The 52,633-nt window shown below is 63.4% G+C and carries 45 protein-coding genes and 1 pseudogene; 22 read left to right on the plus strand and 24 right to left on the minus strand.

All coding sequences use genetic code 11. From position 1 onward, the window contains the following. Positions 1-168 precede the first annotated feature (168 nt). The 6 genes from recC (at position 169) to HMPREF3173_RS22090 (ending at position 11,816) form a co-directional block, all read left to right on the plus strand. Positions 169-3,651 (plus strand): exodeoxyribonuclease V subunit gamma, encoded by a 3,483-nt coding sequence (gene recC / locus HMPREF3173_RS22065; RefSeq protein ID WP_070576747.1) that lies wholly within the window; start codon positions 169-171, stop codon positions 3,649-3,651. After that, the gene (gene recB, locus HMPREF3173_RS22070; RefSeq protein ID WP_070576750.1) at positions 3,648-7,325 is read left to right on the plus strand and encodes an exodeoxyribonuclease V subunit beta; all 3,678 of its coding nucleotides are present in this window, start codon (positions 3,648-3,650) and stop codon (positions 7,323-7,325) included. Before recC ends, recB begins: the two co-directional genes overlap by 4 nt. Beyond that, positions 7,322-9,397 (plus strand): exodeoxyribonuclease V subunit alpha, encoded by a 2,076-nt coding sequence (gene recD / locus HMPREF3173_RS22075; RefSeq protein WP_070576753.1) that lies wholly within the window; start codon positions 7,322-7,324, stop codon positions 9,395-9,397. Before recB ends, recD begins: the two co-directional genes overlap by 4 nt. Positions 9,398-9,504: 107 nt before the next feature. Beyond that, positions 9,505-10,044, plus strand: coding sequence for a regulatory sequestration protein YfiR (locus HMPREF3173_RS22080; RefSeq protein ID WP_371906710.1), 540 nt, complete (start codon positions 9,505-9,507; stop codon positions 10,042-10,044). Then, on the plus strand, positions 10,041-11,312 hold the full coding sequence (locus HMPREF3173_RS22085) for a diguanylate cyclase DgcN/YfiN (protein WP_070576756.1): 1,272 nt from the start codon (positions 10,041-10,043) through the stop codon (positions 11,310-11,312). The genes HMPREF3173_RS22080 and HMPREF3173_RS22085 overlap by 4 nt, the downstream gene beginning before the upstream one ends. 3 nt (positions 11,313-11,315) lie before the next feature. After that, a complete protein-coding gene (locus HMPREF3173_RS22090; protein WP_043215252.1) occupies positions 11,316-11,816 on the plus strand; it encodes an outer membrane lipoprotein YfiB in 501 nt (166 codons plus the stop codon). 47 nt (positions 11,817-11,863) lie between these two features. Here HMPREF3173_RS22090 and HMPREF3173_RS22095 read toward each other — a convergent pair whose 3' ends face one another. Continuing rightward, a complete protein-coding gene (locus tag HMPREF3173_RS22095) occupies positions 11,864-12,808 on the minus strand; it encodes a LysR family transcriptional regulator (RefSeq protein ID WP_070092810.1) in 945 nt (314 codons plus the stop codon). A gap of 129 nt (positions 12,809-12,937) precedes the next feature. On the opposite strand from HMPREF3173_RS22095, the gene HMPREF3173_RS22100 reads away from it, so the two are divergent. Continuing rightward, entirely contained in the window at positions 12,938-14,464 is a 1,527-nt protein-coding gene (locus HMPREF3173_RS22100; RefSeq protein WP_070576759.1) for a CoA-acylating methylmalonate-semialdehyde dehydrogenase, read from the plus strand. A 10-nt stretch (positions 14,465-14,474) separates the two neighbouring features. Then, positions 14,475-15,362, plus strand: coding sequence for a 3-hydroxyisobutyrate dehydrogenase (gene mmsB / locus HMPREF3173_RS22105; RefSeq protein ID WP_043215258.1), 888 nt, complete (start codon positions 14,475-14,477; stop codon positions 15,360-15,362). A 205-nt stretch (positions 15,363-15,567) separates the two neighbouring features. Here mmsB and HMPREF3173_RS22110 read toward each other — a convergent pair whose 3' ends face one another. The 11 genes from HMPREF3173_RS22110 to HMPREF3173_RS22160 form a co-directional block, all read right to left on the minus strand. Further along, positions 15,568-15,912 carry a cupin domain-containing protein gene (locus HMPREF3173_RS22110; protein WP_043215260.1) on the minus strand — a complete coding sequence of 115 codons (345 nt, stop codon included), beginning with the start codon at positions 15,910-15,912 and terminating at the stop codon, positions 15,568-15,570. Positions 15,913-16,008: 96 nt separating this feature from the next. Continuing rightward, positions 16,009-16,767 (minus strand): aminoglycoside adenylyltransferase family protein, encoded by a 759-nt coding sequence (locus tag HMPREF3173_RS22115; RefSeq protein ID WP_070576762.1) that lies wholly within the window; start codon positions 16,765-16,767, stop codon positions 16,009-16,011. A gap of 36 nt (positions 16,768-16,803) precedes the next feature. Next, complete coding sequence (gene dmeF / locus HMPREF3173_RS22120; protein WP_070576765.1) at positions 16,804-17,736, minus strand: CDF family Co(II)/Ni(II) efflux transporter DmeF; 933 nt, start codon at positions 17,734-17,736, stop codon at positions 16,804-16,806. A gap of 132 nt (positions 17,737-17,868) precedes the next feature. Further along, positions 17,869-18,801, minus strand: coding sequence for a phosphatidate cytidylyltransferase (locus HMPREF3173_RS22125; protein ID WP_070576767.1), 933 nt, complete (start codon positions 18,799-18,801; stop codon positions 17,869-17,871). A 1-nt stretch (position 18,802) separates the two neighbouring features. After that, positions 18,803-19,426: a lysophospholipid acyltransferase family protein gene (locus HMPREF3173_RS22130; protein ID WP_070576770.1), complete on the minus strand. Its 624-nt coding sequence runs from the start codon at positions 19,424-19,426 to the stop codon at positions 18,803-18,805. 10 nt (positions 19,427-19,436) lie between these two features. Next, positions 19,437-19,865 carry a hypothetical protein gene (locus HMPREF3173_RS22135; RefSeq protein WP_070576773.1) on the minus strand — a complete coding sequence of 143 codons (429 nt, stop codon included), beginning with the start codon at positions 19,863-19,865 and terminating at the stop codon, positions 19,437-19,439. Then, positions 19,862-21,220, minus strand: a complete 1,359-nt coding sequence (locus HMPREF3173_RS22140) for a phosphatase PAP2/dual specificity phosphatase family protein (protein WP_070576776.1) — start codon at positions 21,218-21,220, stop codon at positions 19,862-19,864. The genes HMPREF3173_RS22135 and HMPREF3173_RS22140 overlap by 4 nt, the downstream gene beginning before the upstream one ends. Further along, on the minus strand, positions 21,220-22,968 hold the full coding sequence (locus HMPREF3173_RS22145; RefSeq protein ID WP_070576779.1) for a bifunctional alpha/beta hydrolase/class I SAM-dependent methyltransferase: 1,749 nt from the start codon (positions 22,966-22,968) through the stop codon (positions 21,220-21,222). The genes HMPREF3173_RS22140 and HMPREF3173_RS22145 overlap by 1 nt, the downstream gene beginning before the upstream one ends. Before the next feature lie 30 nt (positions 22,969-22,998). Then, positions 22,999-23,604 (minus strand): CDP-alcohol phosphatidyltransferase family protein, encoded by a 606-nt coding sequence (locus tag HMPREF3173_RS22150; protein ID WP_070577120.1) that lies wholly within the window; start codon positions 23,602-23,604, stop codon positions 22,999-23,001. A gap of 81 nt (positions 23,605-23,685) precedes the next feature. Beyond that, a complete protein-coding gene (locus HMPREF3173_RS22155; RefSeq protein WP_070576783.1) occupies positions 23,686-24,081 on the minus strand; it encodes a hypothetical protein in 396 nt (131 codons plus the stop codon). Positions 24,082-24,228: 147 nt separating this feature from the next. Beyond that, positions 24,229-25,113 carry a LysR substrate-binding domain-containing protein gene (locus HMPREF3173_RS22160; protein ID WP_070576786.1) on the minus strand — a complete coding sequence of 295 codons (885 nt, stop codon included), beginning with the start codon at positions 25,111-25,113 and terminating at the stop codon, positions 24,229-24,231. A 77-nt stretch (positions 25,114-25,190) separates the two neighbouring features. Here HMPREF3173_RS22160 and HMPREF3173_RS22165 point away from each other — a divergent pair, with 77 nt between their 5' ends. After that, complete coding sequence (locus tag HMPREF3173_RS22165) at positions 25,191-25,955, plus strand: sulfite exporter TauE/SafE family protein (RefSeq protein WP_043208394.1); 765 nt, start codon at positions 25,191-25,193, stop codon at positions 25,953-25,955. On the opposite strand, the gene HMPREF3173_RS22170 is transcribed toward HMPREF3173_RS22165, so the two are convergent. Beyond that, a complete protein-coding gene (locus HMPREF3173_RS22170) occupies positions 25,945-26,259 on the minus strand; it encodes a putative quinol monooxygenase (RefSeq protein WP_043208396.1) in 315 nt (104 codons plus the stop codon). The two genes, HMPREF3173_RS22165 and HMPREF3173_RS22170, sit on opposite strands and share 11 nt — an antisense overlap. A 190-nt stretch (positions 26,260-26,449) precedes the next feature. Here HMPREF3173_RS22170 and HMPREF3173_RS22175 point away from each other — a divergent pair, with 190 nt between their 5' ends. The 3 genes from HMPREF3173_RS22175 (at position 26,450) to ggt (ending at position 29,870) form a co-directional block, all read left to right on the plus strand. After that, positions 26,450-27,040 (plus strand): NADPH:quinone oxidoreductase MdaB, encoded by a 591-nt coding sequence (locus HMPREF3173_RS22175; protein ID WP_070576789.1) that lies wholly within the window; start codon positions 26,450-26,452, stop codon positions 27,038-27,040. Positions 27,041-27,187: 147 nt separating this feature from the next. After that, on the plus strand, positions 27,188-28,084 hold the full coding sequence (locus tag HMPREF3173_RS22180) for a LysR family transcriptional regulator (protein ID WP_070576792.1): 897 nt from the start codon (positions 27,188-27,190) through the stop codon (positions 28,082-28,084). A gap of 118 nt (positions 28,085-28,202) precedes the next feature. Beyond that, positions 28,203-29,870, plus strand: coding sequence for a gamma-glutamyltransferase (gene ggt, locus HMPREF3173_RS22185; RefSeq protein ID WP_070576795.1), 1,668 nt, complete (start codon positions 28,203-28,205; stop codon positions 29,868-29,870). A gap of 142 nt (positions 29,871-30,012) precedes the next feature. Here ggt and HMPREF3173_RS25390 read toward each other — a convergent pair whose 3' ends face one another. The 3 genes and pseudogenes from HMPREF3173_RS25390 to HMPREF3173_RS22195 all read right to left on the minus strand — a co-directional run bounded on the left by HMPREF3173_RS25390 (position 30,013) and on the right by HMPREF3173_RS22195 (position 33,113). After that, positions 30,013-30,876 carry a methyl-accepting chemotaxis protein gene (locus HMPREF3173_RS25390; protein WP_371906718.1) on the minus strand — a complete coding sequence of 288 codons (864 nt, stop codon included), beginning with the start codon at positions 30,874-30,876 and terminating at the stop codon, positions 30,013-30,015. After that, positions 30,868-32,022, minus strand: a pseudogene (locus tag HMPREF3173_RS25395) (methyl-accepting chemotaxis protein); the annotation flags it as partial. The gene HMPREF3173_RS25390 and the pseudogene HMPREF3173_RS25395, both read right to left, overlap by 9 nt. A gap of 206 nt (positions 32,023-32,228) precedes the next feature. Next, entirely contained in the window at positions 32,229-33,113 is an 885-nt protein-coding gene (locus HMPREF3173_RS22195) for a KPN_02809 family neutral zinc metallopeptidase (protein WP_070576802.1), read from the minus strand. Positions 33,114-33,312: 199 nt separating this feature from the next. On the opposite strand from HMPREF3173_RS22195, the gene pcaH reads away from it, so the two are divergent. Both pcaH and pcaG read left to right on the plus strand, forming a co-directional pair. Further along, on the plus strand, positions 33,313-34,032 hold the full coding sequence (pcaH, locus tag HMPREF3173_RS22200; protein ID WP_070576805.1) for a protocatechuate 3,4-dioxygenase subunit beta: 720 nt from the start codon (positions 33,313-33,315) through the stop codon (positions 34,030-34,032). A gap of 9 nt (positions 34,033-34,041) precedes the next feature. Beyond that, positions 34,042-34,647: a protocatechuate 3,4-dioxygenase subunit alpha gene (gene pcaG / locus HMPREF3173_RS22205; RefSeq protein ID WP_043208409.1), complete on the plus strand. Its 606-nt coding sequence runs from the start codon at positions 34,042-34,044 to the stop codon at positions 34,645-34,647. Positions 34,648-34,687: 40 nt separating this feature from the next. Here the strand turns inward: pcaG and trmA are convergent, their stop codons facing one another. The 3 genes from trmA to HMPREF3173_RS22220 all read right to left on the minus strand — a co-directional run bounded on the left by trmA (position 34,688) and on the right by HMPREF3173_RS22220 (position 38,555). Next, positions 34,688-35,773: a tRNA (uridine(54)-C5)-methyltransferase TrmA gene (gene trmA / locus HMPREF3173_RS22210; protein ID WP_070576808.1), complete on the minus strand. Its 1,086-nt coding sequence runs from the start codon at positions 35,771-35,773 to the stop codon at positions 34,688-34,690. Further along, positions 35,770-37,065, minus strand: coding sequence for an NCS2 family permease (locus HMPREF3173_RS22215; RefSeq protein WP_043208412.1), 1,296 nt, complete (start codon positions 37,063-37,065; stop codon positions 35,770-35,772). The genes trmA and HMPREF3173_RS22215 overlap by 4 nt, the downstream gene beginning before the upstream one ends. A gap of 269 nt (positions 37,066-37,334) precedes the next feature. Next, the gene (locus tag HMPREF3173_RS22220; protein WP_070576812.1) at positions 37,335-38,555 is read right to left on the minus strand and encodes an MFS transporter; all 1,221 of its coding nucleotides are present in this window, start codon (positions 38,553-38,555) and stop codon (positions 37,335-37,337) included. 341 nt (positions 38,556-38,896) lie between these two features. Between HMPREF3173_RS22220 and HMPREF3173_RS22225 the strand changes: the two genes are divergently transcribed. Genes HMPREF3173_RS22225 through HMPREF3173_RS22235 form a run of 3 tightly spaced genes read left to right on the plus strand, consistent with a single transcriptional unit; the run spans position 38,897 to position 41,496 of the window. Continuing rightward, positions 38,897-40,333, plus strand: a complete 1,437-nt coding sequence (locus tag HMPREF3173_RS22225; protein ID WP_070576815.1) for a cytochrome ubiquinol oxidase subunit I — start codon at positions 38,897-38,899, stop codon at positions 40,331-40,333. 3 nt (positions 40,334-40,336) lie between these two features. Next, positions 40,337-41,344 carry a cytochrome d ubiquinol oxidase subunit II gene (cydB, locus tag HMPREF3173_RS22230; RefSeq protein WP_043208417.1) on the plus strand — a complete coding sequence of 336 codons (1,008 nt, stop codon included), beginning with the start codon at positions 40,337-40,339 and terminating at the stop codon, positions 41,342-41,344. An 11-nt stretch (positions 41,345-41,355) separates the two neighbouring features. Next, the gene (locus HMPREF3173_RS22235) at positions 41,356-41,496 is read left to right on the plus strand and encodes a DUF2474 domain-containing protein (RefSeq protein WP_070576820.1); all 141 of its coding nucleotides are present in this window, start codon (positions 41,356-41,358) and stop codon (positions 41,494-41,496) included. A 31-nt stretch (positions 41,497-41,527) separates the two neighbouring features. Here the strand turns inward: HMPREF3173_RS22235 and HMPREF3173_RS22240 are convergent, their stop codons facing one another. Further along, entirely contained in the window at positions 41,528-42,652 is a 1,125-nt protein-coding gene (locus HMPREF3173_RS22240; protein ID WP_070576823.1) for a methyltransferase, read from the minus strand. Positions 42,653-42,821: 169 nt separating this feature from the next. Here HMPREF3173_RS22240 and HMPREF3173_RS22245 point away from each other — a divergent pair, with 169 nt between their 5' ends. Then, positions 42,822-43,598 (plus strand): ferredoxin--NADP reductase, encoded by a 777-nt coding sequence (locus tag HMPREF3173_RS22245; RefSeq protein ID WP_070576825.1) that lies wholly within the window; start codon positions 42,822-42,824, stop codon positions 43,596-43,598. A gap of 81 nt (positions 43,599-43,679) precedes the next feature. Here HMPREF3173_RS22245 and mscL read toward each other — a convergent pair whose 3' ends face one another. Beyond that, a complete protein-coding gene (gene mscL, locus HMPREF3173_RS22250; RefSeq protein WP_070576828.1) occupies positions 43,680-44,090 on the minus strand; it encodes a large-conductance mechanosensitive channel protein MscL in 411 nt (136 codons plus the stop codon). Positions 44,091-44,265: 175 nt separating this feature from the next. On the opposite strand from mscL, the gene radA reads away from it, so the two are divergent. Next, positions 44,266-45,633 (plus strand): DNA repair protein RadA, encoded by a 1,368-nt coding sequence (gene radA / locus HMPREF3173_RS22255; RefSeq protein ID WP_043208425.1) that lies wholly within the window; start codon positions 44,266-44,268, stop codon positions 45,631-45,633. 125 nt (positions 45,634-45,758) lie between these two features. Here the strand turns inward: radA and HMPREF3173_RS22260 are convergent, their stop codons facing one another. Next, the gene (locus HMPREF3173_RS22260) at positions 45,759-47,276 is read right to left on the minus strand and encodes a nucleobase:cation symporter-2 family protein (protein WP_043208427.1); all 1,518 of its coding nucleotides are present in this window, start codon (positions 47,274-47,276) and stop codon (positions 45,759-45,761) included. A gap of 261 nt (positions 47,277-47,537) precedes the next feature. Continuing rightward, positions 47,538-47,903 carry a PilZ domain-containing protein gene (locus HMPREF3173_RS22265; protein WP_043208430.1) on the minus strand — a complete coding sequence of 122 codons (366 nt, stop codon included), beginning with the start codon at positions 47,901-47,903 and terminating at the stop codon, positions 47,538-47,540. 170 nt (positions 47,904-48,073) lie between these two features. Between HMPREF3173_RS22265 and HMPREF3173_RS22270 the strand changes: the two genes are divergently transcribed. The 3 genes from HMPREF3173_RS22270 to yjiA all read left to right on the plus strand — a co-directional run bounded on the left by HMPREF3173_RS22270 (position 48,074) and on the right by yjiA (position 51,526). Beyond that, positions 48,074-50,140 carry a carbon starvation CstA family protein gene (locus tag HMPREF3173_RS22270; protein WP_043208433.1) on the plus strand — a complete coding sequence of 689 codons (2,067 nt, stop codon included), beginning with the start codon at positions 48,074-48,076 and terminating at the stop codon, positions 50,138-50,140. Positions 50,141-50,158: 18 nt separating this feature from the next. Next, positions 50,159-50,356, plus strand: a complete 198-nt coding sequence (locus tag HMPREF3173_RS22275; protein WP_008094130.1) for a YbdD/YjiX family protein — start codon at positions 50,159-50,161, stop codon at positions 50,354-50,356. Positions 50,357-50,548: 192 nt separating this feature from the next. Beyond that, a complete protein-coding gene (gene yjiA / locus HMPREF3173_RS22280) occupies positions 50,549-51,526 on the plus strand; it encodes a GTPase (RefSeq protein ID WP_070576831.1) in 978 nt (325 codons plus the stop codon). A gap of 109 nt (positions 51,527-51,635) precedes the next feature. Here the strand turns inward: yjiA and glyA are convergent. Then, a partial coding sequence (gene glyA / locus HMPREF3173_RS22285; RefSeq protein ID WP_256544543.1) for a serine hydroxymethyltransferase occupies positions 51,636-52,633 on the minus strand: 998 nt, incomplete at its 5' end.

Consider the following 52,633-nt stretch of genomic DNA (forward strand, 5'->3'; position numbering starts at 1 on the left):
TGCGTGAGCAGGTAGGGGTTTTGTCTTTTCTGCGGCCTATATTGGCAGCCCAATCAGTACTTTCCAGAAAGGCGCTTCCTACAGCGATATGGGGCCTGCAACACCTCGGGCGATGCGCAGCCCCTGTGATATGGTTCCCTACCAGAACCTCCCCGGCTGAGACGCTCAATGACCGACACATCCTCCCTGCATCCAGGTTTCATGATCGTTCAAGGCAACCGTCTGGATGACTTGCGCCATCTGGTAGTGGGTGTGATGCGTCGTTATCCCTTGGCACCGCTGGAGAACGAGATCGCGCTGGTTCAAAGCAATGGCATCGCCCAATGGCTCAAGTTGGCCCTGGCCGAAGACCCGCAGGAGGGCGATCAAGGCGGATGTGGGATTGCGGCTGCTATCGATGTCCAGTTGCCGGGCAGTTTCATGTGGCAGTTGTATCGCCGTGTTCTGGGGCGCGATGAAATTCCTGAGGTTTCGTTGCTGGACAAAGCCCCCCTCACTTGGCGCTTGATGCGCCTGCTTCCTGAGTTGATCGAGCGCCCCCATTTCGAACCGCTGCGCCGTTTCCTCACGGACGATGGTGATCTGCGCAAGCGTTACCAATTGGCCGAGCGCTTGGCGGACCTGTTCGACCAATACCAGGTCTATCGCGCCGACTGGCTCAAGGATTGGGCAGTAGGCGAGCATGTGCTCAATAGCGCTCGTGGCGAACGCAAGCCCTTACCCGTCGGTAATCGCTGGCAGGCGCAGCTATGGCGAGCGTTGCTCGAGGATGTTGGCGAGGCGGGCATGGCGCAGAGTCGCGCCGGGGTGCACCAGCGTTTCATCGAACGTATCAACAGCCTGGACCAAGCGCCCTTCGGCTTGCCGAAACGGGTGATCGTCTTCGGCATTTCGTCCTTACCTGCCCAAGCACTCGAGGCGCTGGCGGGGCTTGCTCGCTTCAGTCAGGTGTTGCTGTGCGTGCATAACCCATGCCGTCACCATTGGGCAGATATCGTTGCAGACAAGGACCTGCTGCGTCATCAGTACAAGCGTCAGCAGCGCAAGCACGGCACACCCTTGCAATTGGATGACGAAAGCCTGCACCAGCATGCTCACCCATTACTGGCTGCCTGGGGCAAGCAGGGCCGTGACTACATCAACCTTCTCGACAGTTATGATGACCCCGGCAGCTACCGCGGTGTATTCAGCGAGGGTCGCATCGACCTTTTCCAAGAGTCTGAGCCAAACTGCCTGCTTCGCCAGTTGCAGGATGACATTCTCGAGTTGCGCCCACTGGCCGAAACCCGCGAGCAGTGGGCTCCCATCGATCCCACCAAGGATCGCTCGGTGCGCTTCCATGTGGCCCACAGTCCGCAGCGTGAAGTGGAGATCCTTCATGACCAGTTGCTGGCCCGCTTCAGTGCAGATCCCACGCTGCGCCCGCGTGATGTCATCGTCATGCTGCCGGCCATCGACGACTATGCACCGCATATCCGCGCGGTCTTCGGCCAACTTGAGCGCAACGACCCTCGCTACATTCCTTTCACTCTCACCGACCAGGGCCAACGTGGTCGAGAACCGCTGCTGATCGCTCTGGAGCATCTGCTCAAGTTGCCCGAGAGTCGCTTTGCCGTCAGCGAAGTGCTCGACCTGCTGGACGTCCCTGCGCTTCGTGCGCGCTTTGCCATCGCACAGAGCGATTTGCCGACCTTGCATCGCTGGATCGAGGGCGCCGGCATCCGCTGGGGACTGAGCGCCAAGCAACGTGCGACCCTGGGACTGCCCGAAGGCCTGGAGCAGAACAGCTGGCGGTTTGGCCTGCGACGTATGTTGCTGGGGTATGCCGTCGGTGTCGGGGAGGGCTTCGACGAGATCGAGCCTTATGATGAAATCGGTGGCCTCGATGCTGCCTTGATCGGCCCGCTCGTGGCCCTGCTCGACGCGCTCGATGTGGCATGCGAAGCCTTGTCGCAGCCGGCTACGGCGCGCGAATGGGGTGAACGCCTGCAAGCGCTGCTGCAGGTATTCTTCCTCGCCGAGGATGAGCAGGACGAGTTCCTGTTGATGCAGCTGCAGGATTTGCGCGACACCTGGTTGGCTACGTGCGAAGCGGTCGGCCTTCAAGACGTGTTGCCGCTAACGGTGGTTCGTGAAGCCTGGTTGTCGGGACTGGACCAAGGCAAGTTGTCCCAACGTTTCCTGGCAGGTTCGGTGAACTTCTGCACGCTCATGCCCATGCGCGCGATCCCCTTCCGGGTGGTGTGCCTGCTAGGAATGAATGACGGCGACTACCCACGTGCCCAGCCGCCGCTGGACTTCGATCTGATGGCCAGTGACTACCGCCCTGGTGATCGCTCCCGCCGTGAAGATGACCGTTACCTGTTGCTTGAAGCCCTGCTTTCGGCGCGTGACCAGCTCTACATCAGTTGGGTCGGGCGCAGCATTCGTGACAACAGTGAGCGTCCCGCATCGGTGTTGATCGGTCAGTTGCGCGATCACCTCGCCGCAGGTTGGCGTCTGGCGGGCGCCAAAGAGGGGCTGCGGGAAAACCCTGGTGAGCAGTTGCTGCATGCCCTGACCCAGGAGCATCCCCTCCAACCCTTCAGCCAACGTTACTTCCAGAAAGGCAGCGCGCTGTTCAGCTACGCCCATGAGTGGCAGGTATTGCACCAGCTCGACACGGATCCTGTGGCCTGTCATGACACGCTGCCGCCCTATGTAGCCGAGGAGGCGTTGAGCCTCACCCAGTTGCAGGATTTTCTGCGTCACCCTGTGCGGCACTTCTTCAGTCAGCGTCTGAAGGTGTTCTTCGAGGCCTTGGAAACGCCAACGCCGGATGAAGAACCCTTCGTGCTCGATGCTTTGCAGCGCTACGGGCTGAGCGAAAGCCTGCTCGGCGCCGCGCTGGCCGATCCCGACAACGCCGATCACGCGCTGCTGAGCCAGGCTCGTCGCCTTCAGGCCTGCGGCCTGCTGCCGCTGGCGGGGTTCGGCGAAATCCTCCAGGCCGAGCTGATCCAGCCCCTACCTGACCTGCTGCAGCGTCATCGCCAGTTGCTGCAACGTTGGCCAACCGTGGTCGATGGGGCGCTGCCGATTCATTTCGACCACGCAACGCAGCGTCTGGAAGGCTGGTTGGGGAGGGTGTACCAAGCCCAGGACCTGAGCCTTCTGAGCATCACCAGCGTACCCAACACCCTGAGTGCCGGACGCAATAGCCGTAAATGGCATCGTCTGATCCCTGCCTGGGTCGTACATCTGGCGGCCTGTGCCGCAGGCTATCCATTGCATACCGCCATGGTCGCCAGCGACCTGACATTGTTGCTCGACCCGCTGCCGCAGCCCCAGGCGGCGGAGCTTTTGGGCGACCTGATCGTGGCTCGCCAGGCGGCCATGAATGCGCCGCTGCCCGTGGCCGCCAAGACCGCGTTCGCCTGGTTGGCCCAGAGCGATCCGGACAAAGCCCTGGCCTCAGCAGTCCGCGCCTACGAGGGCGATGGGCAGAACACCACCGGCGAGTGCGGCGAGAGCCTTGCCTTGGCACGTCAGTTCCCTGACTTCGCCGCGCTGTGCGCCGATGAAACCTTCGAAGGTTGGTGCGAGACCCTGTACCGCCCCTTGTTCGCAGCGCCCTGGCAGACCCTGGGCAATCCGGAGAATGCCGCATGACCCAGGCCCGCCCCTTGGCCCTGAGCTTTCCATTGCACGGCAGCCAACTGATCGAGGCCAGTGCTGGCACCGGCAAGACGTTCACCATATCGGCGTTGTACCTGCGCCTGATCCTAGGCCATGGCGGCGAGCAGGGTTTTGGCCGTGAGCTGCTGCCGCCACAGATCCTGGTGGTGACCTTCACCGACGCTGCCACCAAAGAGCTGCGTGAGCGGATCCGTGCTCGCCTGGCCGAAGCGGCACGGTTCTTCCGCGGTGAGCTGGCCGAAGCTGATCCGCTGCTGCAGATGTTGCGCGATGATTATCCCGCCGAGCAGTGGGCGCGTTGCGCCAGTCGCCTCGACGTTGCGGTCCAGTGGATGGACGAAGCCGCGGTGTCGACCATCCACGGTTGGTGCCAGCGTATGTTGCGCGAGCACGCCTTCGACAGCGGAAGCTTGTTCACCCAGAGCCTGGAGACCGATCACAGCGAGTTGCTGGGTCAGGTCATGCGCGATTACTGGCGGCGTTTCTGTTACAGCATGCAAGGCGAAGCCCTGGCCTGGGTACGCAACCAGTGGGGCAGCCCCGACGCGTTGCTGCCACGTATCCGCCCATTGTTTGGGCGGGTGCGCGGTGAGGTGGATGATGCTCAGCCGCAAGCGTTGATCGAGCAGGCCTTGCGCGAGCGGGCCACGCAGCTGTGCCAGCTCAAGGCGCCCTGGGCCCGATGGGCCGATGAGTTGCACCAGATTTGCCAGGCAGCCGTGGCCGGCAAGCTGGCGGACGGCCGCAAGCTGCAGGCACGCTTCTTCGAGCCTTGGTTCGACAAGCTGCGGGCCTGGGCCGGTGACGATCAAGTACTTGAGCTGGATTTGGGCACCGGTTTCACCCGACTGACGCCTGCGGGCATGGCAGAAGCCTGGAAGTCCGGCGAGCCGCCTGATCATCCCGCCCTGCATGCCATGCAGAGCCTGCGTGAGCAATTGCAGGGGCTGGCCAGCCCCGATGCGCGGCTGCTGGAGCACGCCGCGACCTGGGTGTCGGCCCGCTTCGAGGTTGAGAAGCGCAAGCGCGCCGAGATGGGTTTTGACGACATGCTCTTGCGTTTGGAGCAAGCGTTGACCAGCGAGTCTGGCGAGCGTCTGGCCGGTTTGATTCGCGAGCAGTTCCCGGTAGCGCTGATCGACGAGTTCCAAGACACTGACCCGGTGCAATACGGCATCTTCGAGCGCATCTACCGGATCAGCGAAAACCATAGAGAGACCGGTCTGTTCATGATCGGCGATCCCAAGCAGGCGATCTACGCCTTCCGCGGGGCCGACATTTTCACCTACCTGGCCGCCCGCCGCGCCACGGCAGGGCGCTTGCACAGTCTGGATACCAACTACCGTTCCAGCCAGGCGATGGTAACGGCGGTCAATCGCGTGTTTCTCCAGGCCGAAGAGCGCCCCCAGGGGCGCGGCGCCTTCCTGTTCCGCGAGGGCCAAGACAACCCCTTGCCCTTCGTCGAGGTCCGTGCCAAGGGGCGCGATGAGCGATTGATGATCGACGGCCAGCCCGCTGCGGCGTTGCAATGCTGGCAACTGCAAAGCGAGGAGCCGGTCTCCAGCACGCTCTACCGCCAGCAACTGGCGGCCAGTTGCGCCAGTCATATCGTCGGCCTGCTCAATGGCGGCCAGCAAGGCGTGAGCGGACTGCTCGACAGCCAGGGCACGCTGCGCCCCTGCTTGCCGTCGGACATCGCCATCCTCGTGCGCGATGGCCGAGAGGCCCAGTTGATACGCGCCGAGCTTGCGGCCCGCGATGTGCGCAGCGTGTATCTGTCGGACAAGGACTCGGTCTTCGCCGCCCAAGAAGCCCATGACTTGTTGGTCTGGCTCAAGGCCTGTGCTGAGCCGGATTCCGAGCGTCTGCTCAAGGGCGCCCTGGCCAGCCTGACCCTCGACCTGCCACTCGCCGACCTGGACCGCCTGAACCAGGACGAGCGCGTGTGGGAAGGTTGGGTCATGCGTTTTCGTCAGTACCGCGAGACCTGGCAGCGTCAGGGCGTGTTGCCGATGCTGCGCCGCCTGCTGCATGACTTCCAGCTGCCGCGCATGCTCATGGCCCGCAGCGACGGCGAGCGGGTGCTGACCAACTTGCTGCACCTGGCGGAGTTGCTGCAGCAGGCGGCGAGTGAGTTGGACGGTGAGCAGGCCTTGATCCGCCACCTGGCCGAACACCTGGCCAATGCTGGTCACGCCGGCGAAGAGCAAATCCTGCGCCTTGAAAGCGACGAGCAACTGGTCAAGGTAGTGACCATCCACAAATCCAAGGGGCTGGAATACCCCTTGGTCTATTTGCCGTTCATCTGCACCAGCAAACCGGTGGATGGTCAGCGCCTGCCTCTGACCTGGCACGATAGCCAAGGCCGGATCCACCTCACCCTGACACCCGACGAAACACAGATCGCCCGCGCCGATGATGAACGCCTGGCCGAAGATCTGCGCCTGCTCTACGTGGCCCTGACCCGTGCACAGTATGCCTGCTGGCTGGGTGTCGCCGACCTCAAGCGCGGCAGTCAGAAGAACTCGCAATTGCACCGCTGTGCTCTGGGCTATCTGCTCGGCGCAGGCTTGCCTCTAGCAGCTTCCAGCGAACTAGGCGAATGGCTTGCGCGGTTGCAGGGCTCGAGTGCGGACATCACATGCAGCGTACTGCCCGAAGCCGACGCCCAGCGCTACCACCCCCCTCGTGACGAGCGCGAGCTGCTGCCGGCGCGCAAGCCACGGCGGGCCGCCGCCGAGCATTGGTGGATCGCCTCCTACAGTGCCCTGCGAGTCGGTGATCAGACCTTGAGCGCCGACAGTTCCCAAGCCCAGCAATTGCTGGACGACGAAATAGTCGATACCCAGGCATTGCGTGAGGTGCCCGCCGAGGGCGGCGATATTCACCGCTTCCCTCGCGGGCCGAACCCCGGCACCTTCCTCCACGGCCTGCTGGAGTGGGCCGGCCGGGAAGGGTTCGCCGAGGTCAGCGGCAAGCCGGACTTGATCAAGCGCACCGTGGGGGAACGTTGTAACCGCCGGGACTGGACCGGCTGGATTCCCGCCTTGGAGCAGTGGCTGGGGCAGTTGCTGAGCCAGCCGCTTCCCTTGCACGCCGACGGCCCGAGCCTGATCCTCGCCGAGCTGCGTCACTATCAGATCGAGATGGAGTTCTGGTTCGCCAGCCATCAAGTGGATGCCGTGCGCCTTGACCATCTGGTCGCCCGCCATACCCATGGCGCAGCGGCGCGTCCTGCGGCGTTGCCCACGGTGCTCAACGGCATGTTCAAAGGTTTCATCGACCTGGCATTCGAGTTGGACGGCCGTTACTACGTGGCCGACTACAAATCCAACTGGCTCGGTCCAGACACCCAGGCCTACAACGGCCTGGCCATGGAGCAGGCGATTCTGGAGCATCGCTACGATCTGCAGTACGTGCTCTATCTGCTGGCCCTGCATCGCCAATTGCGGGCACGGTTGCCGGACTACGATTACGACCGTCATGTGGGCGGTGCTGTATTCATCTTCCTGCGTGGTGCCGACAGCGCCGGCCATGGCTTGTATTTCGCCAAGCCGCCGCGGGCGCTGATCGAGGCGCTCGATGCGTTGTTCCGCGGTGCCCATGAGCCGGAACAGCAGGACCTGTTTGCCGGAGTCGCGCCATGAGCCGATGCCTCGATGACCTCTTGCCTACCCCTGTAGATGCCGAACAACTGACGGCTCTGGCGCCCCTGCGCGAGAGCCGTGACCTGCTGGTGCTGCTCGATCGCTGGGTCGAGCGAGGTTGGCTGCGGGCACTGGACCGTGCCTTCGTGAATTTTCTCGAAGAGCGCGCCCCTGGCAGCGACACCTTGTTGTTGCTGGCAGCGGCCCTGGCCAGTCATCAGTTGGGCCATGGTCATGTCTGCCTCGATCTGAAGCAGACCCTCGCCGAGCCTGATTTCGCCTTGTCGCTGCCGCCGGAGGGCGACGCACTGGCCGGGCCTTTGCTGCTGCCCTCGCAACTGCTCGCCAGCCTGACCCTGGACACCTGGCTGCAGCGCATTGCCGCCAGCCCTCTGGTGGCCGCGGGCAATAGCCCGGGGCAAGGCGCCCGGCCGCTGGTGCTCAGCGGCCAGCGTCTCTATCTGCGCCGCTACTGGAGCTATGAGCGGCGCATCGACGACGCCTTGCGCCAGCGCCTGACCCAGAGCGAAGCCATGCCGGCGGATCTGCCCGCACGGCTTGATCACTTGTTCGAAGGCGGCGCCCCGGCAGGGCAGGTGGACTGGCAGAAACTTGCGTGTGCGCTGGCCACGCGGGCGGCGTTCAGCATCATCACCGGCGGCCCTGGCACCGGCAAGACCACCACCGTGGTGCGTTTGCTGGCGTTGTTGCAGGCGCCTGCCGTGGAGAGGGGGCGCCCTTTGCGCATTCGCCTCGCGGCGCCCACCGGCAAGGCCGCCGCCCGCTTGACCGAGTCGATCGGCCAGCAGGTCGAGCGGCTGAAGGTCAGCGGTGAGGTGCGCGCACAGATCCCGACCGAGGTCAGCACCGTTCACCGTCTGCTGGGCAGCCGACCGGGGTCCCGACACTTCCGCCACCATGCGGGCAACCCGTTACCGCTGGACGTGTTGGTGGTCGACGAAGCCTCGATGATCGACCTGGAGATGATGGCCAACCTGCTCGACGCCTTGCCGCCCAAGGCACGTCTGGTGCTGTTGGGCGACAAGGACCAGTTGGCCTCGGTCGAGGCCGGCGCGGTGTTGGGTGATTTGTGTCGCGATGCCGAGGAGGGCTGTTATTCCCCGGCTACCCGGGCCTGGCTGGAGCAAGTCGGCGGCCAATCGCTGGAGGGCTGTGGTCTCACGCCCGGGGATGCGCAGCGCAATCCGCTGGCCCAGCAGGTGGTGATGTTGCGTTACTCGCGCCGTTTCGGCGAAGGCAGCGGCATCGGCCAGCTGGCCCGCCTGGTCAACCGCCAGCAGGCACAGCAGGCGCGTGATCTGCTGACCCTGCCGCCGAGCGATGTGTTCGGTCTGACCCTGCGCGGTGAACAGGACCGGGCTTTTGATCGCTTGCTGTTGGACGGCCTGGGCCGTGGCGACGATGGGCCCCAAGGTTACCGCAGCTATCTGCGTGCCATTGGTCGTCATCGTCCGCCCCCTGGCACGCCCGTCGATGACCCGCGCTGGGAGCAGTGGGCCAGCAAGGTACTGCAGAGTTTCGAGCACTTCCAGTTGCTCTGCGCAGTGCGCAAGGGCCCTTGGGGGGTTGCGGGTCTGAATGAACGTGTGGCGCGTGTGCTTGGCAACGCCGGGCTGATCGACAACCAGCAACCCTGGTATGAAGGCCGGCCAGTGCTGGTCACGCGCAACGATTATGGCTTGGGCCTGATGAACGGCGACATCGGCATTGCCTTGCGTCTGCCGGATGATCTGGGCGAGCCGGTACTGCGCGTGGCCTTTGCGCGCAACGATGGCAGTGGCGGGGTGCGTTTTGTGTTGCCGAGCCGGCTCAACGAGGTGGAAACGGTGTTTGCCATGACAGTGCACAAGTCCCAGGGCTCGGAGTTCAGCCATACGGCCTTGGTGTTGCCGGATGCACTGAACCCGGTGCTCACCAAGGAGTTGGTCTATACCGGTATCACCCGCGCCAAGCACTGTTTCAGCCTGATCGAGCCGCGCACCGGCGTTTTCGAAGAGGCGGTGGCGCGCAGGGTGCGACGGATCTCCGGATTGATGCTCGAGCAAGTGTGACGTAGCGCACATTTCTGGGCGGCAGGCCTTGTGCTATCGTTGCGCCAAATCTGAAGGGACTTTGTGGGATTTCCTAAATGGTGGCTGTCTCGCCTCGGGGACGCGTGATGGGCCGTGCGCTTGCGCTGTTGATGGCCGCCTTGCTGCTCGCAGGCCCTGCACGGGCAGACACCCCTGCGAGCGCTGCTCAGGTCCAACAGCGGGCCAAGGCCGTGACCCAAGTCGTGCTGGGCATTCTCAGCTATGCGCGCTGGCCGGCAGAGCCAGTGCCGCTGCGTTTGTGCCTGGTAGGGCCGACCGAATACGCCGATGACCTGATCAAGGGCAATGTGCAGAACTCCGGCCAGCCCTTGCAGGTGCGGCGCTTGTTGGTGAACGACCAGCGTGTCGCCAGCGCCTGCGACGCACTTTATATCGGCAAGCTCGACCAAGGTGAGCGGGAGCGGCTGTTCCAGTCGATCAGCGGCCATCCGGTGCTCAGCATCAGCGAGGCGGACGATCCCTGCACCGTGGGCAGCCTGTTTTGCCTGCGGGTCAGTGACGAGCAGGTGGCCTTTGACGTAAACCTGGATTCAGTCGCTCGCAGCGGTGTGCGAATCCATCCCAGTGTGTTGCAGTTGTCTCGTCGACGGGCGGTGCAGCCATGAGAAGGTGCATCAAGCCTGGCGTTCGCCCAACCCTGCGTTCGGTACTTGGCCGCGGCCATCTGGGATTGGCCTTGCTGGCGGTAGGGTTGGCAGGCGTCTCCCTGACCCTGCTCGGTGTGCTCGCCTTGCGCGTCTATGCCAATCACAACCTGCACCTGATTGCCCGCTCGATCAACTACACCGTCGAAGCGGCTGTGGTGTTCGACGATGCCCCTGCAGCGAAGGAAGCTCTGGCGTTGATCGCAGCCACCGAAGAGGTGGCCGATGCCAAGGTGTTCAATGACGAAGGGGAGCAACTGGCCCATTGGCACCGTGACGACGATGGCATGTTTGCCCAGCTGGAGGCGGAAGTGGCCAGCGCGCTACTGGAGGAACCGATCACGCTGCCGGTGATACATCAGCAACAGAAGGTCGGGCACATCGAAGTGTCCGGGCAGGGTGGCAACTTGCTGCGCTTCCTGTTCAGTGGCCTGGCGGGGATCGTGTTCTGCACGTTGCTCAGTGCAGTGGTGGCTCTCTATCTGTCGCGTCGGCTGTTCGGCGACATCATTCGCCCGTTGCGCAGCCTTGCCAGCGTGGCTCACGCCGCCCGCCGCGATCGTACCTTCGACCGGCGCGTACCCGAAACGCAGATCGCCGAGCTCAACGAGCTGGGCAACGACTTCAATGCATTGCTCGACGAACTGGAGGCCTGGGACAGTCACCTGCGCAGTGAGAACGAGAACCTGGCTCACCAGGCGACCCATGACAGCCTTACCGGCCTGCCCAATCGTGCATTCTTCGAGGGGCGCCTGAGCCGTAGCCTGCGCAATGCCGTCCGCCAGCAGGAGCGGCTGGCGGTGATGTTCCTCGACAGCGACCATTTCAAACAGATCAACGACAGCCTGGGCCACTCGGCGGGGGATGAGGTGCTGATCAGCGTGGCCAGTCGGATCCGCGCGCAATTGCGCGAACACGACCTGGTGGCGCGCCTGGGCGGGGACGAGTTCGCGGTGCTGCTGACGCCCTTGCAGTCGCGAGGCGACGCCGAGCGCATCGCTGAAAAGATCATCGCCAGCATGCAGCTGCCGATTCATCTGGAAACCGGCAACAGCATCACCACCTCGTTGAGCGTAGGCATCGCCTACTTCCCCGACGACGGCCTGGACCCGGCAGGGCTGCTCAATGCCGCCGATGGGGCGATGTATCAGGCCAAGCGCATGCGCCGTGGCCATTGGCAAGTGGCGCAGACGGAGCATTCGGCCACTGACGTTGATAACAGGAGCTGAACCGTGATTCACCGTGTCGTTGCGCTGCGTTTTCCCACACTGGTGTTGGCATTGCTGACGTTGCTGGCGCTCGGCGGTTGCCAGAGCGTTCCCAAGGGCTTGAGTGAAGAGCAGATCGCCGTGCTCAAGCGTGAAGGCTTCGCGCCGACTGACGAAGGTTGGGCGTTCGATCTTTCTGGCAAGGTGTTGTTTGGCAGCGATCTGGACAGCCTGAACAGCCAGAGCCGCGCGATCGTGGAGCGCATCGGCAAAGCCTTGCTGTCGGTGGATATCCAGCGGGTGAGGGTTGACGGCCATGCCGATGCCTCGGGCAAGGAGGCCTATAACCAGCAGTTGTCCGAACGCCGTGCGCAGAGCGTCGCCCAGGCGCTGATCGGCATCGGCATGCAGCCTCAGAACATCCGCACCGTTGGCCTGGGCAGCAGCCAGCCGGTGGCGGACAACCGCACCGCCAGCGGGCGAACCGAGAACCGCCGCGTATCGATCGTGGTAGCGTCCTACTGAGGCACGCGCTGGCGCCTGCGATTGGGCGCAGATGCGCCCATCCGGCATCACGCGAACTTCATCTCCCGGCTGTTGCCCATCAGCAACGGCGCGTTGGCCTCGGTCACATCGCGAATGTAGTCCCACAGCAAGGTGATGCGCTTCAACTTGCGCAGGTCCTCCCGGCAGTACATCCAGAACTGCCGGGTAATCTCCACCTCTTCCGGTAGCAGATTGATCAACCGTGCATCCTGCGCAGCCAGGAAACACGGCAGGATTGCCAGCCCGCGGCCTTGCAAGGCCGCGGTGTATTGGGCGATCACGCTGGTGCTGCGCAGGTGGGCGTTGGCGTTGGGGATCAGGTTGGCCAGGTACAAAAGCTCAGAGCTGAATGCCAGATCGTCCACATAGCTGATGAACCGGTGCTGGGTCAGGTCGGTGGCCTGGCGGATTGGCGGGTGGTTGTCCAAGTATTCCTGGGTCGCGTACAGCCGCAGGCGATAGTCGCACAGCTTGCAGCACACATAGGGCCCATGCTCGGGCCGCTCCAGGGCGATGACGATGTCGGCCTCGCGCTTGGACAGGCTGATGAAGTGTGGCAGGGGCAGGATGTCCACCGAGATTGCCGGGTAGGCATCGACGAAGTGACTCAGTTGCGGAGTGACGAAGAAGCTGCCGAAGCCCTCGGTGCAGCCCATGCGAACATGGCCCGAAAGTGCCACGCCTGAGCCTGAGACCTGCTCGCAGGCCATGTGCAGCGTGCTTTCGATCGATTCGGCGTAGCCCAGCAGACGTTGACCCTCAGAGGTCAGGACAAAACCGTTGGTCCGGGATTTTTCGAACAGAAGCGTGCCCAGCGCGCCTTCAAGCGAGCTGATGCGTCGCGACACCGTGGTGTAGTCAACGGCCAGGCGCTTGGCCGCGCTGCTGGCCTTGCGGGTGCGCGCCACTTCTAGAAAGAACTTCAAATCGTCCCAGTTCAGTGAGCTCAGGGAGGTGAGGTCTTTTTGCATGATGATCCGGTTTTTTTGTGCGTTCTTGTTGGATGTTTGCACATCTATACTCGAAAAAAGCCCCACGGCGCCACCCCGCCTCGGCGCGCTGGCGATCTCGTTCCGACAATAATTCCAAGGAGAGCGCAGATGAACGCACCCCATACCCCCGACCAGGCCAAGGTCGAGCAGGTCAAGCTGCTGATCGACGGCCAGTGGGTCGAGTCCAAGACCACCGAGTGGCGCGACATCGTCAACCCGGCCACCCAGCAGGTGCTGGCGCGGGTGCCGTTCGCCACCGTAGAGGAAGTCGACGCCGCCGTGGCTGCGGCCCAGCGAGCCTTCGCCAGCTGGCGCGACACCCCCATAGGTGCCCGCATGCGCATCATGCTCAAGCTGCAGGCGCTGATCCGCGAACACACCAAGCGTATCGCCCAGACCCTCAGTGCCGAGCAGGGCAAGACCCTCGCCGATGCCGAAGGCGATATCTTCCGCGGCCTGGAGGTGGTCGAGCACGCGGCCTCGATCGGCACCCTGCAGATGGGCGAGTTCGCCGAAAACGTTGCAGGTGGCGTGGACACCTATACCCTGCGCCAACCGATCGGCGTATGCGCTGGCATCACCCCGTTCAACTTCCCGGCGATGATTCCGCTGTGGATGTTCCCGATGGCCATCGTTTGCGGCAACACCTTCGTGCTCAAGCCGTCCGAACAGGACCCACTGTCGACCATGATGCTGGTGGAACTGGCCCTGGAAGCCGGCATACCGGCCGGTGTGCTGAACGTAGTGCATGGCGGCAAGCAGGTGGTGGATGCGATCTGCACCCACAAGGACATCAAGGCGATTTCCTTCGTCGGTTCCACCGAGGTCGGCACCCACGTGTACAACCTGGGTAGCCAGCACGGCAAGCGCGTGCAGTCGATGATGGGCGCCAAGAACCACGCCGTGGTGCTGCCGGACGCCAACCGTACCCAGACGATCAATGCCCTGGTCGGTGCTGCTTTCGGCGCGGCCGGTCAGCGCTGCATGGCCACCTCGGTGGCGGTGTTGGTAGGCAAGGCCCGCGAATGGCTGCCGGACATCAAGGAAGCCGCCAGCAAGCTCAAGGTCAATGCTGGTTGCGAGCCGGGCACCGACGTCGGCCCGGTGGTTTCCAAGCGTGCCAAGGAGCGCGTGTTGGGGCTGATCGAAAGCGGTATCAACGAAGGCGCCAAGCTCGAACTGGACGGGCGTGACGTCAAGGTGCCGGGCTACGAGCAGGGCAACTTTGTCGGCCCGACCCTGTTCTCAGGGGTACGCACCGACATGCAGATCTACACCCAGGAAATCTTCGGCCCGGTGCTAGTGACCCTGGAAGTCGACACCCTCGACGAGGCCATCGCCCTGGTCAATGCCAACCCGTTCGGCAACGGAACGGGCCTGTTCACCCAGAGCGGTGCGGCAGCGCGCAAGTTCCAGAGCGAGATCGACATCGGCCAGGTCGGCATCAATATTCCGATTCCCGTGCCGGTGCCGTTCTTCAGTTTCACAGGTTCGCGCGGCTCCAAGCTGGGCGACCTGGGCCCGTACGGCAAGCAGGTGGTGCAGTTCTACACTCAGACCAAGACCGTCACCGCCCGCTGGTTCGACGATGACAGCGTCAATGACGGTGTGAACACCACCATCAGCCTGCGCTAAGGAGTTCGTCATGCGTATCGCATTCATCGGCCTGGGCAACATGGGCGCGCCCATGGCCCGCAACCTGATCAAGGCCGGGCATCAACTGAACCTGTTCGACCTGAACAAGACCGTGCTGGCCGAGCTCGCCGAACTGGGCGGGCAGGTCAGCGCCTCGCCGAAGGAAGCGGCGGCCAGCAGTGACCTGGTGATCACCATGCTACCGGCGGCGGCCCACGTGCGCAGTGTCTATCTGGGTGACGATGGCGTGCTGGCGGGTGTACGGCCGGGCACACCGACCGTGGACTGCAGCACGATCGATCCGCAGACCGCCCGCGAAGTGTCCAAGGCCGCAGCGGCCAAGGGCGTGGACATGGGCGATGCGCCGGTGTCCGGTGGTACCGGTGGCGCGGCAGCGGGTACCTTGACCTTCATGGTCGGTGCCAGCGCCGAGCTGTTCGCCACGCTCAAGCCGGTACTGGAACAGATGGGGCGCAACATCGTGCACTGCGGCGAGGTGGGTACCGGACAGATCGCCAAGATCTGCAACAACCTTCTGCTGGGCATTTCGATGATCGGTGTGTCCGAAGCCATGGCCCTGGGCAATGCGCTGGGCATCGACACCAAGGTGCTGGCCGGCATCATCAACAGCTCCACCGGGCGTTGCTGGAGTTCGGATACCTACAACCCCTGGCCAGGCATCATCGAGACCGCCCCGGCTTCGCGCGGCTACACCGGCGGCTTTGGCGCCGAGCTGATGCTCAAGGACCTGGGGCTGGCCACCGAGGCTGCGCGCCTGGCGCACCAGCCGGTGATCCTCGGCGCCGTGGCGCAGCAGCTTTATCAGGCCATGAGCCTGCGTGGCGAGGGCGGCAAGGACTTTTCGGCGATCGTCGAGAGTTATCGCAAGAAGGATTGACGAGCGAGGTGAACTTTATCGCGGGCCAGGTGGCCTTCCCTCTGTAACTGCGCACCAGAGGGAAGGGCACCTGCCTCGCGATTTTTTTTCGTGCTCGATTTTACAGGTGTGGTGCAGTCTATGGGCGCGGGTAAACCCGTTCCCACAGGGACGCGCCGTGTTGAACTGGCTGCGCCATTCAAAGCCCTGCGAAAGGGCTTTGGCATCAGGCGAAGACGAAGTACTTGCGCACGGTCTCGACCACTTCCCAGGTGCCTTTGAGACCTGGCTCGATGATGAACACGTCGCCTGCCTTCAGGTGCTTGGGCTCTTCACCTTCCGGCGTGATGATCACGTAGCCTTCGAGGAAGTGGCAAAACTCCCACTTCTCGTAGTTGATCTCGAACTTGCCGGGAGTGCAGATCCAGGTGCCCATGATCTTGCTGCCATCGGCAGAGAGGTAGGCGTTCAGGTTGACGGTCTGCGGGTTGCCGCCGATGCGCTTCCACGGGGTGGCGTTCAGGGCCGGGGTCGGGCAGGTTTCGCGCAGGACGGTAATGAAGTCGGACATGGCAGGTTCCCAGGTAAGTGGCTGAATGACACGTCACCATAGGGCCTGCGCTGGCGCTGGAGTTGCCTGGGCTCGACGTCCAGGTGTCTGGATGCGCTATGTGGGCATATGCGACTTGCAATGACGAACGAAGGCGTTGACCTGTTCCGGCCATTGGGCGAGCAGATCCGGCGCGGTACCCAGGTAGGCGGCGCGCGCGTTGGCCAGCACCGCTTGATGTGCGTCTGGCAAACGCTCCAGCAGCCACTGGGCGGCTACATCCTTGGTCGCGATCGACCCCGTCGCCAGGCTGTACCAGATGCGCGCCAGGGCGAGCACCACGGTGTGCTCGTCGCCGGTCCAGTCCTCAGGCGTGTTCCATTGGGCCAGGGTGTCGGCAAAGGCTTGTTTCAGGTCGGCGGGCGGTACCGGGTCGAACCAGCTCGTAGCCGCTTCGCCCACCAGGCAAAGGCTGTGCTGGCGGGCCTTGGTCAGCAGAATCGCCAGGTCCGGGTCGAGCTGGGCAGGTTCGACCTCGCCTGCCAGCAGCGATGCTCGCAGCCACTCACCGAATTGCAGCTCGCGGCGGGCCGGATAGCGCCAGGGATGGATGTCGCCGCGCACCAACAGCGTCACCTCCAGGGCGCGCAGGTTGGGGTCTGCTCCGGGTGGTGCGGAAATATCCAGCAGCGCGCGCATCAACCCCTGGCGTGTGGCGTCGGACAGCGGTCGGGACACAGTCACCAGCAGGTCGAGATCGCTGTGCGGCCTCAATCCACCGGCCACGGCCGAGCCGTACAGGTGGATGGCCTGCAACGCGTCGCCAAGGTGCTGGGCAAGCAGTTGCTGGGCTGCGAGCAGTTGTGGGTCGGTCATGGTGCGCCTCCTGAGGGCACACCATAGCAATCACCCTCAGGCGTTGGCCATTGCGTTGACTTCGACCGTGATGTGCGCCAGTTCTTCATGGACCGCCAGTGCCTGGCGTACGGTGTCGGCGCTAAGACAGCCCGTCGCCGCCAGGCTGAGAATGCAGGCGTATTGGTCCTTGCCGACACGCCATACGTGCAAGTCGGTGAGGGTGGCCGGTACCGACAGTTGCGCCACGGCGTCGCGGATCTCCTGGACCACGGGCGCGTCCATCTCGGCGTCCAGCAATACCCGCCCGGTGTCACGCAGCAGGCCTTTGGCCCACACCGCCACCAGCACCGCTCCCACCAGGCCCATCACCGGGTCGAGCCAGCCGGCGCCCCAGAACTTGCCGGACAGCAGGGCAATGATCGCCAGCACCGAGGTCGCGGCGTCGGCCATCACGTGCAGGTAGGCCGATCGCAGGTTCAGGTCATGGTGGTGGTGATGATCATGATGATGGCCATGGTGGTGATTGTGATGGTGATCGTCGCGCAGCAGCCAGGCACAGGCGAGGTTCACGGCAAGCCCGAGTGCCGCAAGGGTGATGGCTTGGTCATAGTGAATCGGCCCAGGTGTCAGCAGCCGCTCGACCGACTGGAAGGCCATGAGCCCGGCTACGCCCAGCAGAAGCAAAGCGCTGGAGTAGCCGCCGAGGATCTCGATCTTCCACGTGCCGAAGGCGAAGCGACGGTCGCGGGCGTAGCGCCGTGCGGCAGCGTACGCCAGCAGTGAGAGCCCCAGGGCCAGGGCATGGGAGCTCATGTGCCAGCCGTCGGCCAGCAGCGCCATGGAGTTGAAGTACCAGCCGCCGGCGATCTCCGCCACCATCATCACCGCCGTGAGCCACACGGCCAGGCGTGTCTTGCGCTCGGCGCCGAGGTTGCCGGTATGGAACTGATGGTTGTGCAGCCACTTGTTTGAGGTTTGCGTCACCATGGTTCATCTGCTCCTGAGGACAGGCCAACACGTGGGTATCGCTGAAGCATTATGGGGCTGTTTGACAGCCCATCGTAGGCTTCGCCAGCATCCAGTGCGCAGCCAAGCCTACGATGCAGCTCCTTACAGGCCCTAGGCCCACCAGTACCGCACGAAGTGGAAGAACACTGGCGCCGCGAAGCACACCGAGTCCATGCGGTCCAGCATGCCGCCGTGGCCTTCGATCATGTGTCCCCAGTCCTTCACCCCGCGGTCGCGCTTGATCGCCGACATCACCAGCCCGCCAAAGAAACCCATGGCGTTGACCGTCAACGCCATCAGCGCCGCCTGCCAGAAGCTGAACGGGGTGATCCAGCACAGCAAGGCGCCCACCAGTGTGGCCAGGGCCACGCCGCCGGCCAGCCCTTCGACGGTCTTGGAGGGCGACAGGTTGGGTGCCACCTTGCGTTTGCCGAACAGCTTGCCGCAGACGTACTGCAACACATCGCTGATCTGCACCACCAGGATCAGCCAAGCGATCAGCAGCAGGTTGCGACCTTCATAACCGGGAATGTCCAAGGTCATCAATGCCGGCACCGAGGACAGGCAGTACACCGCGATCATCAACCCCCACTGCACCTTGGAGGCGCGCTCGAGAAAGCGCGTGGTATCGCCACCGAAGCTCGCCAGGATCGGCAGGAACAGGAACAGGTACACCGGGATGAAGATGCTGAACAAACCGTACCAGTCCATGGCGATCAACAGGTACTGCACCGGCAGCGCCACGTAGAAGGCCGCCACCAACGCCGGGTAATCGCTGCGCCGGGTGGGCGTGAGGGTCATGAACTCGCGCAGGGCATAGAACGAGACGAAGTAGAACAGCACGATCACGCCGTACTTGCCGAACACGAAGGCGATGCCGATCACCAGCACCATCACCCACCAGGCGTTGATGCGGGCGTTGAGGTTGTCGATCACGGCGTGCGGCGCGGGGCCGGCGCGCCATTTGAGTAGACGGCCGATCACGCTGGCGAGCAGGAGCAGGGCGCCGATGCCGGCGAACAGGGAAAGGGTGTTGTCGTCCATCTCAGGCATCCTTCGGGGCCAGGTTCAGCAGGGCCTGGCGGGCCCGCTCAAGAAAGGCCTGCTTGCTCTCGTCAGGCAGCAGGTGCAGGGGTTCGCCGAAGCTCAAGGTGCACAGCAGCGGCAAGGGCAGGGCGCGGCCCTTGGGCATGACGCGGTTGAGGTTGGCGATCCACACTGGCACCAGCTCGATATCAGGGTGGGCCGAGGCCAGGTGGAACAGGCCGCTCTTGAACGGCAGCAGTGGCTCATCGCTGAGATTGCGGGTGCCTTCAGGGAAGAAGATCAGCGAATCGCCTTGGCCCAAGGCATCGAGCACCGGTTGCAGTGGGTTGTCGTTGGACTCGCCGCGCTGGCGGTCGATCAGTACGGCGTCGAACACGTTACGGATCAGAAACTCCCGGATGCCCGGCTTGGCCCAATAGTCGGCCCCGGCGACCGGGCGTGTACGGCGGCGCAGTGGTTCGGGCAGCGAGGCCCAGAGCAGCACGAAGTCGCCATGGCTGCTGTGGTTGGCAAAATACAGGCGTTGCCTGGGGTGCGGCGTGCAGCCGAGCCAGAGAGCCCGGGCACCGGTGATCAGGCGTGCGGCAGAGGTGATGGCAAAGGCGGTCAAGGCGGCGAACATGGCGCGGTGGTTATCCGGTGAAAGAGAGTATCAGCAGGGTAGTCAGGGCTAGCACGACTTGCGCGGCGAGGCACAGCGCCTGGCGTCGCAGCAGGCCCAGCGCGCCTTGGCTGCGCGAGGGCCAGTCGCGTGCGTCGTGGGCGTGGGGCTTGAGGTTCAAATCAAACAGGGCGCGATCCAAGACTTGGGTGTCGGCGGTGAGGTCTGCGCTGCTGGCGAGCCGGGCGAACAGCGCGGCGTCCAAGGCTACGCGGATTGCCCAGTACTTGTGCAGCAGCCCCAGCCCCAGCAACACCGCGCACACCGCACTGGCCAGCGGGGGCAGGTGTGTCACCAGGGGTGCCAGGCCGTAGGCCAGGGCCAACAGGGTGATGCCATCGGACAGCCGCTCGAGCTGTCGACCACGGCCCAGCAGGCTGGCCACCAGATGCAGGTTCATGGCTGGGCCTCCAGCTGTTCGAGTGCCACGCGATGGCCGGGATGTAACACGACAGAGGGGCGGGCCTTGCGGATCAGCGCTTCGGCCTGGGTAACGTTGGCGCAACGGCCACTGTGCACCAGCCAGGCGGCCACCGCGCTGGCGCTGCGGGAGTAGCCCAGGGCGCAGCAGACCAGGACCGGGCCCTGCTGACGCAGGCATTCGATGGCCTCGGCGGCCTGTCTGAGCAGGCTGGCATCCGGGACGATCAGGTCCAGGGTGGGCAGGCAGGTGTAATGTGCGGGCATCTGCATTGTCTGGCCCGGCCCATTCGCGGGTTTACCCGCGAAAGCGCCGGCACAGGCATAGCACGGCAGTTCAGCCGTCAGGTCCAGCGCGGCATTGAATGAGGAGGCCTCGCCGGCTCCGGGAATGCGCCCCAGAAATACCCCATCGCACACCTCATCGGCCTGTGGCCGTTTGCGGGTCCAGAGCCGCGAGTTGATCGAGGCCCCTAACAAATAGGGTGCCAGCAACCCAGTGGCGGCATTGGATAGCCGTCCATCCGCGCCTTTCTGGAATCCACCGGCACCGAACACGGCATAGTTCAGCGCCACCATCAGCAGCGAAACCGCCGGCCACAGCAGCCATAGCCAGGCGCCCGCCAACTGCAGCGCCAGCACCGCGCACAACAGCGCGCCGCCCCCGTAATACAGGGCAAGCCGCCAGCGTCGAGGATCACGGGCCAGGCGTGCTGCCCGCAGCGGCAGCTCGCCCTCCCTCGGCCACAGCCAGACGCATACCAGCCCCGCCAGTGCCCCGGTGGGCAGATCGATGAAATGATGCTGCCAGGTGGTCAGCACCGATACCCCGATCAAAGCCATCCAGCCATGCATCAGCCCGCGCCAAGGCTGGCGATGAACATGACGGGCAAACATTGTCCAGATGATTACCAACAGCGCGATGTGCAGTGACGGGGCCTGGTTGAAGGGCTTGTCGAACCCCATCAGCACATCGAACAGCCAACCGAACAGGCCGTCCAGCGCTGGGCGTTCGAAGGTAAAGCGCAGTGGCCACAGCAAGAAGCAGCCGACGCTGATCACTTGCGCGGTCAGCAGGGCCAGGGCGTGGCGGTCCATCTCCCGGCGGGTGGTCGGCAACAGGAAGGACAACCCGTACAGCAGGTCGATGGACCAGTAGGGCACGATCGTCCACGGCCATAAAGGCGTTTGCCCCTCCCAGCCGAACACCAGGCTGCCGACGTCGTCGCGAGTGGCGGTGTGGTTGTTGACCAGCCCATAGCTGAGAAAGAAGAACGGCCCCAGCAGCAATAGCCAGAGCACGCCTCGGCGGATCAAGCCGGGTTCGCGGGCCATCAATCCACCCGTTGCGCCAGGCTGACACTGAAGATGCCCCACTCATCGATGCGCTGGGCGATCTTGCGAAAACCTGCTGCCTCCACTAACTGGTCCATCTCCGCCTGGCTGCGCCGACGCATCACCCAGGCTTGGCCATCGCGGTGGCTGGTCAGGGCGCGGGCGATCATCTCCAGTTGCGGGTGCCAGGGCTGGCCGGTGTACACAAGATAGCCGCCCGGCTGGACAGCATCGGCCAGGCCCGCCAGGGAACTGCCCACCAGATCATTGCTGGCGAACAGCTCATAGAGGCCGGACACCACTGCCAGGGTCGGGTGCGGATCGAGACTGGCCAGGCTCTGGCGGTCGAAGGCATCGCCCTGGACGAAGCGGGCCACCTCGGTCAGGCCCTTCTCGGCGATCAAGGCGCTGCCTTGCTGGACGTTCAGCTCGCTGTAGTCGCGCAGCAGGATCGAGTCGGGCATCCGCTCCTGCAGCGCTTCGAGGATGTAGCGACCGTGGCCTGCCGCGATGTCGACGATGTGCACCGGGCGCTGCTGCTCGCGCAGGCGGCGGATGGCTTCGCGCAGCAGTTCTTCCACATGCAGCTTGCGTTGGCGGATGCCGCGCCAGCCGATGGCGTTGAGGTAGTTCTGGTCGATCAGCTCACCCAGCTTGCCTTTGCCGCTGGGCTGGTTGCGATACACGTAGTCCAAGGTGCTGCCCGAATCGAAGCCAGTGTCGAAGCCCAGCTTCACCCCCTCCGAGAAACCCTTGCCCAAGCGCAGTCCGGCACGGGTGGCCCGCCAGTAGAGATCGCGGGGCGAGTTGCGAGGTAGCGGCGCGGCCAGGCTTTCGGCTTCAGCGCAGCTGGGGCCGCTCTTGTCGGCATCGAGCAGCGAGGGCACCGGTGCGGGGGTATCGAAGCAGTGCGCAACGAAGCGCTGGATCCGCGCCAGGGCGTGGGCTCGGTCGCGCTCGCCGAGGGTGTCGTGGAAAAAGCCTGGGAGAACATGCATCTCCTTGCGCGCACTGCCCAGACGCTCGAAGAAGCGCTCCTGGGGTTTGCGTTCGACCACAAGGTCGGCACCGGACACCAGCATCTGGGTCGGCACCTGGATCGCTTGGGCATCGGCGACCACTCGGTCGGCCGCTTCATACAGGCCCAGCAGCATGGTCACCGAGATCGGCCGGCTGATCAGCGGGTCGGCCAGGTAGGACATGACCCGCTCCGGGTCGTGGGTCAGCAGGCGTGGCTTGACGTAGCTGTTGACGAAGAAATTGCCGCGCAATGCCTTGAGCAGCTTCAGGCCTGGGCGAGCGAACGGCACGTAAAGCTTGACCTTGAAGGCCGGCGAGGCCAGCACCAGGCAGCGCACTTTCGGCGCGTAGTCATGGGCCCAGGTCGCCACCAGCACCGCGCCCACGCTCTGGGCCAGTACCACCATGTCCGCCTCGGCGATGCCATGGCTGTCGCGGACATGCTCGATGAAGGTCTGCACGTCCCGCACGCTGGTGGCAAAGCCTGGGCTGTCGCCACGTGCTCCGGGTGACTGGCCATGGCCCCGGGCGTCCCAGGCGAAAAAGTCGTAGCCGGGCATGTCCAGCTCGTCGGCCAGATGGGCCATGCGCCCGCCGTGTTCGTGGCCGCGGTGGAACATCACCACCGCCCGGCGTGGCTGGTATTCGTTACGGGTGGCGGGCCAATAGCGGTAATGCAGCTCGACGCCATCATGGGTGCAGAAGTGCAGCGATTGCGCTTGGCGCATGGGGAAGGTCCTTGTCCGGCGGCGAAGAGGTCAGCGAGTTTCGGCCAGGCCTTGGCGAACCCGGTTGTAGAGGGTATAGAGCGAGAGTGCGAGGATGACCAGCAGCAGGCCGTCGATCCATGCTGCGCTCAGCACCCCGAAAGCGATCCCGGTGCCCAGCACACCAAAGGCGAAGGCCCGGTCGCTCTTGCCCATGGGCCCGTCGTATCGCCGCGAAGCCCCCGCCAGCGGCCCCATCACGCCGGCGTACTCGCTGATGACCGCGCTCACGACCACCAGCACCACCAGCGCCGGTGATACCCCCGGCAACAGGGCGAATGGCAGGTACAGCGCCGCATCGGCGACCACGTCGCACAGCTCGTTGAGGTAAGCCCCAAGCTTCGATTGCTGGCCGAACTCCCGCGCCAGCATGCCGTCGACGGCATTGAGGGCCATGCGCAGCAGCATCCACACCGGCACCAGGATGAACAGCCCGGTCACATCGTGCTGCCAGGTCAGCAACAGGCCCAGCAGTACCGACACCAATGCGGCTGCCACGGTGACTTGATTGGCGGTGACGCCCCGCGCGTACAGGCGCTTTACGCCAGGGCGCAACAGGGCCTGGAAACGGGGTTTGAGTTGATAGATCGACGGCACGTTGAACTCCCTTTCATGGCGCGACATGACCCGATTGTGAGGAATGAGCCAGGTGGGCGGCAAGGGGGACGTTGATGACCTTCAACGGTGCGGCATGCCGTGGTATTCGTTGCCCGGCCGTTGCCTTGTCGGTTCGCTGCGTGCCCAGAACCAGGCACCTCCCTGCGCAATGACCAGGCCGCCGAAACAAACCAGAAGGTCCGCCTCGCAGTGCTCCCAGGTACCGACCTTGAAGCCCGTATTCTCCAATGTCAGGAATTCCCCTGTGGCAGGCAAGCATTGCGGGGAGCCTTTGAGGCCGCCATGGAACAGCTGCTCAGGACTATGGCAAACCCGGGCATGCAGCTGTTCGGGTTTTTTCTTCGCTTCATGCATGAAGCGCGAGATGAATGTCTTGCGGATATATCGCTGTGCGAACGTCTGCAGCAGGCGCTCCAGATCGTCACTGGAACACAGGCGATTGTCGTGTCGATTCATGAAGGCATCCCGTGGAAACGAAACATCGCATTCGCTCGGGGTTGTAACGTAGATGCCGGGCCAGGCGCGCCAGGACCGTGCCGGGTTGGTTGTAGGTTGAGTCTCGATTTCGCGGTGGGGGTGATGGGGGGCCAGCCTGCGCAGGCTTCAGCTGTCCTCCAGTTGTTTCACCAAAGCGGCGGCATACCCTGGCAATGCTCCGAAATCCCGGGCGCACAGTAACAGTCGACGGTTGGCCCAAGGCTCGGGCAATGCGATCCAGCGCAGTGGCAATACCCCTTCCCAGCGTCGCACCGATGCCAACGGCACCACCGCTACCCCGGCGCCGCCGGCAACCATGCGAATCACCCCGTCGAATCCTTCTGCACGCACCCGTACCAGCATGCGCCGCCCTTCCCGCAGGGCTTGTTCCTCCAGATGCAGGGCCAGGGCGCTGTTGGCACCCAACCCGACATGGCCGTGGGCGAGGCTGTCGATGAAAGTCGGCGCGGCCTGCTCCGTCAGGGGATGAGCGATGGGCATCGCCAGTACCAGCGGATCGTCGCGAAAGGGACGAGTCTGCAGGTGCTCGTTGGGTGCGGCGGTAGAGATGATGCCCAGGTCGGCCATGCCCTGGGTGATCGATTGCACGATGCGCAGACTTGGCATTTCCTGAACATCGACGCTGACACCGGGATGGCCGCACAGATAGGCGGCCAGCAGCTCGGGTAGGTATTCGGTCAGCGCGGCGGTGTTGCACAACAGGCGCACTTGGCCATATTGGCCTTGGGCGTACTGGGCCAGATCGTATTGCAGGCGTTCGACCTGCTGGCTGATCAGCCGGGCATGCTGCAACAGGGCCTGGCCGGCGGGTGTGGGCAGTACGCCACGGCGATTGCGCTCCAGCAGTGCGATGCCGAGCGAGGCTTCCATGGCGCGGATGCGGGCGCTGGCGGCGGGCAGCGACAGGTGGCTGCGACGCGCGCCGGCGGTGATGTTGCCGCACTCGGCGGTGTGGCGAAACAGCTGGAGGTCGGTCAGGTCGAAATGCATCAGCCTCTGTCCTGGCAAGAGTCTGGCTGAGTATATGGCAGATTTTCAGCCAGGCGCCGAGGCGTCATTCTGGCGCCATGAAGACTTTCTTGGCGTTTTATCAGGATATGGGCCCGGCATTGTGGTTGCTGGTGGCGATGACCTTTTTGCTGGCCGGTGCGGTCAAGGGGGTGATTGGCCTGGGCCTGCCGACCATCGCCATGGGCCTGCTCGGTCTGGCTATGGCACCGTCGCAGGCTGCCGCACTGCTGATCCTTCCTTCCACCGTCACCAACCTCTGGCAGTTGGCCTCAGGGGGGCATTTGCGTGGATTGCTGCGTCGCCTGGGCCCGTTGTTGCTGATGATTCTGGCCGGCACCCTGATCGGCAGTGCCTGGCTGGGTATCGACAGTGGACCTTGGGCCGCTCATGCGCTGGGTGGGGCGTTGCTGCTGTATGCCGTATACGGGCTGTCGGGGCCAACGATGAAGGTGCGGCCCGCATGGGAAGTGTGGCTGGGACCGTTGTGCGGCCTGGTGACCGGCCTGGTGACGGCGGCGACGGGCGTGTTCGTGATGCCGGCGGTGCCTTACCTGCAAAGCCTGGGCTTGTCGCGTGACGAGATGGTCCAGGCCCTGGGCCTGTCGTTCACGGTGTCCACGCTGGCGCTGGCCTTGGGCCTGGCCGGTCAGGATGCCCTCGGCGGACAGACGCTTGGCGCGTCACTGTTGATGTTGGTGCCCGCCCTGTTGGGGATGCTTGGCGGCCAGTGGTTGCGTCAGCGCATCAGCGCGCAGGTGTTCAAGCGCTGTTTCTTCATCGGCCTGGCGCTGCTGGGCGGGCACCTGCTGCTCAACGGCTAGCCGAGCAAGGGCTGAGCATCTCGATCAGCTGGATGTCGAAATCGCGCTCCAGGTAATCCATGCGCTGTTCGAAGAATTCGCGCATGTGCGGCAGGGCCGAATGCACATCCAGGTCGGCCTTGCTGGCCCAGACCTCATAGAACACGAACAGGCTGGGGTCCTGCTTGTCGCGCAGCATGTGGTACTCGATGCAGCCCGGCTCCTGGCGGCTCGGCTCGACATAGGCGCGGAACAACCGCTCGAAAGCCTCGGCTTTTTCCGGGCGGGTCTTAGCTTTGAGAATGAACGCGTATTGCTCGGTCATGGACTGGCCTCGTGGGTTAAAAGATGGGAAGAATTTTAAAGCAATAATGTATGTTCAATTCGTGATTCGAGCGCAAATGTATTTTGCCGTTCGAGCGCTTTTTCTCAGCTTCCCGGATGCCTAATCTGCCGCCATCGAACTTGACGTGACCGGTGGCCGACAGCCTCGGGTCCCCTTATCGGAGGCTCCCATGAAAAAGATTCTTCTGCTCAACGGCGGCAAACGCTTCGCCCATTCCGACGGTCGTCTTAACACGACCCTGCACGAGGTTGCACTGGCCCATCTGGACCGCGCAGGTTTCGACGTGAAGCAGACCTTCATCGATGGTGGCTACGACGTTCAGGAAGAAGTCGAGAAGTTTCTCTGGGCTGATGTCGTGATCTGGCAGATGCCCGGCTGGTGGATGGGCGCGCCGTGGACCGTCAAGCAGTACATCGATGAAGTCTTCACCGCAGGCCACGGCAGCCTGTACGCCAACGATGGCCGCACCCGCTCCGACGCCTCGCAGAAGTACGGCAGCGGTGGTCTGATCCAGGGCAAGCAGTACATGCTTTCGCTCACCTGGAACGCCCCACAGCAAGCCTTCGACGATCCGAGCGACTTCTTCGAGGGCAAAGGTGTGGATGCGGTGTATTTCCCGTTCCACAAGGCCAACCAGTTCCTGGGCATGACCGGCCTGCCGACTTTCCTGGCAGTGGACGTGATGAAGCGTCCGGATGTGCCGGCGGCGGTGGCAGCCTATGAAGCCCATCTGGACAAGGTGTTCGGCAAGGCCCAGTGAAGGGCTAAGGCTGTGGTGCAGCCCCTCGCAGGCTCGGTCAGCGCTCTCCAACGTGCGTCGGAAGCAGCCCTGGACTGCGATGGGCGCCTTGCATGAATCTCTGTCACCCGCTATCAATCACGGCATTCTCCGATACAGGCCTGATACGTGAAAACCCGATCCGAAGAGCTCCAGGTATTCGTCGCTGTGATCGACTGCGGCTCGATTTCCGCCGCTGCCGAGCAGATCGGCCAGACGCCGTCGGCTGTCAGCCGCACGTTGTCACGGCTCGAGGGTAAGCTCGGCACCACGTTGGTCAACCGCACCACCCGGCGGATGGACCTGACCGAGGAAGGGCGTTTTTTCCTGGAGCGTTCGCGGCAGATCCTCGAGCAGATGGACGACATGGAAGAGCACCTATCGATGCACAACCAGACGCCTTCCGGGCGTCTGCGCATCAATGCCGCGGCGCCGTTCATGCTGCATGCCATCCTGCCGTGGATTGGTGAGTTTCGTCGCCAGTACCCTGGCATCGAGCTGGAACTCAACACGGACGATCTGATCATCGACCTGCTCGAGCAAAGCACCGACGTTGCCATCCGCATCGGCGACCTTGCTGATTCCAGCCTGCATGCCCGCGCCCTGGGGTGCAGCCCGATCCAGGTGCTGGCGAGCCCCGAGTACCTGGCGCGCCATGGCACGCCAGAGAAGGTCGAGGAGCTGAACGCGCATTCGCTGCTTGGTTTCAGCCAGCCGGAGTCGCTCAACCGCTGGCCGCTGCGCCATGCCCAAGGTGATTACTGGCAGATCCGTCCCAGTCTGATTGCCTCCAGCGGCGAAACCTTGCGTCAGCTGGCCTTGGCGGGAGAGGGCATTGTCAGCCTCTCGCACTTCATGACCCATGAGGACATCCGCACCGGCCGCTTGCAGGTGGTGCTGGGCGAGTTCAATAACGGTTATCGCCAGCCAATCCATGCGGTGTACTACCGCAATACCCAGTTGGCCCTGCGTATCCAATGCTTCCTGGATTTCATTCAGAAGAAGCTGGCGATGTACGCCTGCTGAGTTGCCTGAACACGACAGGACCTGTGCAGGGGCGGCGCAATCTTCCCCGGGTGTTTGCTTAGTCGAACGGCTTCGGCCTTAATGACTGATCAACAAAAACAACACCAAGGAAGTGCGCATGCGTATCGTCATGTTCCAGTCCATGGCCCTCGGGGCCGCGATCCTGAGCTGTTCGTCCGCCTTTGCGGTCACCCTGGAGGGTGGCGCGGTGGCCGCACCCGATCAATATGGCGCACAGGTGGCCGCCGACATTCTTAAGAGGGGCGGTAATGCAGTGGATGCCGCCGTGGCCACGGCCTTCACCCTGGCGGTGACCTACCCTGAAGCCGGCAACATCGGTGGCGGCGGCTTCATGACCCTGTTCGTCGATGGCAAGCCGTATTTCCTCGATTACCGCGAAGTGGCGCCCAAGGCGGCCAGTCGCAACATGTACCTCGACGAAAAAGGCGAGGTCATCGAGAACCTCAGCCTGGTCGGAGCCCGTGCCGCTGGTGTGCCAGGTACGGTGATGGGCCTTTGGGAGGCCCACAAGAAATTCGGCAAGCTGCCCTGGAGCGAACTGCTGACCCCCGCCATCGGCTATGCCAAGAACGGTTTCAAAGTCGCCCAGAAGCAGTACCAGTACCGCAACGATGCCCAAGGCATGTTCAAGACCGCCACCAACTTCAACGACTACTTCGGCAACATGAAGGTAGGTGAGCTGTTCAAGCAGCCTGAGCTCGCCCAGACCTTGGAGCGAATCGCCGACAAGGGCGTCAGCGAGTTCTACCAGGGCAAGACCGCCGACTTGCTGGTGGCGCAGATGCAGGCCGATAAAGGCCTGATCACCAAGGCCGACCTCAAGGATTACAAAGCCGTGTGGCGTCAGCCAATGGCGATCAGCTGGCGTGGCAATGTTGTCTACACCGCACCGCCACCTAGCTCTGGAGGCGTGGCCCTGGCCCAGTTGCTGGGCATCAAGGAAGACCGCGCGGCGGACTTCAAGGGTGTGGCGCACAACTCGGCCAAGTACATCCACCTGCTTTCGGAGATCGAGAAGCGTGTGTTCGCCGACCGTGCCGACTATCTGGGTGACCCGGCTTTCACCAAGGTGCCGGTCGACCAGTTGATCGCCAAGGACTACCTCGCCAAGCGTGCCGCCCAGGTCAACCCAAACGCCATCTCCGACACCGATAAGGTCAAGCCGGGCCTGGAGCCGCACCAGACCACGCACTTCTCCATCGTGGACAAGCAGGGCAATGCGGTGAGCAACACCTACACCCTGAACCTCGATTACGGCAGCGGCGTGGTGGTCAAGGGCGCAGGCTTCTTGCTCAACGACGAAATGGACGACTTCAGCGCCAAGCCGGGCGCAGCCAATGCCTTCGGCGTGGTAGGCGGCGATGCCAATGCCATCGAGCCAGGCAAGCGCATGCTGTCGTCGATGAGTCCCAGCCTGGTGACCCGTGACGACAAGGTGGCGCTGGTGCTCGGCACACCCGGTGGTTCGCGGATCTTCACCTCGATCTTCCAGGTGATGAACAACCTGTACGACTACGACATGCCGCTTGAAAAAGCCGTGGCGGCGCAGCGCGTGCATCACCAACTGCTGCCCAAGGACACCATCTATTTCGACAGCTATGCGCCACTGACCGGCCAGGTGGCCGATGAGCTGAAGAAAATGGGTTACGTGCTGGAGGACCAGGGCTGGGAGATGGGCGACATCCAGGCGATCCGGGTGACCGGCGAGAAGCTCGAGACTGCCTCTGACCCGCGCGGGCGAGGGGTAGGGATGATCGTCAAGTAAGCCGATGGTGCGTCAGGTCATGCAAGGTTGCCTGGCCTGACGCATTCGCGGGTAAACCCGCTCCCACAGGGTGCGCTGTTCTAACGACACCGCCGCCTCTGTGGAAGTGGGCTCACCCGCGAAGGGCTCTATGAATCTCAGGTCAGACGCGGAACTGGCTGACCAGTGTCTGCAGATGTCCGCCCAGGCGCGCCAGCTCGACACTCGAGGCGGCGGTCTCGTCACTCGCGGTAGCGGTCTGCTCCGACACATCACGCACATTCAGGATGCTGCGGCTGATTTCTTCGGCCACGGCACTCTGCTGCTCGGCGGCGGCGGCGATCTGTTGGTTCATCGACTGGATGTTCGACACCGTACGGGTGATGTTCTCAAGCGAAGCGCCAGCCTTGCGCGCCAGCTCAACGCTGCTGTCGGTCAGGCTGCGGCTGTCGTTCATCACATCAGCCACCTGTTGGGTGCCATTTTGCAGGCTTGCCACCAGCCCTTCGATTTCCTCGGTGGACTGCTGGGTACGCTGGGCCAGGCCGCGGACTTCATCGGCGACCACCGCAAAACCGCGGCCGGCTTCCCCGGCGCGTGCGGCTTCGATGGCGGCGTTCAGCGCCAGCAGGTTGGTCTGCTCGGCCACCGATTTGATCACGTCCATGACGCTGCCGATCTTCTGGCTTTCCTGCTGCAGCAGGCTCATGGCTTCGGTGGAACGGTGCACTTCCGAGGCCAGGCGTTCGATCTGGTTGATCGCCTCGCCTACCACGCGATCACCTGCACGGGCTTCTTGATCGGCGCCAGTCGCGGCATGGGAGGCTTGCTCGGCGTTGCGTGCCACTTCCTGTACGGTGGCCGCCATTTCGTGCATGGCGGTGGCCACCTGGTCGGTCTCGACTTTCTGGCTGTTGGCGCCGGCGCTGGTCTGCTCGGTCACCGCCGACAGTTCCTCGGCAGCGCTGGCGATCTGGGTGACGCCATCGCGGATGCCGGTGATCAATTCGCGCAGGGTCGTGCCCATGCGCGCGATGCCTTGCTGCAGCGCGCCGAGTTCATCGCGGCGAGTGACGCGCAGGTTCTGGGTCAGATCGCCATTGGCGATTTTTTCCACCACGTCCAAGGTCTCGCGCAGGGGGCGGGTGATCTGGCGGGTGATGAGGAATGCTGCAAGCACGCCGACCAGCAGGGCCAGCAAGGTGGCGATGGTCTGCAGGCTGCGGGCCTGGGCGCTTTCGCTGTCGCGACGGTCCAGTTGGATCTGGTACAGCTGGTCGCTGCGTTTGACGATATCGGCGCCTTCTACGGTCATTTCCGCACGGGCCACGCCGACTTCGGCGTTGGCATCGCGGAACTGACGCAGTGCATCGCGATAGCCGCTCATGGCCGACTCGAACGCCTGGATTCGGGCGGTCTCCCCAGGCAGGTGGCGCTTGAGGTTGTCGATCTCCACCAAGGTTTTTTCAACCTGACGGGTGACGGTCTGTTCGGCATCGCTGGTGAGGTCCGCGATATAGCTGCGCACGTCCAGGCGCAGCTGGACGAGCTGTTCCTTGGCCTGGCTGATGGCCAGGAACTGCTGCAGGGTGGCTGTGTCGCCGGAAGTGCGCGCCAACGCGTCGCGGCTGACGGCCTCGATGGCGGCGAGCGCCTCGCTGGCCTGGCGGGCGTTCTGGTTCAGGGCTTCTCGCGCGGCGAGGCCGGTTTTGTAGGCCTTGCGCATCTTCTCCAGCGAGACCCGGTACTTGGCGATGGTCTCGCCCTGCTCGCGCAGTAGCTTGAGGTTTTCTGGGCTTTTGAAGGTATTGACCAGATGCTGTTGCTGGGCACCGAAAGCATCGAGCTTGTCCAGCACGTTGGCGGCCGAGGTGTCGTCGCCGTTGGTCAGCATGTACTGCAGGCGCGCCACGCGAAGGTTGGTCAGGTCACTGTTGAGCTTGGTGATGTCGCTCATCCAGTTGCTGCGGTCGATCAGGCTGCCCAGGCTGGTCCAGCCGGTCAGGGCCAGAAGGCCGGTCAGAAGCAGGACCAGGCCGAAGCCCAATCCGAGTTTGAGGTTGACGCTGATATTGGCAAACCAGCCGTTCATGGCACGCTCTCCAGAAAATTGATTTCGCTCGCTTGATCTCCAATCGCTGGGCATTGTTGTTATCGGCGCCCGCTGATTCATGCCAGGGGTTATCGGCAAGATCGAGCGAAGCTGAAACGCTTTTTCAGCAGATTTGTAACCTACTGAAAACGTTTGCGTTTTGGAGATGGTAGGCGGCGACGTCGCAGCCTATCGAAGGCTTTGGCAGCTTCTACAGCGGTGAAGATGGCTGGAAGTTTGTGGGAAAGGGCGAAGCCTGAGAGGGGGCCGCAGGGCGGCCCTGTCTGTCAGAGGCTGCGTGTGCCGAAGGTATCGCAGCGGTTCACATCCCCGCTGGAGAAGCCGGTCTTGAACCAGCGCACCCGCTGCTGCGAGGTGCCATGGGTGAAGGAGTCTGGCACCACACGGCCCTGGCCCTGCTGCTGGAGGCGGTCGTCGCCGATGGCGTTGGCGGCATTCAGGGCTTCTTCCACATCGCCAGGTTCGAGCCAGTTCAGGCGCTTTTGCGCCTGGTAGGCCCAGACGCCTGCCAGGCAGTCGGCCTGCAATTCCTGGCGCACCAGCAGGCCGTTGTCGCCTTCCATGCGTTGGCCGTTGCGCCGCGCCGCGTCGACCTTGGCCGAGACGCCCAGCAAGGTCTGCACGTGATGACCGATCTCGTGGGCGATCACATAAGCCTGGGCGAAGTCACCGGCGGCGGCAAAACGGGTTTCCATCTCGCGGAAGAAGGTCATGTCCAGATATACCCGCTGGTCTGCCGGACAGTAGAACGGCCCGACCGCCGAGGAGGCGAAACCACAGGCGGAATTCACCTGGCCACTGAACAGCACCAGTTTGGGATCGCGGTACTGCTTGCCGGCCTGGGCGAACAAGGCCTTCCAGGTATCCTCGGTGTCGCCCAGGATCGAGGCGACGAACTCGGCCTGCTCGTCGTTGGCCGGTGGCGCCTTGCCGCCCGCGCCCGACGGCGCCTGTTGCTGCTGCTCCATCTGGCCGGCGAGTTGGCCGAGGATCTGCAGCGGGTCTTGCCCTGTGATCCAGCCGATGCCGACGATCAGCAAGATGGCGCCGAGCCCCAGCCCTTTGCCACCGCCAAAACGCATGCCGCCGCCACCGCCTTCACCTCGGGCATCGACCACATTGTCGCTGCGTCGGCCTTTTCGCCATTCCATGTAATGTTCTCCGGAGCCTGAAACATGAGCACAAAGATTAGTTCAGGGCTGTTTCGGGTGTCAGCCAATCTGTAGATACATAACCATATGGTTATGTAAGGTAACGTTGTTTTCAATGTTCATACCCCGTGACCTATCTGAAACTGCATGTCCACCTGCCACGCACAGGTGCCCGACAATTCCAAGAGAGGAACACGGCATGCCCGCCCAGGACACCAGCCGCTTCGTGATCCGTGATCGCAACTGGCACCCCAAGGCCCTCACGCCTGACTACAAAACCTCCGTGGCCCGCTCGCCACGCCAGGCGCTGGTCAGCATCCCGCAGTCGATCAGCGAAAGCACCGGGCCGGACTTTTCCCACCTGGGCTTCGGCCCTCACGACAACGATCTGTTGCTCAACTTCAACCACGGCGGTCTGCCGATCGGTGAGCGCATCATCGTCGCAGGCCGGGTGGTCGATCAGTACGGCCAGCCGGTGCCCAACACCTTGGTTGAGATGTGGCAAGCCAACGCCGGTGGCCGTTACCGCCACAAGAATGACCGCTACCTGGCGCCGCTGGACCCGAACTTCGGTGGTGTCGGCCGCAGCCTGACCGACCGTGACGGCTACTACAGTTTTCGCACCATCAAGCCAGGGCCTTATCCGTGGCGCAATGGCCCCAACGACTGGCGCCCGGCGCACATCCATGTGTCGGTCAGTGGCCCGTCGATCGCCACCCGCTTGATCACCCAGCTGTACTTCGAAGGCGACCCGCTGATCCCGCTGTGCCCGATCGTCAAGTCGATCGCCAACCCCGACGCGGTGCAGCGCCTGATCGCCAAGCTCGACATGAGCAACGCCAACCCCATGGACTGCCTGGCGTATCGCTTCGACATCGTGCTGCGCGGCCAGCGCAAGACCCACTTCGAAAACTGCTGAGGACCCGTCATGCCTATCGAACTGCTGCCGGAAACCCCTTCTCAGACCGCCGGCCCCTATGTGCACATTGGCCTGGCCCTGGAAGCGGCCGGCAACCCCACCCGCGACCAGGAAATCTGGAATCGCCTGGCCAAGCCTGACGCGCCAGGTGAGCACATCCTGTTGATCGGTCATGTGTACGACGGCAATGGGCACCTGGTGCGCGACTCGTTCCTGGAGTTCTGGCAGGCCGATGCCAACGGTGAATACCAGGACCAGTACCACCACGAGAACGCCTTCAACAGCTTTGGCCGTACCGCCACCACCTTCGATGCCGGTGAGTGGACCCTGCACACGGTCAAGCCAGGCGTGGTGAACAATGCCGCCGGGGTGCCCATGGCGCCGCACATCAACCTCAGCCTGTTCGCGCGGGGGATCAACATCCACCTGCACACCCGGTTGTATTTCGACGATGAGGCCCAGGCCAATGCCCAGTGCCCGGTGCTCAACCTGATCGAGCAGCCGCAACGGCGCGAGACGCTGATCGCTCGGCGTTGCGAGGTGGACGGGAAGACGGCGTATCGTTTCGATATCCGTATCCAGGGGGAAGGGGAGACGGTGTTCTTCGACTTCTGAGTGAACTCTGGGGCTGCAGTGCAGCCCCAGGTTCTGAAACTCAACGCCGAACCAGCAGTACGCCGCTTTCCATGTGGTGGGTGTAGGGGAACTGGTCGAACAGCGCGCAGCGCTCGATGCGATGAGTGTCCTGCAATTGGGCGATGTTGGCTGCCAGCGTCTCGGGGTTGCACGAGATGTACAGGATCCGCTCGAAGCGGCGAGTCAGCTCGCAGGTGTCCGGGTCCATGCCGGCGCGTGGCGGGTCGACGAACACGGTGCCGAAGTCGTAGCTTTTCAGGTCGATGCCTTCAAGACGACGGAACGGGCGCACCTCGTTCAGTGCCTGGGTCAGCTCTTCGGCCGACAAGCGCACCAGGCGCACATTTTCCACGGCGTTCTCATCCAGGTTGCTCAGCGCGGCATTGACCGAGGTCTTGCTGATTTCGGTGGCCAGCACCTGGCGCACGCGGGTGGCCAGCGGCAGGGTGAAGTTGCCGTTGCCGCAATACAGCTCCAGCAGGTCATCGTCACGCTCGCCGATAGCCTCGTAAGCCCAGCTCAGCATCTTTTGGTTCACCGCGCCGTTGGGTTGGGTGAAAGCGCCTTCTGGCTGGCGATAGCTGAACAGGCGGCCGGCCACGTTGAGTTTTTCCACGGCATAGTCGCGACCGATGACCAGGCGCTTGCCCTTGGAGCGGCCGATGATGCTGACGCCCAGATCCTCGGACAATTGCCGAGCAGCGACTTCCCAGGCGTCATCGAGCGGGCGGTGATAGCACATCGTGATCATGGCGTCGCCGGCCAACGTGGTGAGGAACTCCACTTGGAACAGGCGGTTGCCCAGTTCCTCGCTGGCCTGCCAGGCGGCCTTCAGGCGTGGCATCAATGCGTTGATCCGTTCGCTCGCGATGGGGAAGTCATCGATCAGGATCGCCTTGTGTTTTTCGCCTGGGGCGAACATCGCATAGTGGCGCTGGCCCTCTTCGCGCCACAGGCGAAACTCGGCGCGCAGGCGGTAGTGCTCGCGCGGCGAATCGAAGACGGCGGGCTCCGGCGCGCCGAACGGCGCCAATAGCTCACGCAGCCGGGCGACTTTGCCCTCGAGCTGCGTGGAATAGGCGGAAGGGTCGAAGACAGCACTCATGCGTTGAACCAGCCCAGCTTGATGACGAACAGGATGGAAAGGATCACCAGTGCCGAGTTCAGGTCGCGGTAGCGACCGGAGATCAGCTTGATGGCGGTCCAGGCGATGAAGCCGAAGGCGATGCCGTTGGCGATGGAGTAGGTCAGCGGCATGGCCAGGGCGGTGACCACCACGGGCGCAGCTTCGGTGACGTCGTCCCAGTTTATTTCCGCCAGGCCCGAGGCCATCAGCACCGCGACGAACAGCAGTGCGGGGGCGGTGGCGAAGGCCGGTACGCTACCTGCCAGCGGCGCGAAGAACAGCGCCAGCAGGAACAGGATGGCGACCACGATGGCGGTCAGGCCCGTGCGGCCACCGGCGCTCACGCCGGCTGCGGATTCGATGTAGCTGGTGGTGGTCGAGGTGCCCAGCAGCGAGCCGGCCATGGCGGCGGTGCTGTCGGCGATCAGGGCGCGGCCCATCTTCGGCATGTGGCCGTCCTTGCCCATCAGGCCGGCGCGTTTGGCCACGCCGATCAAGGTGCCGGAGTTGTCGAACAGGTCGACGAACAGGAAGGCGAAGATCACGCTGATCAGGCCGACGTCCAAGGCGCCCTTGATGTCCAGTTGCAGGAACGTCGGGGCCAGCGATGGCGGCATGGACACCACGCCGCCGAAGGGCGTCACGCCCATCAGGATCGAGGCCAGGGTCACTGCCAGGATGCCGATCAGCACCGCGCCGCGGACTTTCATGGCCTCCAGGGCCACGATCAGGAAGAAGCCCAGGGTCGCCAAGATCGGTGCAGGTTGCTTGAGGTCCCCCAGGCCCACCAGGGTGGCCGGGTTGTCCACGACGATGCCGGCGTTGTGCAGGGCGATCAGCGCCAGGAACAGGCCGATACCGGCAGCGATGGCCGAGCGCAGCGGCAGCGGGATGCTGTTCACGATCCATTCGCGGATGCGGAAGATCGACAATAGGAAGAACAGCACTGCCGAGAGGAAGACCGCGCCCAGCGCCACTTGCCAGGTGTGCCCCATGTGCAGGACCACGGTGTAGGTGAAGAACGCGTTCAGGCCCATGCCCGGTGCCAGGGCGATAGGGTAGTTGGCGATCAGGCCCATGGTCACCGAGCCGATGGCTGCGGCAAGGCAGGTGGCGACGAAGATCGCGCCCTTGTCCATGCCGGTCTCGCCGAGGATGCTCGGGTTGACGAACAGGATGTAGGCCATGGCCAGGAAGGTGGTGACGCCCGCGAGAATCTCGGTGCGCACGTTGGTGTTGTGTGCTTTTAGTTGAAACAGCCTGTCCAGCATGCCCGCTCCCCAAGGCGCCCCCGGCGCCGCGATTGAATCGTCCCCAATCAGCAAAGCACAGACCGTCGACGATGCCTGCATTTGTGTGGGGCACAAAAAAGCCGCGCATGATACCAGTATGGGGGGCGAGGGCCTATGGCCGGTGGGAAGGCCGCTGGCCGCGTTGGCCCGTTCGCGGGGGAGTCCGCTCCTACAGAGGGCCTGCAGGGCATCGAAACAGGAGCCGACGCAACCCTTGTGGGAGCGGGCTTACCCGCGAATGAGCCGTATCAGTCACCGTGCAGCCTGTCGCGCTTGGCCAAGGTCGGGAACAGCTTCATCCAGGTGCCGGTCACCACCAGCGTGCCCACGCCACCGAGCACCACAGCAGGCACGGTGCCGAACCAGTGGGCCGTCACGCCGGACTCGAACTCGCCGAGCTGGTTCGAGGCGCCAATGAACAGGCCGTTCACCGCGCTGACCCGGCCGCGCATCTCGTCCGGCGTCTCCAACTGCACGAAGGCGCCACGGATGACCATGCTGATCATGTCCGCCGCACCCAGTACCACCAGCACCGCGAGGGAGAACCAGAACGAGGTCGACAGGCCGAAGGCGATGGTGGCCACGCCGAACACGCCGACGGCAGTGAACATCGTCAGACCCACCTTGCGCTCCACCGGGAAGCGCGCCAGCCACAGTGACATCAGCAGCGCCCCCACCGCCGGCGCCGAGCGCAGCAGGCCCAGGCCCCAGGCGCCGGTGAGCAGGATGTCCTTGGCGAACACCGGCAGCAGGGCCGTGGCACCACCGAGCAGCACGGCGAACAGGTCCAGGGAGATCGCTCCGAAGATGTCCGGGCGGCTACGGATGAAGCGGATCCCGGCCAACAGAGACTCCAGGCTGGCGCGCCCGCGTTGGGCCACTTGCTGGCGGGCATCGAGGCTCAAGGTCAGCAGGCAGGCGATGACGTAGAGCGCCACGGTCGGTCCGTACACCCAGATGCTGCCGAAGGCATAGAGAAAGCCACCCACGGCCGGAGCGACGATGGTCGCCGCCTGGGTTGCCGACGCCGATGCTGCCACGGCCCGCGGGAACAGCCCTGGCGGTACGACATTGGGCAGCAGGGCCTGGGTGGCCGGCATTTCGAAGGAGCGGGTGGCACCGAGCAGGAAGGCCAGCACGAAGATCAGCTCACGGCTGACGTTGTCGGTGGCGCTGCCCACGGCCAGGGCCAAGGCGATCAGCGCCTGCAGGCTTTGGCACAGGGCGGCGACACGGCGCCGGTCATAGCGGTCGGCGACGTGTCCGGTGTGCAGCATGAACAGCACCCGCGGGGCAAATTCCACCAGGCCGACCAAGCCCAAGTCCAGTACATTGCCGGTCAACTGGTAGAGGTGCCAGCCAATGGCCACGGTGAGCATCTGGAAGCCGCTGGCGGTGAATACACGGGCCAGCCAGAACGCCAAAAAGGGGCGATGCTGGCGGAGCAGAAGCGGGGTGGGATCGGACATCGGTGAGCCTTGGCCTCGGTACGTGGAGGCGCTGCAGGGTATCACCTGTTTGTAACAAATGGTTGCTGTTTGCCGGGGCAGACAGCTTTTTCACACCCCTTCAAGACGGTGGGACAACCGGTCACGCGGCAATCAACCGCACGGCTCGCCTGTGTATTCGGGTCTATGCTTCCCAACAATCGTTGATTTGGGTCAATCGTTCCAAATGCAACGATCCGGCCATCGGCCGCAATCCCTGCGATCGAACAGAACAATTCCAAGACAGCGCACTCGATAACCGTGGGGGCAGTGGGCGTCAGGGCCACGAGCCCGGACGCCGGATTACCTGAAGAGGAAGCACTATGTTCGGTTTAGAGGCCTTGGAGCTCGCCCGAATCCAGTTTGCGTTTACCGTGTCCTTTCACATCCTGTTCCCGGCCATCACCATTGGCCTGGCGAGCTACCTGGCGGTTCTGGAGGGCCTCTGGCTCAGGACCGGCAACAACACCTACCGCGACCTTTACCACTTCTGGTCCAAGATCTTTGCCGTCAACTTCGGCATGGGCGTGGTCTCAGGCCTGGTCATGGCGTATCAGTTCGGCACCAACTGGAGCCGCTTCTCCGACTTCGCCGGCGCCATCACCGGCCCTCTGCTGACCTACGAAGTGCTCACTGCCTTCTTCCTCGAGGCGGGCTTCTTGGGTGTCATGCTGTTTGGCTGGAACCGTGTCGGCCGTGGCCTGCACTTTTTCTCCACGGTCATGGTGGCGCTCGGGACCCTGGTCTCGACCTTCTGGATCCTGGCGTCCAACAGCTGGATGCAGACGCCCCAGGGCCACGAGATCATCGATGGCCGGGTGGTCCCGGTGGACTGGCTGGCGGTGATCTTCAACCCCTCCTTCCCCTTCCGCCTGATGCACATGGCCACTGCCGCGTTCGTCTCCACGGCCTTCTTCGTCGGTGCCTCGGCTGCCTGGCACCTGCTGCGCGGGCGTGACAATCCGGCTGTACGCAAGATGCTGTCGATGGCCATGTGGATGGCGCTGATCGTTGCGCCGATCCAGGCGGTGATCGGTGACTTCCATGGCTTGAACACCCTCAAGCATCAGCCGGTGAAGATCGCCGCCATTGAGGGTCACTGGGAGAACAAGCCTGGCGAGCCGACACCGTTGATCCTGTTCGGCATCCCGGACATGAAGGCCGAGACCACCCACTTCAAGATCGAGATCCCGGCACTGGGCAGCCTGATCCTCACCCATAGCCTGGACAAGCAGGTCCCGGCGATGAAGGAGTTCCCGCCCGAAGACCGCCCCAATTCGACCATCGTGTTCTGGTCGTTCCGGATCATGGTCGGCCTGGGCCTTCTGATGATCGCCGTCGGTTTCTGGAGCCTGTGGCTGCGCAAGCGCGGCACGCTGTACAGCTCGCGTCCCTTCCTGCACATGGTGTTGTGGATGGGGCCGTCGGGTCTGATCGCCTTGCTGGCGGGCTGGTTCACCACTGAAATCGGCCGCCAACCCTGGGTGGTCTACGGCCTGATGCGCACCGCCGATGGGGTTTCCAACCACAGCTACGGCCAGTTGGGCCTGACGCTGGTGATCTTCGTGGTGGTCTACTTCGCGCTGTTCGGCACCGGCCTGGGCTACATGATGCGTCTGGTGCGCAAAGGGCCGAAGACTGGCGAGGGTGACGAGCACAATCCTGGCGGGCCTGGCCAGCAACGTACGCCGGCGCGGCCGCTGTCCGCCGCCGATGAGGGCCATCCGGCCGATTCCGCCAGTCTGAGCAAGGGGAACTGAGCCATGGGTATCGACCTTCCGTTGATCTGGGCCGTGATCATCATCTTCGGCGTGATGATGTATGTAGTGATGGACGGCTTCGACCTGGGGATCGGCATGCTCTTCCCCTTCGTCAAGGCAGAGCGTGACCGGGATGTGATGATGAACACCGTTGCCCCCGTGTGGGACGGTAACGAGACCTGGCTGGTGCTGGGCGGGGCGGGGCTGTTCGGTGCCTTCCCAATGGCCTACTCGGTGGTGCTCGAAGCGCTGTACCTGCCGTTGATCCTGATGCTGGTTGGGTTGATCTTCCGGGGCGTGGCGTTCGAGTTCCGCTTCAAGGCCACGGCGCACAAGCGTCATCTTTGGGACAAGGCGTTCATCTGGGGCTCGCTGGTGGCGACCTTCTTCCAGGGCGTGGCCCTGGGCGCTTTCATCGAAGGCTTCAAGGTGGTCGATCGTCACTATGCGGGCGGAGCCTTCGACTGGTTGACCCCATTCAGTCTGTTCTCCGGGCTGGGGCTGATCGTCGCCTATAGCTTGCTCGGCTGCACCTGGCTGATCATGAAGACCGAAGGACCGTTGCAAGAGCAGATGCACACCCTGGGCAAGCCCCTGGCGCTGGTGTTGCTGGCGGTGATCGGCATCGTCAGCCTGTGGACACCGCTGGCTTACCCGCAGATCGCCGACCGCTGGTTCAGCATGCCCAACCTGATTTGGTTCATGCCGGTGCCGATCCTGGTGTTGGTGACCTTCTACGGCCTGTTGCGGGCGGTGGCGCGCAATGCGCATTACACCCCGTTCTTGCTGACCTTGGTGCTGATCTTCCTGGGTTACAGCGGCCTTGGCATCAGCTTGTGGCCGAACATCATCCCACCGTCGATTTCCATCTGGGATGCCGCGGCACCACCGCAAAGCCAGGGCTTCATGCTGGTGGGGACGCTGTTCATCCTGCCATTCATCCTGGGCTACACCTTCTGGAGCTACTACGTGTTCCGCGGCAAGGTGACCCATGACCAGGGCTATCACTAGGAGGTCGGGCAATGATGGCTGAACAGAAGAAGCCCTTGTGGCAACGCCTGGGCTGGCTGCTGCTGATCTGGGCGGGCAGCGTGGCCGCCCTCGGTGTGGTGGCCTGGCTGATGCGGATGTTCATGAGTGCGGCTGGATTGAGTACCCACTGAACCCTGGGGCCGCAAGGCGGCCCCAATCAGGTTACTTGCGTGCTTTGAGGATCACGAACTTGGGGGTCGCCGCCACTTGCTCCACCCCTCTGAACAACCGCCCCAGCTTGCTGTGATAGCCCAGGTGGCGGTTGCCGACGATGTACAGCGCCCCTCCTACCACCAACGCTTCACGGGCCTGCTGGAACATGCGCCAGGCTAGAAAGTCCCCGATCACCTGTTGCTGATGGAACGGCGGGTTGCACAGCACCACGTCCAGCGACTGTTTCTCCTGCCCCGCCAGACCGTCGGCGGCGCGGATTTCCGCGTCCCGCCCACCCAGCGCCGCCTGCCAATTCTCACGGGCAGACTGCACAGCCATGTACGACTCGTCCACCAGCGTGTAATGCGCCTCGGGATTGGCCAGGGCACTGGCGATGGCCAGCACGCCATTGCCGCAGCCAAGGTCCGCGACCCGCGCCTGCCCCAGGTTGCGCGGCAGGTGTGGAAGGAAGGCGCGCGTGCCGATGTCTAGCCCTTCGCGGCAGAACACATTGGCGTGGTTGATCAGCTCCAGGGCCGGCGCATCCAGGCTATAACGGGTGGGATAGGGTGAGCGGGCGAGCGGGCGTTCGGCAACGGTGGCGGTCAGCAGCCGGGCTTTTTTCTGGGCCAGCGATGCCTGGACCGGGCCAATGTACTTTTCCATCAGGTCACCTGCCGCTCGCGGCAGGTGCTTGATCATGGCGCCCGCGATCACCTCCGCGCCGGGGGCCAGGTGGCCTTGTAGGCGGATCAGTTGCTCTTCGAGCAGGGCCAGGGTCTTGGGTACCCGCACCAGGACCCGGTCGAACATGCCTTGCCAGGCCTCGCTGGCGGGAACGAAGGGCACGCTGTCGAACGGCTTGCCGTTGCGCACCAGGTTCTTCTCCAGCGCCAGGCGGCCCAGGTGGGAATCGCCGCTGCTGACTACCGGCAAATGGCCTGCCAGGCTGGCGGCCAGCGCGCCAAAGCTGTCGTTGAGCACCAGTACCCGGCAATCGGCGGCAGGCGCCTGGCTGGCCAGGTGCTCCAGCAGGTACTGGTCGGCGGCGTCGAAGGCCTGCAAGGGGTCGTTGGCCTGCTCAGGCTGGCGGATGAGGTCGAGTTCGGCGAAAGGGCTGGTCAGCAGGGGCATGGCGTAGGGCTCGGGTACCAATCTGCTCGACGCAGGCCACGTCGAGCTTCAAAGGCGCGATTCTACAGGGCTTTGTCGTCCGCTTGTACGATGGAGGCCCTACAAACCATCGGTGTTCATACCTGGCGCTTTGCGCGACACTGGGCGCACCTGCTCGATGGAGTCCGTCATGACCGCCAGCGCCGACAAGTTCACCCGCCAGACCCTGCTTGACGTTCAGCCGCTTACCCCCAGCCTGTTCACGCTGAGGGTCACTCGCGATCCTGGATTTCGCTTCCGCTCCGGGCAGTTCGCCCGACTGGGCGTGACCAAAGCCGACGGCAGCGTGGTGTGGCGGGCGTACTCGATGGTCAGCGCACCTCATGACGAGCATCTGGACTTTTTCTCCATCGTCGTGCCAGGAGGAGAGTTCACCAGCGAGTTGAGCCGTCTGGGGGAGGGCGACACCTTGTTGATCGACCGCCAGGCCTTCGGTTACCTGACCCTCGACCGCTTCGTTGGCGGTCGCGACCTGTGGCTGCTGGCGACCGGCACTGGTATCGCGCCGTTCATGTCGATCCTGCAAGACTTCGAGGCCTGGGAGCGTTTCGAGCACATCAAGCTGGTGTACTCGGTGCGTGAAGCGAAGGAGCTGGCCTACCTGGATCTGATCGCAGGCCTCGAGCAACGGGAGTATCTTGCCGAGTTCGCGGGCAAGTTGCAGTTCATCCCCGTGGTCACTCGTGAGACGTATCCCGGGGCGCTGAATGCGCGGATCACCACGCTGATCGAAAACGGTGAGCTGGAAAGGGCGGCGGGCTTGGCGCTGTCGCCGGAGCATTCGCGGATCATGCTGTGCGGCAACCCGCAGATGATCGATGACACGCGCAAGGTCCTGAAAGCGCGGGACCTGCAGTTGAGCCTGAGCAAGCGGCCGGGGCAGGTGGCCGTGGAGAATTACTGGTAGTTGGAAGCGTCAAGCTGCAAGGTTCAAGCTGCAAGTGGGTGTGGAATCCACCCTGTTCGCTTGCAGCTTGCAGCTTGCAGCTTACTGCCGGTTCTGCGCCTTGAGCAGGTCGCGGATCTCGGTCAGCAGGGTTTCCTCGGCGCTCGGCACGGGCGGTGCGCTCGGCGCCGCGGCTTCTTCGCGCTTGAGGCGGTTGATCACCTTGACGCCCATGAAGATGGCGAAGGCAACGATCAGGAAGTCGATCACCGTCTGGATGAACTTGCCATACGCCAGCACTACCGCCGGCACGTCACCTTCGGCCGCCTTGAGGGTGACGGCCAGGTCGCTGAAGTCCACGCCGCCAATCAACAGACCCAGCGGTGGCATGACCACGTCGCCGACGAAGGACGATACGATCTTGCCAAAGGCCGCTCCGATGATGATACCGACTGCCATGTCGACGACATTTCCCTTGACCGCGAAGGCCTTGAATTCACTGAGCATGCCCATGGTTTATTCCTTGTAACAAATGGAGAGGTAATCGCAGTGTAAGCCAGCAATGCGCTTCATGCGTTGCATCGCGATTACAGACTTCGCTTAGAGCGAATAGTTTTGTCGCCTCCCGGCGCATTCGAGACACGTCCGGCTCGGCTATCATGGCGATTTTTTCCAGGAGACTGAGCCCATGGCCAAGGCCAAGCGCTTGTATGGCTGCACCGAGTGCGGCGCAACCTTTCCCAAATGGGCTGGCCAATGCGGCGAATGCGGGGCCTGGAACACACTGGTCGAGACCATGATCGAAAGCGGTGGCGCCGCGGCCCCGGCCGGGCGTACCGGCTGGGCCGGGCAGCAGGCGCAGATCAAGACCCTGGCCGAAGTCAGCGTCGAGGAGATCCCACGCTTCACCACCAGCAGCACCGAGCTTGACCGAGTGCTGGGCGGGGGGCTGGTGGATGGCTCGGTGGTACTCATCGGCGGCGATCCGGGCATCGGCAAGTCGACCATCCTTCTGCAGACCCTGTGCAACATCGCCACTCGCATGCCGGCCCTGTACGTCACCGGGGAGGAATCCCAGCAGCAGGTAGCCATGCGTTCGCGTCGCCTGGGGTTGCCCCAGGAGCAGCTCAAGGTGATGACCGAGACTTGTATCGAGACGATCATCGCCACCGCACGGGTGGAAAAACCCCGGGTCATGGTCATCGACTCGATCCAGACCATCTTCACTGAACAGTTGCAGTCAGCTCCCGGCGGCGTAGCCCAGGTGCGCGAAAGCACGGCCTTGCTGGTGCGCTATGCCAAGCAAAGCGGTACGGCAATCTTCCTGGTGGGCCATGTCACCAAGGAAGGCTCGCTCGCTGGCCCGCGGGTGCTGGAGCACATGGTCGATACCGTGCTGTATTTCGAGGGCGAGTCCGACGGCCGCCTGCGTCTGCTGCGGGCGGTGAAGAACCGCTTCGGCGCGGTCAACGAACTGGGCGTGTTCGGCATGACCGACCGTGGGCTCAAGGAGGTCTCCAACCCGTCGGCGATCTTCCTCAACCGCACCCAGGAGGAAGTTCCGGGCAGCGTGGTGATGGCGACCTGGGAGGGCACCCGGCCGATGCTGGTGGAAGTCCAGGCGCTGGTGGATGACAGCCACCTGGCCAACCCACGGCGGGTCACCCTGGGCCTGGACCAGAACCGCCTGGCCATGTTGCTGGCGGTCCTGCATCGACACGGCGGCATTCCCACCCATGACCAGGACGTGTTCCTCAACGTAGTGGGTGGGGTGAAGGTGCTGGAGACGGCTTCTGACCTGGCGTTGCTCGCGGCAGTGATGTCCAGCCTGCGCAACCGCCCGCTGGCCCATGGGCTGCTGGTGTTCGGCGAGATCGGCCTGTCTGGCGAAGTGCGTCCGGTACCCAGCGGCCAGGAGCGCCTCAAGGAAGCGGCCAAGCATGGCTTCAAGCGCGCCATCGTGCCCAAGGGCAATGCGCCAAAGGAGGCGCCGGCGGGCTTGCAGGTCATTGCCGTGACGCGCCTGGAGCAGGCGCTGGATGCGCTGTTCGAGTGACATCGCGGCGGCCCTTTCGCGGGTTTACCCGCGAAGAGCACACCGCGCCATCGGGTTTGTCTAGAACAAAGAAAAAGGGGAGCCGACGATGCGCATCGGCTCCCCTCGACCACCTCTGCGGGCGATCAGTGCTCGGCTAACGCTTTGCGCCGGGGCGCCTCGTTGCCATGCTCATCGAGCTCCATCACAGGCACTTCGTTGCCGTCGGCGTCGAACAGCTTGCCGTCTTTAAAGTAGTCGCCATCACGCAGGCAGGAGATGTCCGAGTATTGGATGGTGCGCTCGTAGGCGGCGGCGAATACCGACTGCTGGTCCGAGTTGCCGGTCTTGAGGTGGTTGAACAGCAGGTTCAGCAAGATCGCCATGATCGCTGCCGAGCTGATGCCGGAGTGGAAGATGGTTTCGAACCAGCTCGGGAAGTTGTGGTAGAAGGTCGGCGCAGCGATCGGGATCATGCCGAAGCCCAGGGAGGCAGCGACGATGATCAGGTTGACGTTGTTCTTGTAGCTGACTGTCGACAGGGTGCGGATGCCGCTGGCTGCCACGGTGCCGAACAATACGATGCCGGCGCCGCCCAGGACTGGGGTCGGTACCGCAGCGATGATGCGGCCCATGATTGGCAGCAGGCCCAATATCACCAGGATGACGCCACCGGTAGCCACCACATAGCGGCTCTTGACCCCGGTCACGGCCACCAGGCCGACGTTCTGGGCGAAGGCGCTCTGGGTGAAGGAGCCGAAGATCGGCGCCAGGATGCTCGAGGCCATGTCGGCGCGCAGGCCGTTGCCCAGACGCTTGGAGTCGACCTTGGTGTCGATGATCTCACCCACGGCAAGGATGTCTGCCGAGGTTTCCACCAGGGTCACCATGATCACGATGCACATCGACAGGATCGCGGCGATGTGGAAGGTCGGCATGCCGAAGTGGAACGGGGTGGGGAAGGCGAAGATCGGACCTTCGGTGACTTTGCTGAAGTCGGTCATGCCCAGCGACCAGGCGATCAGAGTGCCGATGACCATGGCCAGCAGGATCGACAGGCGCGAGATGGTCGCGCTGCCCAGCTTGCTCAGCACCAGGACGATGGCGAAGGTCAGTGCTGCCAAGCCGATGTTGGCCACGCTGCCGAACTCCGGCGAGGCACTGTTGCCGCCCATGACCCAGCGTGCGGCGACGGGCATTAGGGTCAGGCCGATGGTGGTGATGACGATGCCGGTCACCAGCGGAGGGAAGAACTTGGTAATGCGCGAGAACACCGGCGTGATCAAGAAGCCGATGAACGACGCCGCCATGACCGCACCGAGTACACCTGGAAGACCGCCGCCGTCCTGGCTGCTGAGAATGGCGCCCATGGTTGCCACGCCGGCGAACGAAACCCCTTGCACCAGCGGTAGCTGACAGCCGAAGAACGGCAGGCCCAGGGTCTGCAGCAAGGTCGCCAGACCGCCTGCGAACAACGATGCGGCGATCAGGATACCGATTTCCGCAGGTGCCAGGCCTGCGGCCTGGCCGAGGATCAGGGGTACGGCAACGATGCCCCCATACATGGTCAATACGTGTTGCAGACCATAAGCCAAGTTGGCACCAAGCCCGAGATTTTCGTCTTCGGGACGTTTGGTGGGAGACGTGCTAGGGGACGTAGTCATGGAGCAGGCTCACTTGTTTATTGTTGTGCCGCTACTGTAGACAATTCCTACAAACAAATACCATATGAATTGTATACAAGATTTTGATCGGAGCACGGACGCAGGTAACCGCCACGTGCGCTACAAGTGAATGCAGGTTGTGTTCCAAAGTGTCAGAGGCGGTGCTAGAGGGGTGTGTACATCCTGTCCACCAGCCGACAGAAAGCTGTCTGGGTAGACAGGAAACACATTGAGGCTAGAACGTTAGCAGGCTAAGAGATATCAATATTCGATGAGTTCGCGCAGCTCGCGCATCATTTCGGTGCCGTCGGCCACGTTCAGCTCCACAAGACGGTGCAAATGCGTCATCGAGTCGATATCGATATACAGGCAGACGAAGCCCAGGCGGGTGGGTTCTTCGTGGCGCAATTCGACCTGCATGCTCACGTGATTTTTCGGGTCGAGGTGGATGATGGCGTCGAAATCCTGGGTCAGGTCCGCATCCCAGGGTTCTGGCCTTTCGATCAACAGGCCCTTCAGCGAGAGATCGAGCAGCTTTACCGGCCAGCGTTTGAGGCCCTGGCGCAGTTCGGTGGGGGCGTCGAAATCTATGCGCAGGAAACGGCGGCGTTCGTCGTGTTCGCTCATGGGGCAGGCCCTCCGGGGGGTACTTCCTGACTATAGTTGATTGTGTATGTCCTACCGGTACCTGAATCGGGCCGCAAAGGCTCTAGACCAAAGCAAGTGTGGCAATGCGCGATGACACGCCCTAGACTCGATGGGCGGTCTTTTTCCAATCCACCAGCTGGAAGTAAACCATGAACAACAATAATAGCCTGCTACGCCACATTCCGTGGCTGGCGCTGGCAGTCATAGGAGCCTGCGCGCTGGGTGTGGTCGCCCTGCGTCGCGGCGAGGCGATCAACGCCTTGTGGATCGTGGTCGCGGCAGTGGCCATCTACCTGGTCGCCTATCGCTACTACAGCCTGTTCATCGCCACCAAGGTGATGCAACTCGATCCCCGTCGGGCCACACCGGCGGTGCTCAACAACGATGGCCTGGACTACGTCCCGACCAACAAACACATTCTCTTCGGTCACCACTTCGCGGCCATTGCCGGCGCAGGCCCCTTGGTCGGTCCGGTGCTTGCCGCGCAGATGGGCTACCTGCCCGGCACGCTCTGGCTGATTGCAGGCGTCGTGCTGGCAGGTGCGGTCCAGGACTTCATGATCCTGTTCCTGTCCACTCGCCGTAACGGCCGTTCCCTTGGGGACATGGTCCGTGAGGAAATGGGCCGCATCCCCGGCACCATCGCCCTGTTCGGCTGCTTCCTGATCATGATCATCATCCTCGCGGTGCTGGCGCTGATCGTGGTCAAGGCCCTGGCCGAGAGCCCATGGGGCATGTTCACGGTGATGGCGACCATCCCGATCGCGATGTTCATGGGCGTGTACATGCGCTACATCCGTCCGGGACGCATCGGCGAGATCTCGATCATCGGCGTGGTACTGCTCTTGCTGTCGATCTGGCTGGGGGGCCAGGTGGCGGCCGATCCGGTCTGGGGCCCGGCGTTCACCTTCACCGGCGTGCAGATCACCTGGATGCTGGTCGGTTATGGCTTCGTAGCTGCCGTGCTGCCGGTATGGCTGGTGCTGGCGCCGCGTGACTATCTGTCGACTTTCCTCAAGATCGGCACCATCGTGGGCTTGGCCATCGGTATCCTGATCATCGCGCCGGAACTGAAGATGCCGGCCCTGACCCAGTTCACCGACGGTACCGGCCCTGTCTGGAAGGGCACCCTGTTCCCGTTCCTGTTCATCACCATTGCCTGTGGCGCGGTGTCCGGCTTCCATGCGCTGATCTCTTCGGGAACTACGCCCAAGCTGCTGGACAACGAAGTCAACGCTCGGTACATCGGCTACGGCGGCATGCTGATGGAGTCGTTCGTCGCCATCATGGCCATGGTCGCCGCCTCGGTGATCGAGCCGGGTGTGTACTTCGCCATGAACAGTCCGGCTGCGGTAGTCGGTGCCGACGTTGCGTCGGTCGCCCAGACCGTCAGCAGTTGGGGCTTCCTGATCACTCCCGAGCAGCTCGAGGCCACCGCCCGTGACATCGGCGAGCACACTGTCCTGGCCCGTGCCGGTGGTGCGCCGACCCTGGCGGTGGGGATCGCCCAGATCCTGCACCAAGTGTTGCCGGGCGATAACACCATGGCGTTCTGGTACCACTTCGCGATCCTGTTCGAGGCGCTGTTCATCCTCACCGCGGTGGACGCCGGTACCCGTGCCGGTCGCTTCATGCTGCAGGACCTGCTGGGCAGCTTCGTTCCGGCCCTCAAGCGTACCGACTCGTGGGGTGCCAACCTGGTGGGTACCGCAGGCTGCGTGGCCTTGTGGGGCTATCTGCTGTACCAAGGGGTGATCGATCCGCTCGGTGGTATCAACACCTTGTGGCCGCTGTTCGGCATCTCCAACCAGATGCTGGCCGGTATCGCCCTGATGCTTGGCACCGTGGTGCTGATCAAGATGAAGCGCCAGCAGTACGTCTGGGTCACCCTGCTGCCGGCGGCCTGGCTGCTGATTTGCACCACCGCCGCGGGCCTGATCAAGCTGTTCGATCCGAACCCGGCAGTGGGCTTCCTGGCCCTGGCCAACAAGTACAGCGTCGCGCTGGACGCAGGCCAGGTGCTGGCGCCGGCCAAGGACATTGGCCAGATGCAGCACGTGATCTACAACGCCTATACCAACGCGGGCCTGACCGTGTTGTTCCTGGTGGTGGTGTTCAGCGTGCTGATCTTCGCGATCAAGGTCGGCATCGCCGCCCTGGGCCGCAAGGAGCGCAGCGACAAGGAAACTCCGTTCCAGGCCTTGCCTGACGCGTAACCGAAGAGGAATGCAGTGATGTTCAACGACCTGGGGCGACTGGGTAAGTACCTGGGCCAGGCAGCCCGCCTGATGGTCGGCATGCCTGACTACGACAACTATGTCGAGCACATGCAGACCAAGCACCCGGACAAGCCGGTGATGAGCTACGAGGCGTTCTTCCGTGAGCGTCAGGAGGCCCGTTACGGTGGCAAGTCCGGCCCCAAGTGCTGTTGACGCAACCCTTGGGAGGTCGGCTCCGGCCTCTCATTGAACATCACGCCCCTCATTGAGTAGCAGAACCTGTGGGAGCGGGTTTACCCGCGAAAACGTCGGTGAGTTCACTGGCGCATTCGCAGGCAAGCCCGCTCCCACAGGTTTATTGCTTGCGGCCTCGCGCAATTCTTATCAGCTTCAGGAGACGACTGCGTGCAAACGCCTATTCCCGTGACGGTGCTGACCGGCTTTCTCGGTGCCGGCAAGACCACTCTGCTCAAGCACATGCTCAAGGCCGAGCATGGCCTGAAGATCGCCGTGATCGAAAACGAGTTCAGTGAAGCAGGCATCGACAGCCAGCTGCTCGGTGACGAGCCGGTACAGGTCATGACCCTGGCCAACGGCTGCGTGTGCTGCACCATCCACACCGACCTGACCAAGGCCCTGTACTTGCTGCTTGAGCGCCTGGATGCCGGCGAGATCGCTTTCGACCGCCTGGTGATCGAATGCACGGGCCTGGCTGACCCGGCTCCGGTGGCGCAGACCTTCTTCATCGACGAAGACCTGCGCGAGCGCTACCTGCTGGACGGCATCATCACCCTGGTTGATGCCGCGCACGCCGAGGTGCACCTCACCCAGGCCATCGCGCAGGCCCAGGTCGGTTTCGCCGACCGCCTGCTGCTGAGCAAGACCGACCTGGTCGAGCCTGAAGGTGTGAAGGCCTTGGAGCAGCGCCTGTCCCGCATCAACGGTCGTGCCGCGATCCGCGTGGTCGAGCATGGCCGCATCGATTTGGCCGAGTTGCTGGATGTGCGCGGCTTCAACCTCAATACCGACTTGGGCGCCAACCTCAAGCCCGCGTTGCGACCGGTGCTCAAGCCCGCTACCCCGGATCGTATCTCGACCCTCGTGCTGCGTACCGACACCCCGCTGGACATCGACCGCCTCAGCGACTTCATGAACGAGCTGCTGGAAAGCCATGGCAAGCAATTGCTGCGTTACAAAGGCGTGCTGAACATCGCCGGTGAGGACCGCCGCTTGGTGTTCCAGGGGGTACTGAAGCTGTATGGCTTCGACTGGGACGCCGAGTGGGCCGAGGGCGAGAAGCGGGAAAGCGTGATGGTGTTCATTGCCGATGAGCTGCCGGAAGAGAAGATCCGGGCAGGGTTCGAGGCGTTGAGCCAAGGCTAGCAACTGAGCCCGCAACTGATCGCTGGGCAAGCCGAAAGCATCGCCCGTCTTACGCACAATGAAAAAGCCCGGCACAAGGCCGGGCTTTTTTACATCAGGCGATTGCCGATCAGTTGCCGTACACCGGCAGCTTCTTGCAGATGGCCTTGACCTTCTCGCGAACGGCGTCGATCACCGCTTCGTTGTTCAGGTCGGCGAGGATGTCGCAGATCCAGCCGGCCAGCTCGCGGCACTCGGCTTCCTTGAAGCCACGGGTGGTGACGGCTGGGGTGCCGAAACGCAGGCCCGAGGTGACGAACGGGGAGCGTGGATCGTTCGGGACCGAGTTCTTGTTGACGGTGATGAAGGCCTTGCCCAGGGCGGCGTCGGCGTCCTTACCGGAGATGTCCTGCTTGATCAGCGACAGCAGGAACAGGTGGTTCTGGGTGCCGCCGGAAACGACGTCGAAGCCACGTTCGATGAACACGCTGGCCATGGCCTGGGCGTTCTTCACGACCTGCTGCTGGTAAGCCTTGAACTCAGGCTGCAGTGCTTCCTTGAAGCAGATCGCCTTGGCGGCGATGACGTGCTCCAGCGGGCCGCCCTGGGCGCCTGGGAAGACGGCCGAGTTGAGCTTCTTCTCGATTTCTTCGTTCTTGCGCGCGAGGATCAGGCCGCCGCGTGGACCGCGCAGGGTCTTGTGGGTGGTGGTGGTGACCACGTCGGCGAACGGAACAGGGTTTGGGTAGACGCCAGCGGCGACCAGGCCGGCAACGTGGGCCATGTCGACGAACAGGTAGGCACCGACCTTGTCGGCGATGGCGCGGAAGCGGGCGAAGTCCAGGACCTGCGAGTAGGCCGAGAAGCCCGCGACGATCATCTTCGGCTTGTGCTCGACTGCCAGGCGCTCGACTTCGTCGTAGTCGATCAGGCCGTTGCTGTCGATGCCGTACTGGATGGCGTTGTACAGCTTGCCGGAGGAGCTCACGGCGGCGCCGTGGGTCAGGTGGCCACCGTGGGCCAGGCTCATGCCCAGGATGGTGTCACCGGCCGACAGCAGGGCCAGGTAGACGGCGGCGTTGGCCTGGGAGCCGGCGTGCGGCTGGACGTTGGCGTAGTCGGCGCCGA

This window comes from Pseudomonas sp. HMSC08G10 (assembly GCF_001808425.1).
In the GTDB taxonomy this organism is placed as follows: Bacteria; Pseudomonadota; Gammaproteobacteria; order Pseudomonadales; family Pseudomonadaceae; genus Aquipseudomonas; species Aquipseudomonas guariconensis.

Coding starts and splice junctions, on each gene's coding strand:
- HMPREF3173_RS22165 (WP_043208394.1), top strand. CDS start 25,191: ATGAAGACTTTCTTGGCGTTTTATCAGGATATGGGCCCGGCATTGTGG.
- HMPREF3173_RS22145 (WP_070576779.1), bottom strand. CDS start 22,968: ATGCGCCAAGCGCAATCGCTGCACTTCTGCACCCATGATGGCGTCGAG.
- mscL (WP_070576828.1), bottom strand. CDS start 44,090: ATGGGCATGCTCAGTGAATTCAAGGCCTTCGCGGTCAAGGGAAATGTC.
- HMPREF3173_RS22270 (WP_043208433.1), top strand. CDS start 48,074: ATGAACAACAATAATAGCCTGCTACGCCACATTCCGTGGCTGGCGCTG.
- HMPREF3173_RS22125 (WP_070576767.1), bottom strand. CDS start 18,801: ATGGACGACAACACCCTTTCCCTGTTCGCCGGCATCGGCGCCCTGCTC.
- HMPREF3173_RS22225 (WP_070576815.1), top strand. CDS start 38,897: ATGTTCGGTTTAGAGGCCTTGGAGCTCGCCCGAATCCAGTTTGCGTTT.
- HMPREF3173_RS22175 (WP_070576789.1), top strand. CDS start 26,450: ATGAAAAAGATTCTTCTGCTCAACGGCGGCAAACGCTTCGCCCATTCC.
- HMPREF3173_RS25390 (WP_371906718.1), bottom strand. CDS start 30,876: ATGGGCACGACCCTGCGCGAATTGATCACCGGCATCCGCGATGGCGTC.
- HMPREF3173_RS22140 (WP_070576776.1), bottom strand. CDS start 21,220: ATGGCCCGCGAACCCGGCTTGATCCGCCGAGGCGTGCTCTGGCTATTG.
- HMPREF3173_RS22115 (WP_070576762.1), bottom strand. CDS start 16,767: ATGACCGACCCACAACTGCTCGCAGCCCAGCAACTGCTTGCCCAGCAC.
- HMPREF3173_RS22080 (WP_371906710.1), top strand. CDS start 9,505: ATGGGCCGTGCGCTTGCGCTGTTGATGGCCGCCTTGCTGCTCGCAGGC.
- pcaH (WP_070576805.1), top strand. CDS start 33,313: ATGCCCGCCCAGGACACCAGCCGCTTCGTGATCCGTGATCGCAACTGG.
- mmsB (WP_043215258.1), top strand. CDS start 14,475: ATGCGTATCGCATTCATCGGCCTGGGCAACATGGGCGCGCCCATGGCC.
- HMPREF3173_RS22275 (WP_008094130.1), top strand. CDS start 50,159: ATGTTCAACGACCTGGGGCGACTGGGTAAGTACCTGGGCCAGGCAGCC.
- cydB (WP_043208417.1), top strand. CDS start 40,337: ATGGGTATCGACCTTCCGTTGATCTGGGCCGTGATCATCATCTTCGGC.
- radA (WP_043208425.1), top strand. CDS start 44,266: ATGGCCAAGGCCAAGCGCTTGTATGGCTGCACCGAGTGCGGCGCAACC.
- HMPREF3173_RS22215 (WP_043208412.1), bottom strand. CDS start 37,065: ATGCTGGACAGGCTGTTTCAACTAAAAGCACACAACACCAACGTGCGC.
- pcaG (WP_043208409.1), top strand. CDS start 34,042: ATGCCTATCGAACTGCTGCCGGAAACCCCTTCTCAGACCGCCGGCCCC.
- HMPREF3173_RS22110 (WP_043215260.1), bottom strand. CDS start 15,912: ATGTCCGACTTCATTACCGTCCTGCGCGAAACCTGCCCGACCCCGGCC.
- HMPREF3173_RS22260 (WP_043208427.1), bottom strand. CDS start 47,276: ATGACTACGTCCCCTAGCACGTCTCCCACCAAACGTCCCGAAGACGAA.
- HMPREF3173_RS22160 (WP_070576786.1), bottom strand. CDS start 25,113: ATGCATTTCGACCTGACCGACCTCCAGCTGTTTCGCCACACCGCCGAG.
- HMPREF3173_RS22095 (WP_070092810.1), bottom strand. CDS start 12,808: ATGCAAAAAGACCTCACCTCCCTGAGCTCACTGAACTGGGACGATTTG.
- HMPREF3173_RS22245 (WP_070576825.1), top strand. CDS start 42,822: ATGACCGCCAGCGCCGACAAGTTCACCCGCCAGACCCTGCTTGACGTT.
- recC (WP_070576747.1), top strand. CDS start 169: ATGACCGACACATCCTCCCTGCATCCAGGTTTCATGATCGTTCAAGGC.
- HMPREF3173_RS22240 (WP_070576823.1), bottom strand. CDS start 42,652: ATGCCCCTGCTGACCAGCCCTTTCGCCGAACTCGACCTCATCCGCCAG.
- recB (WP_070576750.1), top strand. CDS start 3,648: ATGACCCAGGCCCGCCCCTTGGCCCTGAGCTTTCCATTGCACGGCAGC.
- recD (WP_070576753.1), top strand. CDS start 7,322: ATGAGCCGATGCCTCGATGACCTCTTGCCTACCCCTGTAGATGCCGAA.
- HMPREF3173_RS22135 (WP_070576773.1), bottom strand. CDS start 19,865: ATGAACCTGCATCTGGTGGCCAGCCTGCTGGGCCGTGGTCGACAGCTC.
- HMPREF3173_RS22170 (WP_043208396.1), bottom strand. CDS start 26,259: ATGACCGAGCAATACGCGTTCATTCTCAAAGCTAAGACCCGCCCGGAA.
- HMPREF3173_RS22100 (WP_070576759.1), top strand. CDS start 12,938: ATGAACGCACCCCATACCCCCGACCAGGCCAAGGTCGAGCAGGTCAAG.
- trmA (WP_070576808.1), bottom strand. CDS start 35,773: ATGAGTGCTGTCTTCGACCCTTCCGCCTATTCCACGCAGCTCGAGGGC.
- HMPREF3173_RS22265 (WP_043208430.1), bottom strand. CDS start 47,903: ATGAGCGAACACGACGAACGCCGCCGTTTCCTGCGCATAGATTTCGAC.
- HMPREF3173_RS22085 (WP_070576756.1), top strand. CDS start 10,041: ATGAGAAGGTGCATCAAGCCTGGCGTTCGCCCAACCCTGCGTTCGGTA.
- HMPREF3173_RS22155 (WP_070576783.1), bottom strand. CDS start 24,081: ATGAATCGACACGACAATCGCCTGTGTTCCAGTGACGATCTGGAGCGC.
- HMPREF3173_RS22220 (WP_070576812.1), bottom strand. CDS start 38,555: ATGTCCGATCCCACCCCGCTTCTGCTCCGCCAGCATCGCCCCTTTTTG.
- HMPREF3173_RS22195 (WP_070576802.1), bottom strand. CDS start 33,113: ATGGAATGGCGAAAAGGCCGACGCAGCGACAATGTGGTCGATGCCCGA.
- ggt (WP_070576795.1), top strand. CDS start 28,203: ATGCGTATCGTCATGTTCCAGTCCATGGCCCTCGGGGCCGCGATCCTG.
- HMPREF3173_RS22130 (WP_070576770.1), bottom strand. CDS start 19,426: ATGTTCGCCGCCTTGACCGCCTTTGCCATCACCTCTGCCGCACGCCTG.
- HMPREF3173_RS22235 (WP_070576820.1), top strand. CDS start 41,356: ATGATGGCTGAACAGAAGAAGCCCTTGTGGCAACGCCTGGGCTGGCTG.
- dmeF (WP_070576765.1), bottom strand. CDS start 17,736: ATGGTGACGCAAACCTCAAACAAGTGGCTGCACAACCATCAGTTCCAT.